Raw genomic sequence first — 57,671 nt, 5'->3', positions numbered from 1 at the left:
TATTAATTTCTTAATTTGGTTCACGCCATGAATAACAAGTGGTTCTGGAGAAGGTACAACACGACGGTATCCTCTACCAGCATCTTCTACCATGACAAAGCCATGTTCTTTTTCTAATCTTTTAGCTTCTTCTTCACTGAAGAATACACCAATTGGTTTAGTTGGATTATTAAATGCCTGGTCATCTTTGTCTACTTCTACCATTGTTAATAATGTTAATACATCACTGCTAATACCTAAATCGTTTAAATGATTTTTAATAGCTTCTTCCATCATATAGCCGATAAATCCTTGAGATTCAGCACTACATGCGTTAATTGGAAGTGGGTTCACAATATCTTTCGCCGCTTCGTTTTGAGCGATAATATTACCGACTTGTGGCCCGTTACCATGTGTAATCACAATGTTATGTCCTTGCTTCTTCAATTCTGCCATTTTACGTGTAGCAGACATCACGTTGTTATATTGATTATCGTATGACGCTTCTTGATTAGGTTGTAATATCGCATTACCACCTAGTGCAAGTACAACTCGCTTACCCATACGTCTCACTCCTTAATGTTAATGCTACATACATGCCATATAACGTGTCTCTTCCAGATGAAGAACCTACTTTTAAAAGTTGGTCTAGACGCGCGATTGATGGATCATGTTGTAGATTAGAAATTTTTGAACTAAATTGACCTTGCAGAGCACATTTTAAAAATGTTTCGCCTACAAGTGTGCTTAGAGATGATTGCAGTAATATGTTTAATTGTTCTAAATGATTATTGTTAATAAAAGGATGGATAAAATGAATAAATAAAATACCTGTCAGCATATCATCTCCGGACGGTGTTAAACCTTGTCCTCTACCAATCAGATATCGGTATTGTTCCTCAACTTGTTCAGCATTTCCAAATTCTAATGCGTTTAATATGTGTTGCATCTTCTCTTTGTTAAAATCGCCTTGCTCATACATCTGAAAGTTATAAGATGCGATATTTTCTTTAAGCTTTTGTATATCAGTCTGTTCCGAAAAGTCAGATGCCTTTAAAGTTGGAACATGCCAAACGAGTTGGCATGTCTTACTTATTTGAATAGCAGTAGGACCCACTACAATTTGTTGATTTAATTCGATTTCGTTAAATAAACTTTGCTTTGTTTGTGAATCGACTAATATACCAAATGGAAATGTTCCATTTTCATCTGTACCTATAAAGATAAGATCATTCGATTCATTGACGATATTGAAGCCTTTATTAAATATGCTATGCACATAAAATTGTTTATGTTGTTCTAAATGTTTCTTAGCATTCTGTCCTATTGCAGTTGCTTGTAGAATCACGCGTTAAATCCTAACTTTTCAGCATACGCTGTGATCGCTTTTTCGAAACATTCGATTGGTGGATGTACTGTACCTGCACCAATTTGTCCGTAACCAGCAATCTTATGCGCAATACCTGTATTGATAACAGGTGTAATGCCTGTTTCTACAACTTTACGTGCATCGATTCCTAAACAAGCCCCTTTAAAGTTCCATGTTGGGATCGCAAAGTTAGGGTTCTCACCAATGCAAATTTCAGTCATTTCATTACTAATTTGTAATGCATCATCAAATCCACCAGTACCAACAAATCTTGTAACAGCTGGTGCTGCGATCATTGCCATACCACCGACACCGATTGTTTCAGTAATCGCTGAGTCACCAATATCTGTATTCGCATCAGCTGCTGAGTAACCTGTGAAATATAAACCTTGAGGTGTGTTAACAGGTGCTGTGAACCATTCGTCACCCATACCTGCAATACGTACACCGAAGTTCTCACCGTTACGACACATTGCTGTTACAACTGTTCCGTGTTCGATTTGACGAGCAGCGTCCATCATCGCTTTACCTGTAGCCATCGCGATATTTAAGAAGAATTGATCTGTATCAGCTAAGAATTGTAGTACTTCTGTACGTTTCTCAGGTTCTACATCTTCTAATGAAGCAATGATAGGGGTTACTTCTTTTAAGAATGCTAATGATGCTGCAATGTTACGTTGGTGGAATTCATCACCCATTGCAATTGCTTTAGCGATTAATACGTTAACGTTTAAGCCATCATCCATTTTTTGAAGAGCTTTACTTAATACTGGACCTAATACATCTTTCATCCAGTGCAGACGGTTTACAACTGTTTCATTGTAAGCACCGAAACGTAATACAGCACCGATACCTTCATTCATTTGACAGTAGGCTTCATTACCTGATTCTCTATTTTCAACAACAAGTACAGGCATGTTAGCTGATGTGATACCACCCATTGGTCCAACCGCGTTAACGTGATGACAAGGGATGAACGTAATTTGTCCTTCTTCTAACAACTTACGTGCCGCTTCTTCGTTCTCAGCCCATCCTTCAAATAAAATTGCACCGACACATGAACCTTGCATAGGATCTGTCATGTTTTCATATTTGATTGGTGGTCCAGCATGTAATAATACATGTTCTTTAAGTTCTGGAATTTTAGATTTAGCAGGCACAACATCTACTAAAAATGGTGCTGCTGCGATCATCTTATCAATGACTGCTTGGTTAGCTTCGTCTATTGTTTTATAAGCCATTTTATACTGTCTCTCCTTCGTAATTGTTTAAGAATTGAAGTACTTTCATTAATTTCTCGTCGCCACCTGCGATTGGTTGCCAGTTAAACTGAACAACTTGCGCATCATTAGCTTGGATAGCTTCTGTGAAACTCTTCAATCCGATATTAATCACACTTGGTTTCATATTAATTAAGTTCAAGACTTTTTCATCAACTGTTAAATCAACAGATTCTGCTTCGAATGATTTTGTTTCTAATTGTGGTTGTTCAACATCTTTACCAAGTAAATGAAGTGCTGTCGTCACCATTTGATTGTTTGTTTCACATACGATTGCGCCAGCTTCTTTTAAGATATTAACTTGTTTGTCGTAACCTTGGTGGTCATGCTCAGTACCTACAACTGTAGCAAGAACTGCTAAACTGCGACCTTCTGATTGTGCTTTGTCTAACACTTTTTGAATCGTTGGCGCAAGTTCACTTGCCATGTCATCATGACTTCCGTATCCGATCACGTTATCTAACATAATAATAGCTGTTGATGGATCGTCTGCGGATTGTTCTAACATTTCGATACGTTTAGATGGGTCAATCATAGGATGAGGTCTACCTTGTGTATAAATATCATCACCTAAGTCGATAATTTCATGGTGACCACCTTTATATGAAAAGCCTTCTGGTCTTTCTGCATCTGAATTGTCGCCTAAAGTATCTTTTAATAACATTGCTGCTTCAGAAGCTAACGTACCGCCAGAGTAATAACCTTTAACGCCATCTTGGTTATCAGCAAATTTGATGTTAATATCTGATTGAATTACTGTGCTAAATTGAGGTGTTTCTCCATTTGAAAGTTGAACAGATACACGTGCCGCTTCTTCCAATGTATAAGCGTGGTGAATGTTTGCTTCTGTATATTCAGGTTTAGAACCTAAGAATAACGTTACGATTGGTTTTTCGATATTACGTAATAAATTCAATACTTTTTCTTCTACTTCTTTAGCGGGTGGCTTAGAAATAACTGTAATGACTTTCACTTTAGGATCCGCATTAAGTGCTTTAATACTGTCTAACATCGTAATCGCGCCTACTTCTGTAGATAAGTCACGGCCACCTGTACCGATAGCATTTGTAACACCTTTTCCTTCACGGTCAATGATTGTTGTTACTTCTTGAATACCTGTACCTGAAGCGCCAACAACACCGATGTCCCCTTCATTTACAGTGTTTGTAAATGCAAGTGGTAAACTATGAATAATACCTGTACCACAGTCAGGACCCATTACAAGTAAACCTTTGTCATGTGCCATTTCTTTCAAACGTACTTCGTCTTCTTTTGCTACGTTGTCGCTGAACATAAATACATTTAAGTTATTTTTCAATGCTGTTTCAGCTTCCATCGCTGCATATTGCCCAGGAATTGAAATCAATGCTAAGTTAGGATTGTTTGCTAATTCTAATGCACGGTTCCAATTTGAAGCTTCGTTTTGTTTTTGAGATTGGTCTTCACTTTCACCTTTCCCTTTCAATTCTGCTTCAACTTCTTGGTTTACTTCTTCAACTTTTTCTTCATTTTCTGTATCTACAACGATGATAATATCGTTTGGTTTCGCTGCTTCTAATTCATCCGTACCTAATCCTGAAGATTTAAAAATATCTTTATTGGCAGGTGTTCCCATCATAATGGATACTTGGTTAATACCATCAATAGCAGATAATTTATTCGATAATAACATTAATACAATCGAATCTTGGTAAGTGTTTTCTTTAATAATTGTGTGTAACATACTATTCCTCCGTTATTATTCTGCAAATCTATTTTTTCCGTGATAACGATCAAAGTGCACATCGTCTGAAACTAAGTAGTTGTATATATCATCAACAATTTCAATGCCTTCTTCGTCATATTTTTCACTACGTAATCGGCCACGTTCACCCGGATAGAAAATTTCTCCATATCCTTGTGCTGCTGGTTGTGCTTTTAATTCATTGAGCATTGTTGAAATGTTTGATTTAAATTGGTCTAAGTCCGTGAAGAAGGCTGGATTAATCACGACATGTAATTGGCCTAAGTCACGGCCTTTCGTTAAATCTTTGTACATTGATGAAACATGTACACCATGTGGTACACCTAGTAAACTACCTGATAGAATATCAACTATCATCATAAGGCCATACCCTTTAGGTCCTGCAACTGGGACAAGTGCATGAACATCTCTTGCATTTGTCGTTGGTTCACCATTCGCATCAACTGCCCATGTATCTGGGATTGATTGATTTTTCGCTCTTGCATCTAGCACTTTACCCCATGCTTGAACGGTCGTTGCCATATCAAATGTAATAATACGATCATCGTTTGATGGTGCACTAAATGCAATTGGATTTGTTCCGAAATATGGTTCAGTACCGCCGAATGGCACAACCATTGGATCTGATTGGCACATACTTAAACCGACCATATTCTCTTTAGCTGCCATTTCTACAAAGTAACCTAACGCACCGCTATGTGAAATGTGCTTAACACCAACAACGGCAACGCCATTTTCTTTAGCCATCTCGATTGCTTTTTCCATCGCTTGTTTAGCCGCTTGATGACCAGGACCATTATCTCCTTCAAATATAGCTGTTGATGAACCCGTTTGTTCGAATTGATAATTCGGATTGGCTGTTATGCCACCTTTAGCAATTCGCTCAGCATAGTACTCTACTCGTACTGCACCATGTGAATGAATACCTCTATGATCCGCAAATGTTAATACGTCTGCTACATCTTCTGCAGCACCTTCGTTTAAGCCCGCTTTAGCTAATTTATTCTTCATTAAATCAAATAACTCTTTCTTTGAAACACGCATATCTTAACCTCCTCATTACTCGAATAGTGTAATTTATATACATAAAATCATGATTTTAGCCGTAAAAAAAGAAGGTACTCAAGACGTACGATATTAAATGTCGACAGTCGTCATTTATAACATTCAATTGTCTCTTTCACTTCTTCTCAGCTATTTAATAAATGTCATCAGATATTAAATACTCATAAATACTTTCGGCAATCGGTATGCCACTTTCTTTGTAGCGTTTTTTAACGTCCTCTTGAATTTCACCTGGGTAATAAACTTGATCAAAGCCTTTAGCCGGTTTAATATCATGAAGTTCATCAACCATTTCAGAAACGTGTGTTAAAAATTGTTCTTCATCACCAAAATATGCTGGATTAATGACGATATGAAATTGTCCTAATCTACGATACTGACTTAAATCTTCATACATTGATGTAACATGTTTTCCAAAAGGTAAACCTAACAAGCTACCTGCTAGAATATCTACCATCATCATCAATCCATAACCTTTAGGACCCGCGACTGGTAATAGCGCAGCGACTTCAAATGGATCTGTCGTTGGCTCACCTTGTTTATCTACTGCCCAAGTGTCTGGAATGGATTTGTTTTTAGAACGTGCATCTAAGATTTTTCCCCAAGCTTGCACGGTTGTTGCCATATCAAATAATATCGGTTCACCATTTTTACGTGGTGCTGCAAAGGCAATTGGATTTGTACCGAAGTACGGTTCTGTACCACCAAATGGTACAACCATTGGATCTGACTGACATACTGTTAAAGCGACCATGCCTTCTTTTGCCGCTTGTTCAGCAAAGTAACCAATCGCACCACTGTGGCCCATTTCTTTAATACCGACCATGCCTATACCACTTTCTTTAGCTAACTTAATTGCTTCTTCCATTGCTTCATAAGCAACATAGTGCCCAACTGCATTATCTCCAAAGTAAGTACCTGATGATGGACCTGTCTTTGTGAATGTTAATTCTGGATTCAAATTGTATCCTTTTTTTGCAGTACGTTCTGCGTAATATTGTGTACGCACAGAACCGTGTGAATGAATGCCACGCTCATCTGCAAATATCATCAAATCTGCTGTCTTGTCAGCATGTTGTTCAGATAAACCTGCATTTGTCAGTTTGTCTTTAAATAACTGGTGCAGCTTTCCACGTTCTACGTATACTAATCCTTCTTCTGCCATTCTTAACAACCTTCCTTAAATTTCGATATCTCTATTTGCATCTTTAGAGTAAATATAAGCGAATGGTTCGTCTAAGCCTACAGCATAAGTTGCTTGTGGTGCATAAGCGCCCATAAAGATGTAATCACCTTTATCAACTGGTTGCCATTCGTTATCTAAGTTGTACATACCGCGACCACTTAATACATAAGCACCGTGTTCTTGAACGTGTGTTTCAATATATCCGTGTGAAGCACCTGGTTTAAATGACAAGATATGAATGTTCATGTCATATGCTAATTCTTTAGGTAATAAATCAAGAATTGTAACTTCTTCCATACCTTCATAAGGTTCTTGAACCATGTCATTCACATTTCCAGTTACAACTTCTGGTGTGAATCCTTCTAAAGGTTGGTAACGTTTTTTATATAAGAATACGCGACTATCATTGTTTTGATTGCTGTTTTCAAAAGTCATAACTTGGTGACTTGGTACGTATAAGTATCCACCAGCTGCTAATTCATATTTTTTGTCATCTGCGTATGCGTTGATTTTACCGTATTCAACGTAAATAAATGTTTGAACGCCGTCTCCACCAAAGCCTTGTCTATTTCCGCCTTGATTTTTTAATGTTACTAAGTAGTCTACAAAGCGAGCACCTAATCTTGGTGAACCTAAAATTGTAACGTCGCAATCTTCGAAACCTGGTACAACGTTGTTTACTAAGCCGTCTGGTGTAATAACTGCATAGTTGTCTTTCTTAATAACTGAACGTGTTTCTAAAAGTCCTTCTCTATAACCTTGATTATGATTAATGTAACCCATGATCAATACTCCTTTTCTCTATCTCTATTTTTAAAAATTTATTTATTCTTGATAAGCAAGCTCATATAATACTTGTTTCAATACTTCGATACCTTTTACTAAATCTTCAACATTTGTCTCTTCTTCAACGTTGTGACTCACACCATTTATAGATGGCACAAACAACATAGAAGTTGGTACATATTGTGCGAAGATTTGTGAATCGTGACCTGCACCTGAAGACATCAGTTTCCAATCCGATTCACCCACGACTGTTTCTGCAGCGCGTTCGATTGTCTTAACTAAATCTTCATTCATTAAGGTTGGTGCTTCGTCCATCCATAAATCAATATCGTGTTCAACGCCTTCTTCTTCAGATACGCGTTTAATACATGCATCGATTTCTTCAGCAAATTGATTTAATGCATCTTGGTCAATGTGACGACAATCGATTGAGAATGTCACTTCACCTGGCACAACATTTACGGTATTTGGTATTGGGTCGACGCGACCAAATGTTAATACTAATGGATCTCCTAATTCTCTTGCACGTTCTGTCAATTGTGTCGCGATTTTACTAAATGCGATGACAGCATCTCTTCTTAAGCCCATTGGTGTCGTACCTGCATGGTTTGCTTCACCTTTTAAATTAACTGTATAACGTTTTTGTCCAACGATACCGTTAACGACACCAATTGATTTTTGTTCTGTTTCTAACACTTTTCCTTGTTCAATATGAACTTCGATAAATGCTTTAATGCGACTGTAGTCATTGTCTTCTGTACGATAATCAAATCCTACTTCACGCATAGCATCTTTAAATTGAATACCTTCAGCATCAGCAATTGTATCTACATCGTCTTTACCTGTTAAGTTGAAGAAGTTCTTACTACCCCAGAATGCAAATGGGAAGCGACTGCCTTCTTCTTCTGCTAAAGCTAAAATTTCTAAAGAACGTAATGGTTGTCCGTATTCTGCTTTCAATGATTGCATCGCTACAAGTGCTGCTAATACACCGAATTGACCATCTAAATGGCCACCTTCAACAACTGTATCAATATGAGAACCAGACATAATCGTTTCTTCTGGGTATTTACTACCTTCAATACGACCTCTTAAGTTACCAATGTCATCGAATTGTGCTTCAAATCCTTCTTTATCTAATGTTTCTTTTAATGCGCGAACAGCGTTTGACCATTCTTTTGAATAAAGTAAGCGTGTAATACCGCCACCTGTCAAACCTCCAAATGAAGTAAACTGTTTATCTAGCGCTTCGAAAGAAGAACGGATGTCCATATAATTCATCTCCTTTTCATGTCAATTACTATTATAAGCGGTTACATTTTTGTTATCATTCACAAAACATACAATAATTCGCTTAACTTTTATATGTTTTATACAAATACGACCTAAATTTAATTTGAGATACTATGATTAGGAAAATATATCTTCTAGGAGGCTGAGTTGTTTTGACTCAAAATCATTCAATGTGTTTATCAAATGATAGTTTTCAATTACCCTATACCATCATCGAATCTAAAAATGAACACCCTCAAGGGGTTATCATGTACTTTCATGGTGGCGGGTTAATTTTTGGTCAACGTGATGACTTACCACAAACGTATATAGATATTTTGACAGAGTCCTACCATCTTGTACTCGTTTCTTATCGATTAGCACCAGAGAGCCCGATTGATACGATTATCTCAGATGCATTAGCTCAATACGATGAAATCAGTGCCCTATATGAGGCATTACCAATCTATACATTTGGTCGTTCAGCTGGTGGATTCTTAAGTTTAATGGTTGCACGTTATCGTGAAGTTGCAGGCATTCTTGATTTTTATGGCTATGCACGTGTTCATGTTCCTGCATTTTTAAGACCGAACGCACAATACCAAGCTTTATCAACTCAAATTACACCAGCGATATTAAATCAACTTATACAACCTAATCCTTTAACTTTTGGCTCATTACAAACGAGATATCCGATTTATTTATATGTACGCGGCCAAGCGAAGTGGTTATCTTATTTAGGTATTCAATCATCAACAGCAAGTGCATATAATATTTCACCTAAAGAATTAAAACAATTTCCACCGACTTTCATTGTACATTGCAAAGGTGACCCAGATGTTCCGTATAGTGAAAGTGAACATACTTACCGCCAAATTGAGCATAGTCATTTAGAAACGCTCGATTTAGACCAACATGATTTTGATCGTGAAGTAACACCAACAAGTATTTCACTGTATAAACAAGCCGTACAATTTTTAAGTCAATCATCAAACTTAATTCAAGGAGGATAAATAATGAACATTCAAAATGTCATGGAAAATCTAGAAACGTTTAATCAATTTGCACGTAATTCTGAAAATGGTGGTATTAACCGAATTGCTTTTACACATTCAGAACGTGTAGCAGCACTTAAATTCTCAATGCTTTGCCAAAAAGCTGGTCTAGATGTCTACTTTGATTTCTTCGGAAATGTTATTGCGCGTCGAGAAGGTAAAAATCCAGACTTTAAACCAGTCGTATTAGGTTCTCATATAGATACGGTTAAAGACGGCGGGCAATATGACGGACTACTTGGTGTTGTTGGTGCGTTGGAAGTTGTTGAATATTTAAATAAATATCAAATAGAAACGGATCATCCCATTATTATCATTGCCTTTGCTTGTGAAGAATCTACAAGATTTAATGAAGCGACATTAGGTAGTAAATATCTCACAGGCAATATGACGAAAGAAGATATGAAATATATTAAAGATAACGACGGGAATGTACTTTATGATATTGTCGCACCACTTGCTCAAGACATGCATGGTAAAGCAGCATTATTTGAAAGAAACAATATTAAAGCATTTTTAGAATTACACATCGAGCAAGGTCCTATTTTAGAGAAGAAACATAAAGATATCGGCATCGTGACAGATGTAGCAGGTCCGCATCGTTTTAAATTAAAAATTCAAGGCGTGACGAGTCATTCAGGTTCAACACCCATGCCAATGAGAATAGATGCACTGACAACATCCGCAGAAATCATCTTAAAAATCGAAGAAATTGGACGTGCTTATCATGATAAAGGAATTGTGACAACAGTCGGTTATGCAGATGTATATCCAAATACAATGAATGCCATACCAGGAGAAGTCACACTTTTAATAGACATTAGAGGTAAGAATGAAGCCGTACGAGAACAAGTCGTTGATGAAATCACATCACACATTGAATGCATAACAGATCATCGCAATGCACATTATGAATTGGAAGATTTAGGTCAAGATACACCACGCAGTTTCAATCATAAAATTGCACAAATCAACGAAGACAACTGTCAGCAATTAGGATACACATATAATTATATGTACAGTGGCGCAGGACATGATGCTATGATCATCGCACCCATATGTCCAACAAGTATGATATTTATACCATGTAAAGAAGGTATTAGCCATTCACCAAAAGAATCCGTCACAGCAGACCAAATCGAAAAAGGCATTAACCTCCTCATACAAACAACAATCGAACTAGCCAAGCTCGACACCGTGTTGGAGTAGGATATTGAGGGGGATTGGTGAGGGATGTGAGTTGAGGGGATGTGAGTTTACTAGTATTTTAACTCATATATTGGGCTATCTCTTGGCTTTACTCAATACTTAAGCCACGACTTCCATTATCTCTTGGCTTTATTCATCACTTAAGTCATGATTTCCACTATCTCTTGGCTTTATTCATCACTTAAGCCATGACTTGGGCTATCTCTTGGCTTTACTCATCACTTAAGCCATGACTTGGGCTATCTCTTGGCTTTACTCATCACTTAAGCCATGACTTGGGCCATCTCTTGGCTTTACTCAATACTTAAGCCACGACTTCCATTATCTCTTGGCTTTATTCATCACTTAAGCCACGACTTCCACTATCTCTTGGCTTTATTCATCACTTAAGCCACGACTTCAGCCATCTCTTGGCTTTATTCAATACTTAAGCCACGACTTCAGCCATCTCTTGGCTTTACTCAATACTTAAGCCACGACTTCAGCCATCTCTTGGCTTTATTCAATACTTAAGCCACGACTTTCTCAATCTCTTGGCTTTATTCAATACTTAAGCCAAGAGATTCCGCCCCTTCCTCCTAGAAAAACCTAGCTCACCCCTCCAATACGAAAAAAAGGCAGGGACACCACGATGGTCCCTGCCTTTCCTTATATATAATTCTTAGATAAAGCGTCCTAAGCGTGCTTCTGTTACACCTGTTTCTTGATCATAAATTTCTTGTCCTCTTAATATTGTTTTTGTAACTTGCGCGCCGATTTCTCGACCAATATATGGACTCATTTTATTTCTATATGCTAAGTCTTCTGCTTGTAATGTATATGGTGCTTCTGGTTTGATAAATACAAAGTCTGCATCTTTTCCTAGTGCGATGCTTCCTTTCGTATCTAATCCAAAGCGTTTTGCTGGTGCTGTTGCAATGATATCAGCAAATTTTTGTAATGACATATTACGTTTTTGAACGCCTTCGTCAAATAGTATATCTACGTTATTTTGTAATCCTGCAATACCGCCCCATGCTTCGAATGCATTGTCAGTATCTTTTAAATCTGGTGTACATGGTGAATGGTCAGATGTTACGAAGTTAATGTCTCCGTTTAATACGCGATCCCACATACCTTCTAATCGAGATTGTTCACGAATTGGTGGTGAACATTTAACAACTGGTCCGATTGAATCTAACTCTTCTTTGTAGAAGTATAAGTAATGTGTACATGTTTCACATGTAATATCTACACCTTCTTGTTGAGCTTTGATCACTTCTTCAACGCCTTCTTCACAAGCAACGTGTACGATATGCACGCGACAACCTGTTTCTTTAGCGAATAATACGATTTTGCGGATTGGTTCAACTTCAGTAAATACTGGTCTAGAATCCACATATGCACTTAATGTTGTTTCTCCATTTTCTTTAGCGATTTCACCTAAACGATCTGTAATTGTAGCATTTTCTGAATGGATAGATAAGATTTTTCCCGTTTTAGCAATTTGTTTCATACCTTCATATAATGAATAGTCATCAACATTTTCAAAATCGCCTTCGATTGTACGGTCACCACAAGTTGCTAAGAATGCTTTATAGGCAACAACGCCCGCTTCATCTAATTCTTGAATACCACCGTTTAAGTTATATGGTACTAATCCTCCGTAACTTGCAACATCTACAGCTAACTCATCTTTACCTGCATCAAATTTAGCTTGGATAGAAGCTTTATCTGTAGTAGCTGGTACTTGGTTTAATGGCATTTCAACAAATGATGTTACGCCACCTTTAGCAGCTGCATTAGTACCTGTTACGTAACCTTCCCATCCGTCACGGTATCCGCCACCTGGTTCTGTAATATGCACGTGAGCATCTACCATACCTGGTGAAACGATTTGATTTTTTGCATCAACAATTTGTTCAGCTTCTCCTAATTCTTGTCCGATCGCCGCAATTTTCCCGTCTTTGACACCAACTTCAACTTTTTGCGCGCCATCTTCTAAAATAACTAAACCATTTTTGATAATTAAATCATACTTCATTATATGCCACTCCTTCTTTTTTACTTTTATCTGCATGAAATACATAATGTAAAATGATATAAACACCGCCGGCTACAATAAAGCCGATAAACCATGAAAAGTCTGAAATCACTGTGAATCCTGGTAAGAATCCAAGTAATGAAATAACAACACCAGCAATTGTTCCGATATATGCCGAAATATTAATGCGTGGTATTTTTTGATCTTTTACACGTAAATCAAAATACAATTTATCTATATCAATGTGACGTCTAGACACAATATAGAAATGTACAATCATGACACCTGCTACAGGTCCAAGTATTGCCCCAATAGCATTTAAAAATACGAAGATACTATCCTCGTTCTCCATCATTTTCCATGGCATAATCACAACACTCAGTACTGAAGCAATGACTACACCACGGCGATAATTAATCCACTTGGGCAATAACGCACTTAATTGATACGCTGCTGGAATAATATTACTTGTCGCATTTGTAGAAATAGTTGTCATTAATAATACACCAGTTGATATGAGAATTGCCCAGAAACTATCCCATTCATTAATGATTGTTAAAATGTTCCACTCTTGGTGACCTAGATAAATAGAACCACCAATAATAATGAATACACTCGCAATCGCGAATAAGATATGTGCAACAACGATACCTGAAATTTGACCGACAATTTGCGTCTTCGTAGATTTCGCATTTTGAGTAAAGTCAGATACACTTGCACCAGGTCCTGCCCATACACCTAATAATGAATTAAAGATTAAAATAAATGATAAAATCGCTGGGTAAATAATACCGCTAGATTTCGTTGAAATTTCATAATCTAAAATGTTGCCAACGCCTCCTGCAGCCATGACGCCCCAGATTGCCATACCACCAAATACAATGTATATAAGTGGGTTTAATACGGCAGTGAATTTATTAAGTATTTCTCCACCACCAAATCCAATTGCGAAACTGATTGCCCAGAATATTAAGAATGCGATTAATCCAGGAATTGAAATACCTAGAATCGTCACACCGCTTGCGATATCAGCGAATCCAGGGAAAATCTTATTCAATAAGATTAATAGTGCTTGTGAACCCGCAAAGGTTTGAAGTCCAAACCAAGCAATACCAGCTACAACACCACGTAGTATACCTGGTAACTTTGCACCTACATCTCCGTATGTATGACGCAATTGCATCGCAAAAGGTATACCATATTTAGAACCAGCATAACCATTTGCTACTAACAATAATGCAATAATAAATGAACTTAATATTAATGCGAATATTACCTGTAAAGGTGATAGTCCGATTAATAAGAATCCACCTACTGCAGTATAGTTCGGTATATTATGAACGGCACCCATCCATAATGTAAAAAAGTTAAATGCCGAATTGTTTCTTTGTGCTGACGTTTTAGGCATTATATCTTTGTTATAGCCACGTTTTTCAAATTCGGCTGGAGTTAATGCCACGTCGTTTGCTCCTCTTGCCATTCTATATGTCTCCTTTGAATTAATCAGCTAATAACTAGCTATGAACTCTTCATATACAAGTGTAAAACTTATGTAAGCGTTTTTCTTTGTAGTTCTTAACATATATAGAATTTAAAATTATAGGTTTCGTACAAATTTTGTGTATAATAAATTTTAGAAATAAAAATCATTGGTCATTTTGAACAAAACAGATAACATTTTGACAAAAAATAACGGTTTCATTTATAAAAAATCGTTTTCACTTTTATATAATCTTCATTGAAAGATAAACAAAAACGGGAGGCCTTATGATGACAACTCTAAACGAAATTTTATCTATACCTCAATTTAAAGGTTTAGAGCTTATTAATAGAAAAGGAGATTTATCTTCTGAAGTAACGAGTCTAGACATTACTGAAAACAATGACATTAAACATTTCACATCTAGCAATGCCTTCATCTTAACAACGGGCGTACTTTTCCAAGATAATCAGGAGAATTTAAAGAAATTAATTAAAGACTTAAGTGACATTCAAACAGCTGGTCTTGGTATTAAAGTCTCAAGATTTTTACATAAAATTGACCAAGATGTGATAGATTTTGCAGACGAATTGCAATTTCCGTTAATAGAAATTCCTGAAAGTTGGAACTTAGGTGAGATTACGCATGAAATTTCATCCTTTATATCCGACTCTGAAACGGGCAAATTAAATTATGCATTACAAGTTCAACAAGAACTTAACCAACTGCTTATTAAAGGGTTCAGCATTGATAATATGATTGAACGCATGAGTAAATTACTTGGCGTACCTATTATATTATTTAACCCGTTCAAGAAGCCTGAAGCGATCAGTCATCACTATAGACAAAGTCAGTCATTATTATCTGAACACGTCGCTTATTTCAATGCACATCAACAAGAGGAACTCACACAAGATAAAAACAACTTAGTATTCGAAAATAAAGACCATGTTATCTTTAAAGTGTTGGGTTACACATATTTCCCTTACTACATAATGGTATCTCAAGTGAATAAACTTTCTTATCCATTTAGTCTTTTAACAATTGAACAAGTTGTGAGCGTGCTTAGTTTCGCCTTGTACAAAAATACTAAAATTCAAGAAGTAGAAAAGAACGACATTAACCGCTTCTTTGAATCACTCGTCTACAACAAAAGTGACCAAGCATTATCTATCAAAAAACATGCGGATTTATTAAGACAATATTATATCTACCCATCAGACTACTACCAAACTATCATTTGTGGCATAGATGCTAAGACTAACTTAGAAAATAGTTATTACTTAAACGAATTGCACCAATTAACTTTTCAATGGTTAACAGATAAATTATCCGAAATCGACTCATACATCAGTGTTTATCGATTACCAAGCAATGATCGCTTTGTCATTTTAATACAGAACAAACAAGAAGATCACCTAGAGATGATTGAACGACTACAAATCAGTTACAATGATTATTTTGAAGATCAAATATCTTTTGGTATAGGAAATGAAGTAACAGAGTTCTCTCAATTACCTTCATCATTCTTTGAAGCAAGCGAAGCATTTGAGAATGGCTTATTTAACAATGAAAAATCATTTATTTCCCAATACCATTCGAAAGATATTCAAGAATTATTGCAGCTCATACCACAAGAGAAGCTCTTACCATTTGTGAAACATACACTCGGTCCACTTAGCTATCCAAAGACTAAAAAAGACATAGAATTAAAACAAACATTAAAAATTTATATGGATAACCAGTGCGATATCACAAAAACAGCAGAGAAAATATTTATCCATAGAAATACCGTCAAATATCGTATAAACAAATGTAGTAATCTAATAGGCACTAATATAGAAGATCCAATCCAATCATTAAATATACGTATCGCAATCTATGCCTCTAATATGATTCCATTTGAATAATTCTGATTATCAATACTCATAAACAATCTATATAGACACATAAATATAATGTCCTGCTCTATTGAAAAGTGTTAAAATATGTTTGATAAAATGTTAAGGAGTTTGATATGGAATTATTAGAAGCACTTTTAATATTTATTTTGGCAGTTATTATTAGTTCGATTATTAACAATCGATTTCCTAATATACCGACTGCATTTATTCAAATTGGATTAGGCGTTGGTGTCTTTTTCTTACCAATTGATTTGTACTTTGAATTTAATTCTGAATTATTTATGATAGCCGTTATTGCACCACTATTATTTGTTGAAGGCACTCATGTTTCACGTTCTAATTTGTTAGCATATCGTAAACCGATATTATTAATGTCTATGGCACTCGTATTTACTACGGTTATTGGTGTTGGTTATTTTGTTCATTGGATATGGCCAGAATTACCGATGCCTGCCGCATTTGCCATTGCTGCTATACTTTGTCCGACAGATGCTGTTGCGGTCTCAGCGATTACACGTGGAAAATTATTACCTAAAGGTTCTATGTCTATTCTAGAAGGAGAGTCTTTACTAAACGATGCAGCAGGTATTATTTCATTTAAAATCGCGGTTACAGCTTTAGTTACAGGTGCATTCTCAGCCGTTCACGCTATTGAACAGTTTGTCATTTCAACTATCATTGGTGTCTTGATTGGTGCTATTGTTGGAATAATTATTGTAAGAATCCGAATAGATTTAACAGCTAATAAAGGTTTAAAAGATAATAATACGTTAACATTTATTCAATTATTAACGCCATTTGCTGTATATTTCTTAGCAGAACACTTTCATGCTTCTGGTATCATAGCAGTCGTTGTTGCCGGACTGATTCATGGCTGGGAACGCGACCGGCTCATTAAAGCTCAAACCGAGCTTCAAATGAATTATCATCAAATTTGGAGCACATTAAGTTATGCCTTGAATGGATTTGTATTTGTTGTCTTAGGTTATCTTGTTCCAACAGTCATAATAGACATCTTCCAAACAGAACCTGATAACTTAATATTCTTAATCACAACAACACTACTGATTGCTTTAGCCATATATATTTGTCGTTTTGTATGGGTTTATTTTTGGTATAAAGATTTTTATTATCCGAAAAATATCCAATCCTATTTAAATGATGACACCTTTGAAACACCACCATCACGACTTCGCTATGCATTTATAATGACAATGTGTGGTATTCATGGGACGATTTCATTATCAATGGCACTAACTTTACCTTATGTCATTACACAAGGTGACGCTTTTCTATATCGAAATGATTTATTATTTATTGCATCATTAATGGTCTTATTAAGCCTAATATTAGCACAAGTGGTCTTACCTCTTATCACACCTACAGCCAAGACTTCATCAACTAAAGGCATGACTTATCAATCTGCTAAGATATTTATCGTACAACAAGTCATTGCTCATTTGAAATCGGAAAGTAAAGTTGATAGCAATGCAGATTTTAGACCTGTGCTCAATCAATATTATGGAGAGTTATTATTCCTACTTAATTCCGAACCGAATAATAAAAACACTAAAGAACTAAAACGTTTAGAAGAAATCGCCCATACAGTTGAAACAGAAACATTAGAAAGACTAATCGAAAGTGATAAAGCTACGTACCAAGATATTAATAACTACCGTAATGTTGTAGAGTTATCTGAAACACATCGTAATGCCTCCTTTAGAGATAAAGCTATCAACTACATCAAGATGTTTGTCATTCGATTAAAAGCAATTAAGCATTTCAAATCAGAGGATAAAGAAACAAAAATGCAAGAATACGCGAATAGTTTTAAAGACGTTCAAAAAATTATGCGTATCGTGAACCATCATGTTACGTTACGTATGAAAGAAGAACAGAATAGTACAAATGTATTAGAAGTAAGTCTGGTTATTAATCAGTATTACAACATTAGTAGAATACTGAAATGGCAAGAACAACGTCGTAAACAAGACGACCATTCACATCAAGTGGTATCTCAAGAATCATTTACAAATCATAAATTACAAGCATTATATATGCAACGCCACTATTTAGACGAGCTCATTAAACACAACAAAATCAATAACACCGTTGCAGGACAAATACGTGAGAATATAAATTATAACGAAATCGTCTTAGCGCAAAAGTATAAACATTAATCATAACTTCCCTCTTACTTAATAGTATTGGTTTCTTATTTACAGGAATTTTACAAGCGACTAGTTAAGTTCTTGGAGCAACTATCATGGTAATATGACAAATTTTCGTTATACAGATTCACATAATGACTATGCATACAATATGAGACTTTAGGGTAAATAGATTGTAGAGGTGATTGAGATATGACAAATGATAAAGTCAAAGCTGAAATTGAACGTATATTAGATACATCTAGAATCGGTGTACTTTCTACAGCACTTAACAATATACCAAATAGTCGATATATGGTTTTTTATCATGATGATTATACACTATATACAAAGACAAGCATTGATTCTCAAAAAGTTATTGAGTTTAAGGATAATCCTAGAGCACATGTCTTAATTGGATATGACGAAACAAAGAATCGTAGCTTTCTTGAAATAGAAGCACACGTAGAAATTCTCAAAGATAAAGATACGATTGATTGGCTTTGGAATAAACAAGATAACTCATTTTTCGATTCTAAAAATGATCCCGATTTATGCGTACTTAAATTAACACCTAAAGCCATCAAAATTATGAATGATGATGAGGTCGATACACCTCAAACAATTATATTTGATTAATACACAATAAAAAAACTAGGACATAGTAATCTAATGACCATTCTAGATTACTATGTCCTAGTTGCTTTTTTATATACCTTTTTCTATATCTTCTAACATCGCGTCTACTGTAATTTTCGCACTTGTTAAGACGATAGGTACACCTGCACCTGGATGTACACTTGCTCCTGCAAAGTAAAGATTTTGATAATTTCTACTTATATTCGGTGGTCTATAATAATTACTTTGAGCAAGCGTTGGCATTAAACCAAAGGCTGCCCCAAATTTCGCATGATAATGACTTTCGAAATCTTTAGGTGTAAATATGATTTCAGTTACGATATGTTCTTTTACATGTGCTAATGCTTTAACAGTAGCCATTTTTTTATAAACTATTTCTTTCACTTGTGATACTGTCGCTTCATCTGTCCAATCTACATGACCAGTCTTAAGCTCGGATACTGGCATTAACACGTATATTCCTGTTTGACCCTCTGGAGCGAGCGTTTTATCTTCAACGCTTGGCGCATAAACATATATAGAAGGATCTTCTGATAATGTGCCATTGAAGATTTCTTTAATATTTTCATCAAAATCTTGTGAGAATATGACATTATGTAGTAAAATTTCTTCTGACAAATCCAAATCAACACCTATATACATTAAAAATGCTGAGCAAGAATAATCCATATTATTGATATTTTCTGTTGTATATTTCTTAGATTGAAATGATTTTTTAATCAATGATGATGCGGCATAAGGAAAATCTGCTGTACATAAAACTTTATCATAACGTTCAATGCGACCCTCTACTTTTAGACCTTCCGCACGCTTATAACGTGGATCAATGATGATTTCTTCTACATTCGTCCCTGTGTATATATGTGTACCAAGTTCTTCATTTAAAGTTTGAAGCGCTTCTGCAAAGCGATACATGCCACCTTTAATAAAGTGCACACCAAACATCAATTCAATCATTGGAATAATGGAATATAACGAGGGGCTTTTTTTCGGATCTATTCCGATATATAACGTTTGAAATGCTAAAATCTTTTGAATTTTGTCGTTAGCGACATATTTTTCTATTAAGTTATCTGCTTTATCGAATGTCTTTAATTTCATACCTTGATATAATGTATATGGATTATAGAAGTCTGAAGGCTTACGAAATGTACGTTCTAAGAAATGCTTTCGTGCAATTTCATATCGCTCGTAAATATCGGTTAAGAATGACATAAATCCATGTGTAGAATTCGGTTCAATAGATTCAAGCATATCTCTTAATTGAGATAAGTCTGTAGGTACACGCACTTGATCGTCATCACTGAAGTAAACATCATAAATATGAGACAATTGTTTGATTTCTAAATAATCATTGATATCTCTATTAGCATACTTAAATACATCTTGATAAATTTCGGGCATCATCACAATTGTAGGACCCATATCAAACGTAAAGCCATCTTGCTTTATTTGATTCATCCTACCACCTATTTGTTTGTTTTTCTCATAAATATCGACTTGATGACCTCTTGCGGCTAACCGCGCAGCTGATGCTAATCCTGATACACCACCACCTATGACTGCAATTCTCATATAGATTCACCTCTATTATATTTCGCCATAACTTCACGATAAATTTTTAATTTTTTTCTTTTATTAACAAAAACTTTTTGATGCAATGTGTATCTGGATTGTCTAACTTCTTCAAGTATTTCAAGATATATGCTTGCTGCTACTTCAATAATATAACGTACTTCTTCATCAAAATAAGTCATCCCATTTAAAGCTTTTTCATATAACGCAGTGGCTTCTTGAGCATAACTTTCCCATAAATTAATATATGATTGAGTTATACCACCTTGATATATAGCAAATAAATCGACATTATATAATGCTAATCGTTCTCTGCTTAAATAAATTCTATCTCGTTTAAAATCTTCTCCAACATCTCTTAAAATATTTGTTAATTGAAGTGCTTTTCCTAAAGCAATTCCTGCGTGTTCAGCTTGTTTAATATGCGCTTTTTGTTTTGATGCTAGTATGGGTGTGAGCAATTCACCCACTGTTCCTGCCACACCATAACAATATAGAGATAAGTCCTCGTCAGTTTGTATGCGTTTTAAATGTAAATCTTCTTTAACATAATGTATAAGAGTTTGTAACGGTTGGTGAGGAATAGCATAGTCTTTCAACGTATGGCGATAAGCATTCATAATGGAATCGTCGCTTTGATATCGTTGAACGTTATGGTTATATATTGCATCCAAATCATTTGCGATACATTCTAATTGTTCGAGATCTTGATATTCATCGATACTATCATCTATAATGCGACAAACGGCATAAATTGCCCACACCGCTTTCTTTTTATTCAGTTCTAACATATCAAATGCATATGAGAACGTCTTTGAATGTAACTTCATAATATTGTGACAGTGTCTATAATCTTTCTCTAATTGATTCACTAATTGTCCTCCTCGATAACCCCACGTGAATACTTTTGAGTGTTGCAATTTTTATAAATTTATTTTTCTCCCTTTCCATTGAATTATTTTAAACACATGGACATCAAACCATGATTTCATAAATATCATCATAAAATTCATGAACATCAATGGATGACAAACGCTCACTAAGATATGAAAATTCCCAGTTCTCTTTAAAATAATATAATGTTGAAAGGCATATAAAACATACACCATTAAAGCTAATGCGATAAATATAGGATTTAACCATAACGATATTATAACCATTATTGTTGAAGTCACAGTACCAATTAACCACAATACGATTAAAGCCAATGTTGATTGCTTCGTTACTTGAGCGCCTAATGCAATATGCTTACTCCAACCTTCTATAAGCGATTTATATCCTTGGGGATACATTCTAAAATTCACAACACCTTGACCTTCATATAATTCCACTGGTAAAGCATGTTGATGATAAGACTTACTTATAGCGAAACCTTCGATAATTGAATCTTTTGCGTTAAAGTGACCTTGTGTTAATTCGTAATCTTGCTTATTCGTTAGAATGACTGGACCAAATGCCATTTGGTCATCATATTTAGACTTCGTAATAGAGAATGTATTCATACCTACTATCGTCATTACGTTAAATAATGCCGATGCGTTCTCATACAATCGTTCAATCATATGATAAGGCTGTATAGAAAGTAGCCCTCTATACTGTTGCAATTTATATTGGTTTACGATTTGCCAAATACTATCAAGACGACTAAATTGAACATCAGCATCTACAAACAGCAACATATTGTGAGAGGCAACCTGACTACCTTCCCAACAAGCATGCGATTTACCTTTCCAAGTAGCATGCTTTGAAACTTTATAAACATGTGCGCCATATTGTTCGGCAATTGCGCAAGTTTGATCTGTAGAGTCATCGTCCATGACAATAATTTCTATATCTTTATGATTGGCCACACGTTTAAGTAAGTTCGGTAAATTTTTCGCTTCATTTCTAGCAGGAACAATGAGACTAACAGGTGTCTTAGAAGCTTCCATATGACTAGGATTAATCTTACAGCGCCTGAAGTACATCAATGCCCCACTTAGCATCGTACAAATCGTCAAGATTAGTGTTACAACATATACTATTATTATCATCTATATCAACTACTTTCCGTCTTCAGCAATAATACTATCAGCTACTTGCATACCACTTAATGTGACCATTGGCATTCCTGGGCCAGGATTGACAGAACCCCCAACAAAATAAAGGTTTTTATAGTATTGACTCTTTTTAGGAAATTTAAATCCTTTGTTTTTCTTTTTATCTGAAACGACCCCATATATAGCACCTTTATGAGATTGATAAGTACGTTCTATATCATGTGGTGTCCAAATATCTTCGTATATGATGTGCTTTCTTAAACCATGTAATCCCATGGACTCTAATTTGTCTAATATGCGTTCTCGAAAAGCTTGATATTCATCTTGACTAAATTGCTGATGTTGAATATATGGTATATGCGGTAATATTTTGATGTTTTCTTGTCCTTTAGGTGCTTGTGTCGGATCAGTCTTATTTGTATTGACTATATAAATAGTCGGATCTTGGGGTAAGATATACTGATGGAAGACTTCATCGTAATTACGCTTTGAATCTTTAGAGAAGAAGAAATTATGATGTCTAAGTTCGGGATAGCTTTTATCTACTCCTAAATGCATAACATATCCCGAACTCGCGGGTTCAAATTTGCTTTCTAACTGATTTAACCGACTTTGTTTCATATTCATTAATTTTTCATATACAGGTAATACTTCCATATTTGAGATAATATAATCAGCATGTTGATGTACATTATTATCAAGTTGAATACCCGTAACTTCTTTGTTTTGATTATATATAATACGCTCCACATGTGCATTTAAATGAATCGAGACACCTAATTCACGTGCTAATTGTTCCATCGCTTCTGCTAATTTATGAATCCCGCCATCTACATACCAAAGACCTTCCTCATGTTGCATTTCAGGTAATAAACTTAATACAGCCGGTGCATCGTATGAAGATGATCCTACATATTTAATAAAGTAACCTAGCATTTCCCTCAAATATGGATTATCTACCCGTTTATCGATTGCTTGTTGCATCGTATGAAAATAATCAAACTGCTTTAAAGCTGACAGAGGTCCATGAAACCGGATAATATCCGACAAATGATCTATACCTTTATCGAAATAACTGCGTTCAGCTTGATGATGAATTTTATTAGCATACTCAAAAAAAGTTTTTAGTTGTGTCATATCGTTAGATGAAAGATGTTTGTTCTGAATCAAAGTGTCTTCTATCGATTCATATAAATCTATAACAGTTCCATCAGGATAGACATTTCTAATTTGTAATGGTAATTTGCGAATGCTCACATAATCTTCAAGCCTTCTTCCACACTGTTCAAAAAGACGTTGAAATATTTTAGGCATCGTTAAGATAGATGGCCCTAAATCAAACCCGTAATCTCCCGTCTCTATGCGGTTTACCTTTCCACCGATGTGGTTATTTTTTTCATATAAATCTACGTGATAACCTGCTTGAGCCATGCGGATAGCACTTGTTATACCACCTAATCCTCCGCCAATGACGACAACTTGTTTGTTAACCATTTAATCACCTTTTCTTATTAGCTTTTTCAAATATATACGTTGTAACTTAGGTCGGTTATAACGTTGCACAATGATGCAAGGAACATTAGCAATGACCACATAAACAATATTTATTACTTTTATACTTTTCTTCGACTTGATAAATACAACAATTGGCAAGATAGATAATAAATGAACCAATTCTGCTCGTTTCGTTTCTATCACAAACTTCTCTATATTCGTTATATCACTTGACTGATTATAGTGCGATTTGCTGACAATATCCGATTGTATCATTTGACCATCTGGCAAATGATCTTTCCAACATTTCACCTTTACAAGTTTTTGCCATAATTGACCGTTTTGTTCCAAAGAACCACTCTTAAAATATCGAAAATCTCGTACTAACCACTTATCATGTATACGCAGTCCAATTTGTACAATAAACATTTGAGTGATAAACCAATAAAGTGCTATATAGATGAAAGTTCTTATAAGCTTAAACATTTGACTTATCTGTATATCTTGGATTGTCTTTATTTAATAACCAGTTACCAGCTGTTAAATAAGTCGCAAAAGCACTCCAAAGTGTATACGGAACCAATATCAAACCCGCTAACTTCTTCACATTAAAGAATGTTATCGTTGTCATCAAGACAGCACCTAACAATACAGCACTTTCAATCAATGCGCTGAATCTTAATTTATACTTAAAATATAATATTGACCACCCATAATTTAAACCCAATTGTGTATAATAAGCACCCTTAATCCGCTTCTTCCCTGGTTTGTGAGATACGAGTGCATAAGCAATACCCATTGACATATACAATATTGGCCACACAATAGGAAATATATAACCAGGTGGTGAAAATGGTGGTTTCACATTTTTACTATAATCCTTTCTTGCATTCTTCACTGCAAATTTCCCTATTAACCGTCCACCAACAATAGGTGTCGTAACTTTTACAATTGGTAAAATAACATTCTTCATCAGTGCTCCTCCTTCAAACATCCTTTGTTCCATAAAAGTATATTACCCTTTATTCATAATTTTATACATTTGTAATTAAATTTTCCAGTATATAATTTTCTTATTTTTCCCATTAGTCTAATTTTATATATATAATGAAATAGTTTAACTTTTAATTCTTCTAACATTTTTTAGCAAAGCTAAAACAGTCTGTTAATATATAAAACTAATAATTACACAAAAAAATAGTGTGCTACGAAATAATATATACTCATCCTACCATGATTAAATCATCTAACGAATTATTTAATCTACAAGAATAAACACATCACTTACCTGATTAGTATCAGATTGAAGTGATGTGTTTTATATGTGCTTATTCAGTTTAATTTTATACTTCAATTCCATTTTGTTGGATAACTTTTTTATACCAATCAAAAGACTTTTTCTTTCGACGTTCGAGTGTCCCGCTTCCTACATCGTCTTTATCTACATAAATCATGCCATATCGTTTACTCATTTCTCCTGTTGATGCAGACACTAAATCGATAATACCCCAACTTATATATCCCAACAATGGAACGCCATCTTGAATACCATCGTACATAGCTTCTATATGCTGTTTCATATAATCTATTCTATAATTATCTTGGATTGTACCATCTGCTTCTATCTCATCTTTGGCACCTAATCCATTTTCAACGACAAATAGTGGCTTTTCAAATCTTTCATATATTTGATTCATCGTTATCCTTAAACCAAGCGGATCGATAACCCATCCCCAATCGCTCATTTTAAGATAAGGATTTTTGGCTGATACAATTACATTTCCTTCATTTTTTTCAACTCTTGATATATCCGCAATAGACGTTCGAGACGCATAATAACTAAATGCTACAAAATCCACCGTTTCTTTCAGAATTTCTTTATCTGACTCATCTATTTCAATGTTAATCCCTTTATTCTTAAAAAATGAATCCATATAGTATGGATATTTACCTTTCGCTTGCACATCTACAAAGAAAGTATTTGTTCTTTCATCATTCATAGACTGCCATACATCTTCTGGATTACAACTGTATGGATAGAAACTACCACCGGCAATCATACATCCAATTTTTGCTTGTGGTGTAATACGATGACAACTTCGAACAGCTTTCGCACTTGCTACTAACATATAATGTGCGGCTTGATATAATATTTCTTCCCTATTTTCACTATCATCAAAGTATAATCCTCCACCTGAAAATGGACTGTGTAACACTACATTAATTTCATTGAATGGAATCCAATAATTCACGTATTCTCCAAAATTATTAAAGCATGTATCTGCAAATTTAATATATAAATCTATCGTTTCTCTATTTTTCCACCCATTATATTTTTCAACTATACCCATTGGAATATCAAAATGCGCAAGTGTAACGAGTAATTCCATACCATGTTGTTTACATGTCTTGAATAAATCTTTGTAATAATTTATACCTGCCTGATTCGGCATTTCTTCATCACCATTTGGATAAATTCTACTCCAAGATATAGATGTTCTAAATACTTTCAAACCCATTTCAGCAAGTAAGCCAATATCCTCTTTATAATGATGATAAAAATCTATACCAGTATGACTTGGATAATATTCATTCTGATCAAGTTCGCTCTTTTTATAACCTAACTTTATATCTTGTCTCTTTGAACCATGAGGAATTAAATCAATATTACTGATTCCTCTACCATCTTTATCCCAAGCGCCCTCTGTTTGATTGGCTGCTATTGCACCACCCCAGAGAAAATTTTCCGGGAAATATTTTATTGTCATAATTTAACCACTCCTAATATAGATGTTTGTGCTTTAACCTCTGCGTGATCAAAGGATGTTATAGATTCATATTCATCTGTATTTGTAATGACAATAATCGTTGTCGGATCATAACCAGATTCAATAATTTGAGTTAAATCAAATGTTCCAAGAATATCGCCAACAGTTACATGATCACCTTGTTCAATTGTTGATGTAAATGGTTCTCCATTTAATTTCACCGTGTCAATGCCTACATGTACTAATACTTCAACACCATTATCTCCTGTTATACCGATAGCATGTTTTGTTGGAAATACAGAAGTTACCGTACCTGTTACGGGTGCATAAATTTTATTACCTGTTGGTTCAATTGCCATACTTTTTCCGATTACTTCTCTACTAAATACGTCATCTTCAACACTTTCAATTGGTTTAATACGCCCTTCAACAGGTGCTGCAACTGTTAGATGATCTTGAGTACCTAAATCTAATAATTCATCTTCAGATTCTGGAATATCTTCAAATCCAAGCACTAACGTTAAGATAAATGAAAGAACAACCGATAGAACCATTACAACAATAATCCACACTATACTCATTGGATTATCTTTTTCAATAAATTGTACACTCGTAAACAAACCTGGTGCTGCCATAGAATGACTTGCTAAACCTGCAAGCCCTGCTACAGCACCTGCAATAAATCCTGTAATAACAGATGCAATCATTGGACGTTTTAATCGAATAGCAACCCCATATAGTGCTGGCTCAGTTATACCTGCAATAATGGCTGATGATGCAGCTGCCAATGACGTTTGACGTAATTCTCTATTTTTCGTTTTAAATGCTACTGCTAATGAAACGCCACCTAATGATAAGTTAGCGCCAATCTCAGATGGCATAACCATACCTTCCTTACCTGTTTCAGCAATTGTTTGAACAATCGTTGGTGTGAATACACGGTGCATACCTGTCATAACTAATAATGGCCATAAAGCACCTACGATAGCTACTGCTAAAAATCCTAATTTATCATGTACAAAGAAGACAATCTGAGATAGTCCTGTACCAATCAAAATGCCTGTTGGACCTACGATAATAATCGCTATTGGTGCAGCAATTAATAAGATTAACATTGGTTTCAAGAAGTTTTTCATTACAATTGGTGTAATACGATCTGCAAAATCTTCAATATATTTCAGTAACCAAGTCATGACGATTGCTGGAATAATCGTATAAGTATATTTCACTGACATAACTGGAATAAATGCGAAAGTTGCTTCTTTACCTTCTGCTGCTTTTTCCATAATTTCCATAAATACTGGATGTACCATAACACCAGCAATTGCCAATGCTAAAAATACGTTACTGTTAAATTTCCTCGCTGCAGATACTGCAACAAGCATTGGTAAGAAGAAGAAAGGTGCATCTCCTATAGTATTTAAAATATTATACGTTGAACTGCTTTCTGACAGTACGCCCGTCATACTTAATAACATGGCCAATAATTTAATCATCGAACCACCAATAATAGCAGGAATTAATGGTGACATCGTTCCGATAATCGCATCAAGAATATTGATACCCACCTGTTTAAAGGTTAACTTTTTCTTTTCAACTGGTTCATTACTTTTAGCGCCACCACTGACACCACTTTTCATCAATGCTGTATAAGTGTGTGATACATTGTTTCCTACAATAACTTGATATTGTCCACCTTGCTTACGTAACCCCATAACGCCATCAATATTTTTTATGGCATCATCATCAGCCTTACTGTCATCTTTCAACACAAATCTTAAACGTGTCATACAATGTGTTAAATTTTTAACATTGTTACTACCGCCAATGTGTTTAAGTATTTCATCAGCCATCCTTTGTTCATTTGTCATCTTTATATCTCTCCCGTCTTGTTTAGAACAATAAAAAAAGACCCAAATCATAAATAGATAGACTTATCCCTAGATAAATTCACCTATTAATGATTTAGGTCTCGCCTGCCGAACAGTAACAATCCTAAACAATTAATTGTTTATTTTGTTTTCGTAACATCAATATATCACATAATTATTTATTGTCAACGCTTTCATTTCTGGAAATTAATCTCTGTATATGAATCGTTAAGTACAACGCTTCATCATGCGTCATTTCATACTGGTACTTTTTCAATAAAAATACTTCAATTTTCTTCACACATTTAAATGCATGTTTATATTTTTCTTTTACTATCTCGTAAAGTTCGATTTCATTTGTATCAAGCGGGTTACTTGAGAAAATACGTTGTGCAAGAAATTTTAAATGTGTCACAAATCTATAGTAAGTTAGACTTTCTTCATCAAAATCTAATCTAAAATGGTATTTCACTAAGCTTAAAATATTTTGCACCATTTCTGTGACTTGATTATAGTCTGCTAAGTTATTATGTTCTGCATTTAACAAGTGAATTGCAATAAATCCCGCTTCATCTTCAGGTAAACGAACACCAACAATTTCAGCAATCCAATCTAATGCTTGAACACCAATTTCATACTCAGTTGGATAAAAACGCTTCGTTTCCCATAGCAATCCATTCTTTATAGCCATTCCCTCTTTTTGTCGCTCAATAGCAAAGTTTATATGATCCGTCAGTGCAACATAAATAGTATCGCTGAGATCTTTTTGATATTTATCTTTCGATACTTCGATTATTTTCTCAACAGCTTGAACCACTTCAATCGGCACTTCGATTAATAACGTTTTAAAGCGATCAGAAATTTCCTGGCTACTTAAATCAAATATTTTTTCAATCTTTGATTCTTCCACAATATCGCCTTCTTGCTTTTGAAAACCTATCCCTTTCCCCATCACAACACGTTCTTGGTTGTTGTGGGTGACACTAATCACATTATGATTGATGACTCTATTTATCTTCATATGACACCCCTTTAATTAATAAATACATTGTGCCACACCGTTATAATAATTATCAATCTATAAATAAAAGAGACCCAAGTTATCAAACTTGAATCTCCTTCTACAACTTATTAATTTTCTCCCTACGACCAACCGATTAACTGCGCAAAGATTAATGAAATGATTGAAATGACACCCCATACGATAAAGAGTGGGAAGAAGAATCGGATCCATTTTGTATATGATACGCCTCCGATTGCCAATGCTGCCATAAAGTACCCGCTTGTTGGATAGAAGACATGTGTAAATCCGTCTCCTAATTGGAAGGCTAAGACTGCAGTCTGTCTTGTAATACCTAGCATATCTGCTAATGGTGCCATAATTGGCATTGTCACTAACGCTTGTCCGCTTCCTGAAGAAATAATAAAATTAATCAACACTTGTACGATATACATACCGACTACTGCTACTGTTGGTGTTGCACCATCGATAACAGAACCTAATCCGTGAACGATACTGTCCATAATTTTACCGTCTTCAAGTACAACGGCTATTGAACGTGCAAGTCCTACAATAATGGCACCCATTAATACATCTTTGAAACCATCATTAAATGACTCACAAATTTCACGCGTATTCAATCCAGTGACTAAACCTACTACAATACCCATAACTATGAAAAGACCTGACATTTCTACCATAAACCAGCCTTGTGTAATAACGCCGTATACAAGAATGATAAAGAATAAGAGCACTACGGCAATACCGATTTTTTGTCGTTTAGTCGCAACGAGTGGTTCTTGATTCGTAATATCTTTGTACATATGTCGCTTCTCAGTATCATCATGATAAACTAAACTGATTGAAGGATCTTTTTTAATTTTTTTAGCGTATTTCATAATAAATAATATCGTTACAAATAGTACAATCACAAAAATAGCTAAACGTAATCCAAGTCCTGAAAATGTTGGAATACCTGATAATTTTTGTGCTAATCCTGTATTGATTGGATTTAATACACCGACCGTGAAGCCGACTACAGTACCACACAATGCAATAGATGTAGCGGTTATAGAGTCATAACCTAACGCAATAATAAGCGGAATAATAACCGGAATATAAACGAGTGACAACTCTGCTGTACCGATTAATGTTGCAATAATCGCAAATACTGTTGTTAATACTGGAATAATCAAAATACTTTTATTTATAAACTGGCGTGCAAGTTTATCCACACCAATTTCAATAATACCTGTACGTCTTAACACCATAAACATCCCACCGATGATAAGTGTAAAGAAGACAATTTCTCCTGCTTCAATTAAACCTCGTGGTATAATCGAAATAAAATCAACCAAACCAACTGGTGCTGAATCTATGTAATGAAATGAATCTGCATCTACCATTTCTCTACCCTCAGGCCCTTTAACCCTATCAAACTCACCTGATGGAATTAAATATGTAGAAATAGTTGCAATCACACCGAAAACAAATAAAATCACATATATATGTGGCATACTAAACTTTTTGTTAGACCTATCTTCGTTCTTTGCCTTATCATTTTCCTTTACCAATGTGCACGACCCCTTTGCTTATTTTGATAAACAATTTCATGCTATCACGTTTAGGAAAATTTATAATTATACAAATCTGAAAATTTAAAAAATATTTTTGTCAGTTATTACAAAAAATCATATGCATGATTTATTTTTTCACGTTAATATATAGGGAATTCCCTATTTTTCTTCTTTTTGAGAAAAAATTCACAAACTTTCGTTATATTGTTTTAGAATAATGATGTAGGAGGGATTGTCATGCGAAAGACGATTTTAGTTGTTCATGGTATGAGAAAGGGAAAGTTAAATGAAACGTTATTAAATTTTATTCATCAAACTTTTAATAGTGATGAGATTGATTATGAGGTGGCCTTTTTAGAAAGTGAAGAGATCCTATTAGATGAAGTGATTCAACAAACGGTTGATTATGGATATTCACGTATTCATCTTATGCCGTTATTATTGTTTACCGCTTCTCATTATTATGAAGATATCGAAGCGTTATATGAATCATTTCAAGATAAGAACCCGAACGTGCAGTTTATATTAAGTAAACCATTGGGCACACACCCGATTATGACAAACTGGGTTGCTTCACAACTTGAAGCTTACAAAGATGACATTGATGATGAAACTGGAATTGTCGTACTTGCTCACGGTAATGCACGCTTTGATGAACCGAATGTTGCACTTACACGAATTTGTCACGAACTATCAACGGATCAAAATCCATGTTACCCGAGTATGGTCTATGGTGAACTGCGCTTTAAAGAAACGTTACCGAAAATCGCTAAAAAGCATCGTAAATTATTAATTATTCCATTTTTCTTCTATGATGGTTTCCTTGTAAATAAGTCGAAACGTCAAATAGAGTCTCTAGGTTTACCGAATCCTATCACATATACGACGGCTATTAATTTTCATCCGTTATTAAAAGACATCGTACATTTAAGAATTGCTGAATGTGAGGCGGTACCGGATGTATCCAGTACAACTTAACCTTAAAGGTAAACATGTCGTAATCATTGGTGGTGGCAAAATTGCATGGAGAAAGTTCTCTAAATTGAAATCAGAGCCTTGCTCAATTGATGTTATCGCACGCGAATTTCATGAGCACTTTGATATGATTCAACCAACGAAACATATTCGCCTTATACAAGCAGACTATCAACGAGAACATATTGCCCATGCAGATTTAATTATTATCGCAACTAACCAGCCCGAAACGAATGACCGAGTAGCTCAAGACGCCCTACCCTCTCAATGGGTCAATCATACCGGGGATCGCAAACAATCCAACTTTTATAACACCTTAGATATTGAACACAATGGCCTAACAATTAGTATTAGCTCACATGGCCAAGATATTCAACGAACACAACACTATGCAGTGAAAATTAAAGCATGGTTAGATTCAACGAAGGAGGATATGCATGAGTAAAACAAAACTTTTAATGATCGGTAATGGTATGGCTGGTGTCCGTACAATTGAAGAAATTCTAGATCGTGATCCAGACCGCTTTGAAATCACAATCATCGGTAAAGAACCTTATCCAAACTATAACCGAATCATGTTATCAAACATTCTTCAAAATAAAATGACAAAAGAAGAAACGATTATGAACCCTTATGAATGGTATGAAGAACATAACATTCGATTAATAACAGGTAATAAGGTTGTAAAAATTGATCGTGAACTAAAACAAGTCGAAACAGAACATGGCGTGAAAGTATCATATGACCAAATGATTATTGCGACTGGTTCTGATTCATTCATTCTACCAATTGATGGTTCTCGTCTAGAAGGTGTTGTCGGTTTCAGAACCATAGATGACACTGAAAAGATGTTAGAAACAGCTAAGACTAAAAAACGTGCCATTGTTATAGGTGGCGGTTTACTCGGTCTAGAATGCGCACGTGGTCTTGTAGATCAAGGTATGGACGTGACAGTCGTACATTTAGCAGAATGGCTGATGGAAGTACAACTGGATCGTAAAGCAGGAGAACTTTTAAAAGCAGACCTTGAAAAGCAAGGTATTAAATTTGAATTACAAGCGAATACACAAGAAATTATTGGTGAAGACTATGTTGAAGCTATACGTTTATCAGATGGACGTGTTATCGCAACAGACATGGTCGTGATGGCAGTTGGTATTCGCCCAGTAACGAAAGAAGCACGTGCCGCTGGATTAGAAATTGGACGCGGTATCATAGTAGACGATTTCATGCGTACAAGTGACCCAGAAATTTACGCAGTTGGAGAATGTGCAGAACACCGTTCAAAAGTTTACGGACTTGTTGCCCCACTATATGACCAAGGTAAAGTCCTGGCAGATCATATTACGGGCATTCCAACTGAAGGTTACAAAGGATCAACGACCTTTACTTCTTTAAAAGTATCAGGCTGCGATTTATTTAGTGCAGGTTGGATTACTGAAAGTGAAGGTGTCCGTGGTATTGAAACTTTTAACGGTGTCGATAACATTTATAAGAAAATATTCGTCAAAGATAAGACGATTGTCGGTGCAGTACTTTATGGTGATACAGAAGAAGGCAATCGCTTTTATAATATGATGAAAAAAGGCGATACAATCGATGAATATACACTCGTTTCAATTCTTCATAAAGCAGGAGAAGTTGATGCGATTAGCGTTGCTGAAATGGATAACGATGAAACAATCTGCGGGTGTAACGGCATTTCTAAAGGTGTCATCGTAGAAGCGATTAAAGATCAAGGTTTAACGTCCGTAGCTGATGTCACACGTGTGACAAAAGCTGGTAACTCATGTGGTAAGTGTAAAGGTCAAATCGCAGAGCTCTTAGAATATACACTTGGTGACGACTTTGTTGCTGCAGCGCCAACAAGTATTTGTGCATGTACAAACCTTACAAGAGATCAAATCGTTACTCAAATTCGGGCTAAAGGTTTAAAAACATCTAAAGAAGTTCGACACGTATTAGACTTTAAAGATAAAGGTGGATGTCCAAAATGCCGCCCTGCTATTAACTACTATTTAAACATGGTATACCCTCATGACCATGAAGATGAAAAAGCTTCACGCTTTGCGAACGAACGTTACCACGCCAATATTCAAAAAGACGGCACATTCTCTGTTATTCCACAAATGCGCGGCGGTGTCACAGATGCCGATCAACTTATTCGTCTTGGTGAAGTAGCGAAGAAATACCATATCCCATTAGTCAAAATTACGGGTGCACAACGTATCGGTTTATACGGTGTTAAAAAAGAAGAATTACCACAAATTTGGAAAGATTTAGATATGCGTTCAGCATCTGCATACGGTAAGAAGACACGTTCAGTTAAAAGTTGTGTTGGTAAAGAATTCTGCCGATTCGGTACACAATTCACAACAAAATTAGGTATTCGTTTAGAGAAAACATTTGAATATATCGACACACCACATAAATTCAAAATGGGTGTTTCAGGTTGTCCACGTAGCTGTGTAGAATCAGGTGTAAAAGACTTCGGTGTCATTGGTGTAGAAAATGGTTTCCAAATTTACATTGGTGGTAATGGTGGTACAGATGTCGTCGCAGGTGAATTACTGACAACTGTTGAAACTGAAGATGAAGTTGTCAAACTATGTGGTGCATACATGCAATACTATCGTGAAACAGGCATTTATGCAGAACGTACAGCACCATGGCTCAAGAGACTTGGCTTTGACCAAGTGAAATCAGTTGTACTTGACCCTGAAAAACAAGATGAACTTTACGCGCGCATAATGGATGCGAAACGTGCATACGATACAGAGCCATGGCATAAAGTCGTGCTAAATAAAGATAAACGTCACATTTTTGAAGTGGAGAAGGTGTAAATATGACATTAGCAAATGAGAAAGTAAGAGTTGCACATATTTCAGAACTCGAACCGTTAATCGGTAAGAAAGTCATCGTCGGAGATACCCAAATTGGTTTATTTTTAACTGAAGAAGGTATCATTCGTGCGATTAATAATATTTGTCCTCATAAACAAGGTCCATTATCAGAAGGTACAGTGAGTGGAGATTATGTATACTGTCCACTTCATGATCAAAAAATTGACTTATCGACTGGTCAAGTCCAAGAACCAGATGAAGGATGTGTCGCAACTTATTCTGTGGAAGTGGTCGATGGAGACATATACGTATGTCTATAATCGCACAACCCCAAGTATATTTAGTCGGTGCAGGTCCAGGAAATCCTTTATTATTATCTAAAAAAGCAGAGCGATGTATTAAGCGGGCAGATGTTATTTTATACGACCAACTAGTGAATCCATTTATATTACAATTTTCATCACCAGAATCGGAATGGATTCATGTTGGTAAACGACCTTATCACAAATCTATGAAACAAGAAGACATTAACCAATTACTTGTTGAAAAATCAAGCATAAATAAGACGGTCGTCCGTCTAAAAGGCGGCGATCCAGCAATATTTGGACGCCTTGCGGAAGAAGTTTCTACATTAAAATCACACAACATTACATTTGAAGTCGTACCTGGTATAACAGCCGCTTCAGCTGCCATGAGTGAACTTAATCGTGGGTTAACAGAACGTAATGTTTCAACTAATATTACATTTACAACTGGCCACTTCAAAGATAATGAAGAACAATCTATTGATATTACAACACTCAAACACGGTGGCACCCTCGCCATATATATGGGTGTTAAGAGATTACCAACTTTAGTTAAAGAAATTAAAGCAGAAATCACAGACGACATCCCAGTAGCCGTTATCTTTAGCGCCACACGACCAGAACAAACGGTCATATCAGGCAATGTATCTAATATCGTCGAAAAAGTGCAGTCACTCTCACATATACCAGGACCTGGTATCTCAATTGTAGGTCATGTTGTTAGAGATTTAGTTGAAGATATATCAAGTAAAGAAGAAGTCGAGTACGTAAAATTTATAGGCAATCGACAGAATATAATAGACGATGCATTAGAAGTGTATGAAGTAGGCGGATGGGCAATCATAGATGATCGCGACCATCCCAACCTACACCCAACACAACATAATATCCTCACCGAGCTCATCAATCAAACAACATTTACAAAAGTTGTAAATACAGAAGTAGTGAATGTTTAGGATGATAGAGTTTGGTGAGGGAACACGGTGAGGTGAAGGCCGCGCACGAAGAATCTGAGATATCGTGCGTTATACCCTAAAATAGCGCCCTGGCGCACGAAGTCTACGAGATATCGTGCGTTATACCCTGAAATAGTGCCCTGGCGCACGAAGACTACGAGATATCGTGCACTTTCAAATAATCTAATCAAAAAAACAGCTGTCGCTTTGAAGTTTCTAAGTGAGTTAGGCCCATTTTATAAAAAACACTTTTGTTAAATTCACATAATGTGAATTTCTACAAAAGTGTTTTTTTGTGAGTACTCTCTTCCTCAATATAAACTAAAAAAGATATTTTCTTCGTTTATCTTTTCTCCAATTAAAATTAGATAATCATCTATGTCTATATCATACTTTTCAATAAGCACATTACTATTAGAAATTTGAACTAAATATTTATTAGGACTATTCTCGAATGTTATAAACCCTTTTACACGATATACCTTTTGGGGTAAATTCTGTAACCATAATTTGAATTTTTCCATTTGAACTGGCTTATCAATTGAGTAGTATTTATGGTAAATATGATTATGAAAATTTTGATTTTGATTCTTAAATGGGATGTTTTTAACTTTTTTAGATAAGTGATGATAACTTACTTTTCCATAAGTTGTTGAAAATGTTTTTGCTCTTGGATATTGTTCTTGTATAGATTTAATAACATTGATTGCCTCACACGAATCGATTAAATCAAGCTTATTTACTATAATATCCTGACAATACTTTAGTTGAACATCGATAAGTTGTTGTGTTTGTTTTGAATAGGTTAAAATTTTTTGATATTCCGGTATATCTATGATGCCGATGATACTTCTTATTGTTATAAATGGCGAAAGTACAGGTGTCAAACATGCATCAAGTACTTCTAATGGGTGTGCAATACCACTACATTCAATTAAAACTATTTCTGGTTGTTGTTCAATATATAACATATGCAATTGATGTGCAACATCATCTTTCATTTCACAACATATACAGCCATTAATGATTTCATTTACTGTTACATCAGACTGAATTAATTCAGAGTCAACTGTCCTCTTACCAAACTCATTCATAATGACAGCGATACGTTTACCTTCTTCATGGACATCTTTAATTAAATGATTCAGTAAAGAAGTCTTCCCGCTCCCTAAAAATCCAGTGATGATAAAAATTTCCATACCAAATCCACCTTTAATATTTGTCAAAATCCATAAACACTTTACTACCTGTTGTGTTGAGTTGTCCTTGGTACTTTCCATTGTACCCAGAAATAGCAGGTGAATGCGTACGCGCTATTACGAGTTGACAAATTCGTTGACCTTCTTCAATTTTTAATGAGAAATCATTCGCATTAAATAATTCTAAAGTAATATGACCTTCAAATCCCGGATCTACCCAACCAGCATTCTGTATAAATAAACCCGCTCTACCAATTGAACTCCTCCCTTCTACAAAACCCGTCATCATATTTGAAAGTTTCACACATTCCTGTGTAGTCGCTAACACAAATGATTTACCAGGTATAATAAAAGACTTGGCAACGACTTCATCATACTGAATAGGATCTTTCAACGATTGCACATTATCTTTTGGTGAAATGGGTAGTAGAAAATGATTGCCTAATGTTAAATCAATAGAAGCGGGTTCTATAAGTTGTTCTCGATAAGGTGTGACACTTACTTGACCTTCACTAATAAACCGCTTAATATCTTGATCTGATAATATCAATTAAATCCCTCCAAATAAATTCATAATCAATACAGTTCCACATAAGCAAATGGTCGCTGTAATCATTTGTTTTACGACAATTCCTAGACCTTGCTTCCACCCTAAATTTTTAATTATCATAGTGATTGTTACAGAACATGCAGAAAATGTTGAACTAAATAATACTAATAAGAACACACTTTTTAACGACATCGTTTGCAATAATGAGCCCTGATTCATATTGAACAACAACATACCATCTTTTCTAATCATTGAGAATAGAATACCCGTTGACATCTCTTGAGGTGCATTCATCAACTGTAAAATTGGATTAAAGACATTTGCAGCCCACAGTAAAATAGGTGTCATAGAAAGGATACTCGCACATACACAAATCATCATAAATATTGGTAAAGCTTGAGCTAAGAATGACAGAATAGTCTGTTTGGATTCTTTCCATACAGCTATAATTGAAGGCTTTCTAACTTTATCTAACACAAAATAATGGGTTGGTATCATGCTTTTTGAGGACCATAGTTTAATATGTATTAAACCACCGATAAATACGATTATTAAATAAGGAATAAATAACCATGGGGCTTTGATTACACTGAATAGTGAAAGTGTCGCGCCAATTTGATAACTACATGATGATCCAAAGCTAACCATACTCATACAGTTATTTTTAGTGCAAGCACTACAATCATGATTGGCACGCAATACTGCTGCGGAATTACAACCAAATCCTTCAATAACTGGTACAATATCGTAACCAGTTAATCCTACTTTTGTCATAACTGGATCGATTGACCAAACGATATAAGATTTTAAATGACTTTCACTGATAATATTCGTAGAAATACTAATGAAAACGACAACGGGTAATGCCCAAATGATTGAATATATGCCGAGTGACAATAACCCATAATCCCCAAATAATAAGTCATTCAAAGCCTTTTCGTCGAATTGAACAGTATGTATTACATAGTCTAAAAACTGCTCTACCCAATGATTTTGAATATATTGAGATAAATAATAAGAAATATATATTGGCAACATAAACATTAATATGATTAAAGCAAAAGCTATAAACATGTCTTTTACTTTAGGAATATGTTTCGCTTGTTCTTGTCTTAAGATATTCAATTCAGAGATAATATATTTTGATTCGTCAGGGTCATCTATCTTTTGCTTACAGTTTTCATCTAGTGTGAGCTTTAATTGCTTTTGAATGATATACCTTTTAAACTGTAATTTCTGCTCTGTTGATAGTTTTTTTAGCTGCTTAATCACAATATAATGTTCACCGTTTGGTATCGGCGAACAAGTTCCATTTTTAATATTATATTCAACTTTTAACATGAACAGTTCACATCACAACAATCATAATCATCTAAAAACATTTGATTTGATTGATAGAACTCAATAGCATCTTCATTTGCTTCAAAGCTTTCTCGGTCACATATTAATTTTGCTAGAACAGCTAAACGCGTTCTAAATTTGTAAATATAACAAAGAATAACATCTTGATGTTTAACCGTATCTCCTATCATAAAGACATTAGGATTAATTGTTGATTCATCATCGTCAGTTAGCATAAAATTTGTACCATCATTTTCAAATAATATTCGAGTTAGTCGATTATGTTGAACAGGATTAAATCCAGTAGCAAGTATCGGTTCTTCGGAAATTTTCACATCGTCGTGTACGCCGTTAAATTGAATAACATATTGACCATTTTTATACTCAATTTCTTTCACCACATGTTCGGTATGAATACGTATGGGATAACCAAGTTCCTTTAATTCTTCATATCGTTGGTGTGTATAAGGAGAAAGTCGAATACTTGGATCAGCATCTTCTTGTTTATAACTTGTAGAATTAGTATAAATATCGACGATTTTACCGGATAATGCTAAATTGAGCGCTGCATCAAATCCGCTTTCGTTACCTCCAATTACGACAGCCAGTTCACCATTTATATCTGAAAATTTTTCAACCTCACTATAATGTCTACCATGTTTAAACGGTTTATAAGGATATGAAAAATTCCCTGTCGCAACAAAGATATATTCAGCATCAATAGTCCCATGATCTGTATACACTTTATATGTTTCATTGTCTATATTATTGGATACATCTAATACATTTGTATGTTGGTCAACTTTCAAGTTATAAATCTGTACAAGCGCTTCTAAATATTGAACATAATCTTTGCCTGAAATATGTTCTTTCTTAAAAGTAAAAGCAGGGGAACTATGAGGTGTGATTGCGTTAATATCTGGTGTTCCAAACCCATTTGTTGTAAACGAAGGTGTGATAAAACGAGTTGATAATGGCCAATTTTTAAAAGATTCACCAACTTGTCCTTTATCTAATATAAGAATATCATCTAATCCCATTTCAATTAATGCAATAGCCATACCTATACCAGCAGGACCCGCACCAATAATCACTACTTTATTTGTTTTTTCCATTTTAACACTTCCTAAATCGTAATCATTACTATTTAACGATATAAATAAAGTAACATTTTTAAAATGAATACGCAAGTTTAGAAAATTCATATTATTAATCAAATATTATAATGATAGTAAATAGTATTTAAATTAATATTAGGCGACTTATCCTATATAGATCATATAGAATAAGCCGCCTAGAAAATATTGTTTATTAAGTTTTCATTATTCGTGTTTAGATACTACTGGTTTTCTTATTTATCAAGTTGTATTTCTATAAGCAATATTATATGCATTATATTGATCATTAACCTCCTTATCTCACAGAAGCAAATTATTAATTATATTTAGAACAAGGTAGTACAAAATCTACTAATTGAAATATCATTTCCATATCATGTGTCACTATAAAAATAATATTATCTGGTGAAGATAATGACTTTATCTCATTACAAAATTGTTCTAATGAGTTTCTATCAAGACCTGAAGTTGGTTCATCAAATACGATAATTTTTTTATCAGATAGCAATGCAGATGCTACTGCTGTTCGTTGTTTTTCTCCTCCCGACAGAGAAGCAGGGTGCCGTGTTTCTAAATGGGACAAACCTAATTGCTTTAAGATTTGTTGTACTTGTTCTTCTGTTGCATCTGTACCTAACCGAACTTCATTTAAAAGCGTATTTGAGAACAATTGTTGATTTACGTCCTGCATGACCATAAATCCTTGTTTATTCAACATTTTCTTCTTTAATATCTGTTCATTTTCTTTGATAGCACCTTTATACTTGGTAAATCCTAATAATGTGTTTATAAATGTAGTTTTTCCTGCACCATTCTCTCCAATAACACCGATAATACTACCACCAGAAAATTGAAGGTGAGGAATACGAAACACATTCTTATCGTGATAAGATACTTCTACTTCTTCAAGTTCAATAGATAGAGAGGAATCTTCGTCAACATTTCTTTGAATTTGACATAATTCCCATGATTTTTCATTTGTTAGTTGCTTCAATTTTTTAGATAAAGAATCAACATTCATACTTCTGAGACCCATTGTAGATAACTCTTGTTCACTTTTAACATATAGTTCATCAAATGTATAAGTTGCTTGATGTTGTCCGGATTTCAAATATATAAATCTGTCTGCTAAGTCTTTTAACCAATATAGGCGATGCTCTGATAGTAGAATCGTATAGCCAAGTTTCTTCAAACTAGTCAGTAATATCTTTAATAATTCAATTGATTCATAATCTAAATTAGCAGTAGGTTCATCAAGAAGTAGTATTTTTGGCTTCATAGAAATAATAGAGCCACAGGCAACACGTTGTTTTTCTCCACCAGAAAGTTCAAATATGCTTCGATTAACTAGATTTTTTAAGTTTAAATCAGCTATTGTCTCTTCTGTTCTATCTAGAATTTCTTTTCGTGTTAAATTTAAATTTTCACATCCGAAAATCAATTCATTAGAAGTATCTAAATTGAAAAATTGAGATTTTGGATTTTGAAATACAGAACCAACATTTTTAGCTATATCACTAATAGTCTGGCCATTAATTGATGCGCCAAAGTGCTTTACTTCACCTTCCAACCTTAAGGTATCGTAAAATTCAGGTATTAACCCATTTATTACCCGGGTAATCGTTGTTTTGCCACAACCACTTCCCCCACATAAAACGACACACTCACCTTGCGCCACTTTTAGTGAAAACTCATCAATAATTTTAGTAGAATCAGATGTTGTCACGCTAATCTTTTGAAGATCTATCGCATTCATACGGTCATCCCCCTTTAAAAATAATGACGAGTGCAATAGCTATAAATATCACAAGGTAATCTACAATATTTAGTCGAAATTTGATGATGGTCGTTCGCTTTCTTCCGACATCTAATCCACGTGTCATTGCAGCTGCCGAGAGTTCTTCCATCACTTTACCGGATGAAATCAACATCGGAACTATCAATCGTTCTATGGTTAAGATTGGATGTTTCAAAAAGTAAATTGGACCGATATTAATATTTCTAAAAACCAATGCTTGTCGTATATTCTTTAAATGCTCTAATAATGTTGGAATAAAACGTAACATTACTACAAAAGCGACTGCAAAAGCATCTGGAATATGTAAGGTTTTAAACATTGCCAAATATTCACTAGCAGTTGTTTTTTCTGCTAAAATATAAAACATTGCAATCGCTGGTATAAATACTCTTACAACATTAAATATTATAAAAACAAAAGAAAAGTTTTGACTTAAATGAAATAATTCAGCAATTCCTTCTATAGCAATCGTCCCAAAGAATATCATGACAAACAGATAACACTTCATCATTTCTTTAGTATTCAATAAAAATAATGCTGTTAGTCCCCCTACAACACATTCTCCCAACATCGATCCACTTCGCATCATTATTATAGATGAAATAATAAAAACGATAATTTTTGTAATAGGTGAAATATCTATGAAAGCATCTTTTTTAAAATACAATGGCACATTTACAGTGTTCATCATATTCATACAATCCCGGCCTTCACAAAATGTTTTTTATTTAATTTATTACCTATAATTGCTCCAATGATACCGCCAATAATAGCAAGAGCAACTATTACGAGGATAATCCAATTTGGTGTAAGTGCAGAAAATTGTTCAACATAATCTTTTCCATAATAATATTCTGAAGACTTCATAAATTGATCCCGAGCAAATAATAGCATTGTAAAAGGACCAACTACAATAATATTAAAGATACTATAAGCGACTATATTTTTGAGCTTAGTATATTTACTTCTATCATTTAATACAACTTCAGCTAATATACCTGCGATAATAGAAATAAATAAAGGTGCAATAGTAGTAGATGACAATGTCAATCCTGATAATATAGCTAAAATAAATACAGCACCTCTCTTAGGAACTTTAGAAATATAAAGTATAAATACTGGTCCTAAAATAATGCCAGCTATTAAAGGTGTTAATAAGAACGTAACCGGATTAAGACCAAAAAGCATGCCAGTGGCCACTAAGATTACGATATATATTGCAGCAAAAGCACCGGCAAAAATATAATCTTTCGTATTCATTTTTTTCTTCATTTTACTCACTCTTTTCTTTTTCAACTGGTCCTTTTTTGACTCAGTTTTATTGTTATAAAAATTAATTAATTTTATGTTTATCCTTCATTTACTTGCCAATCACCACTTTTGCGTTGAAGGGATACAAGATGATGGTATAAATGCTCATTTGCCATCAATTGTTCATGTTTACCTTTTTCTTCTATTCTTCCTTCTTTAAGTACTACAATTTGATCACAGTGTTCAATCGTTTTAAGACGATGAGCAATTACCATGACTGTTTTATCTTTAATTAATTCACTAATGGCATTTTGAATCAATATTTCATTTTCAGGATCAAGTGATGCAGTTGCTTCATCTAATAACACGATGGGTGCTTGTTTTAAGAAAGCTCTCGCAATCGATAAACGTTGACGCTCACCTCCTGATAAAGTTTGTCCATTCTCTCCAATTACGGTTTCAAACCCATCTGGTAAACGTGTAATAAAGTCCGTACAGTTTGCCATTGCAGCAGCTTTATAAACTTCCTCATCCGTTGCATTACTATTACCAACTTTTATATTATTAAATACTGTATCGTTAAAAAGGATGACATCTTGGAATACAATGGAATAGTAAGATAATAATTTTTCTGGATGAATTTCATTAATATTATGACCATCAATTAAAATTTCTCCAATATGGGTATCCCAAAAGCGTGCTGACAATTTAGCCAATGTACTCTTACCACAACCAGATGGACCGACTAAAGCTGTGATTTCACCTTGCTTTGCAGTAAAAGAAATACCATGGATAACTTCTTTATCGTTATAACCAAAAGCAACATTTCGGAACTCGATATCAAATTTTGTTAATTCAACATTTGAAGAACCACTTTGTTCTTCAATCTCAAAGATATTTTTGATGCGCCTTGCACTAACAAGTGAATAAATAAATTCACCAATTTTGTATAACGAATTTGTTAAGGGGTCATAAATACGTACTGCTACAAAGATAAATAGTATAAATCCAAGTACCGTCAACTGTTGTTGTACTAAAAGATAAGTTCCAAGTAGTACAACGATACCTAAACCAACTCTTAAGATGTTATAAGAGATAGAGATAAAGATCCCTACTAGAACTTCATATAGGACTGCCCATGGAATTACAGATTTAATTGTATGTGTTAATTTTTGAATATATTGTTCTTTTTGACTGGAAGATTTAATCACTTTGATATTCTCAAAGAATTCTTGCAAACTTTCAGAAATGTTTAGTTTGAGTTGTCTATTTTTCTTATTAGTTGGTGTTGTAACAAATTTCGAAAGTATAATAAAAAGTAAAGAAACAGGCATACATAGGAAGAGTGCTAAAGCCATCTGCCAATTATAAAATGCCAATATCACTGTAATAAAACCACTAGATAGAATACCAGACACTAAGTTTGCAAAATCACTTGTTAACTGTTTCTCTATAACAGAAACATCATCCATCAATGTACTTGTAAAATCACTTAAATCTTTTTCTCCTAAATATGATAGTGGTAATTTACGAAACTTCTCGGCCATTCTCAATCGCATTTTCGCTGATTCTGTCCCAGAATTAATATACATTTGTTGGTACGTTACTAAATAAATAACAAAAATTATGGCTAATAGGATAATACAAGCAATTAAATAGCCCCAAAGTAGAATGGGTTGTTCTTGTGACTCTTGAATGTGTTTAATCATATCCTCAGCCAACATGACTAATAAAATAATGGGCAATACAACTGAGATTTGATGCAATGTCGTTAAGAACGTCGTTTTATATAAGTCTTTCTTACCTTGTTGAGTTAATGAAAATAATTGCTGAATATTCATCCTGTCACTCCTATCTTCCAGCTCACACTTTCTTGATAATTTCGATACATCTTCGCATAGACGCCATCTAGTGCAATCAGCTCATCATGTTTTCCTCTTTCGACAAGAGATCCAGCATCCATTACTAATATTTGATCCGCATGAGTTATTGTGGATAGTCGATGCGCAATCATTAATACCGTCTTACCTTTCATTACTGAATTTAATGCTTTTTGTATTTTATATTCATTTTCTGCATCACTAAAAGCGGTAGCTTCATCTAATAGTACAATTGGAGCATCTTTTAATATTGCACGAGCAATTGCAATACGTTGAATTTCTCCTCCTGAAAGGTATACACCTTTCGTTCCAAATACTGTCTCTAAACCTTGAGGCATTTTGTTTATAATTTCACGGCACTGTGCTTGGTCTACTGCACGTTCTACCTCTTCAATACTTGCATCAGGTCGATAAAACCTAATATTTTCAAGCAAACTCATCTTAAATAATTTTGTTTCTTGAAATACATAACTAATATTTGACATTAAATCATCATATTCTAAATCACGTACATCAATACCACCAATGGTTACGTTGCCTTCGTCAATATCATAAAATCGTGTAATCAAATTAAATATCGTTGATTTTCCACTTCCAGAGGGTCCAACTATAGCTGTGACAGAGTTTGAAGGGCTTTTAAATGTTAATTCATGTATGGCTTGATTAGTCATACCTTCATAAGTAAATGTTACATTTTCAAATTTTACGTCGTAATTTTCATATATTTTTAAGCTATTACGTGTAGGTAGAGGCTGTGCGCTATAAATAGTTGATTCTAAATTATCCATTGCATTAAAAATAATCATTGCTTTATACGAACTTTCCATAATTCGCATTAACATAAATGCGACTAAAGGTGTGAAAATCGCAAAGAATATATAACTTAATAACATATCAATTTGATTATCCTTATAATTAAAGAAGATAATTGCAGCTGGAATTAAGAATGCAAATATTCCATAAACACAAACAATATAACCACTCATCGCATTTCTCATTGAAAGTGCGTATTTTATAGTAAAATCTCGATAATTCTCTATAGCCTTGTTAAAGACTTTAAATGAAAATACTGTTTGTCCAAATACTTTTACAACAGAAATACCTCGAACATACTCCACAACATCATTGCCCATACTAGTAGATGCTGCTTGATATTGTTCTAGGAATTTTTCACTTTCTCCACCCATCATAAAGCGTAGCAACATAAATCCAATGATGACCGGTATGAGACAAACAAGTGATAATCTCCAATCAAAAATAAAAATAAGTACTAAAAACGCAATAGGTGTCGTAAGTGCTTGTGCCATATCAGGCACTTGATGGGCTATGTAATGTTCAACTTCTTCTGTATTTTTTTCTACAAGTTTTCTCAATTTACCAGTTTGATGCTTTTGAAAATATCCTAACGGTAATGATTTCATGTGATAAATGAGTTGAATTCTATATTTCGCTACTGTGTTAAAAGCAACTATATGTGACAATAAAAGTGCAAGACCATATAAACCAAAAGCTATCGACACATATAATACTGCATTCCAACCATACTGCGTCATATTGTCAACAACTGGCTCAGTTAATCCATTTTTAGCAGTCAACATTTCCTTCACTACATAATAAACATTCAAATAAGCGCCAAGACTCACTACACTTGAAATGATAGATATTGCGATAGAAGCATAAAACAGATAAACATAATTCCCCATGATTTTTGTAAGTTTAATTAGATTTTTATTCTTCATAGTCTCTAGTATGTAACTTAGTTAATAAATTACACATTCTCCTTTCCTATTAATAGGTATACCATTTATTCCTTCTATACGAACAAGCACAGCCATATCTTAATACTGATTACTAACAAATAAATTAATCAAAAGTGTAATCATTACGATTTAAAAATTAAATAATTCACCTCTTTTTATATAAAATTTTATTACTACAATGAATATATTTATCTATTTAATGTTATTATTGCTTTTTTATAGAAACTTACAATAATATAATAACCTAGTTGATAATCATTATCAATGAAATTATGTAAAGAATTTACAAATGAATAAGCCTTTCTAACCATAAAAAAAGAAGCCTCTTATCGAGACTTCTATCATTTTTCTATATATTCAAATTCATTTAGTGTGCACGAAGACTGCGAGATATCGTGCGTTATGCCCTGAAATAGTGCCCGGGCGCACGAAGTCTACGAGATATCGTGCGTTATGCCCTAAAATAGTGCCCGGGCGCACGAAGACTGCGAGATATCGTGCGTTATGCCCTAAAATAGTGCCCGGGCGCACGAAGACTGCGAGACATCGTGCGTTTCCAAACTAAAACCAGCAGCATTCCACATATTAGATGCTACTGGTTTTTTCTTACAATCTCCAACCTTCTGATTGTGTCTTGATTTGGATGAAGTTCTGATAAGTTCCTGCTTGATTCACGAGTGTTTCGTGATCGCCTTTTTGTATGATTTCTCCTTCGTTTAATACGATGATTTCATTGGCGTTTTTAATTGTTCCAATTTTATGTGCGATTGTGATAACTGTTTTGCCTTTGCTTAATTCATCAATTGCACTTTGTATGAGATGTTCGTTCTCTGGATCAATACTCGCAGTTGCTTCATCTAGTATGATGATTGGTGCGTCTTTTAATATCGCCCTTGCGATAGATATACGTTGTTTTTCTCCACCAGATAAATTATTCCCTTTCTCATTGACCATTGTTTGATAGCCATCCGGTAGTGACATGATGAAGTCATGACAGCATGCTTGTTTCGCAGCTGCGATAACTTCTTCTTTAGTTGCATCTGGCTTACCGTATAAAATATTATTTTCGATTGTATCATTAAATAAGTAGACCTTTTGAAACACCGCACTAATATGAGACATCAGTGTACTTAGTGTCATATCTCGGATATCGACGCCACCTATTCGAATTGTACCTTCGTCTACATCATAAAATCTTAACAACAAATTACATAAGGTAGACTTACCGCTTCCTGATGGTCCTATGATTGCTGTAGATGTTTGTGCCCCTACTTTAAAGCTCACATCATTAATCACACGGTGCTCTCCGTATGAGAAGCTTACATGATCAAATTCAATATCAAAGTTATCGATTTCGATATCTCTTCCTGTTTCATCTAATATAGGTGCGTTCTTAATTTCTTCAATATCATTTAACGTCATATCAATCATTTCTAACACGTGTGCTGCACTGTTTACATTCTCCACACTTTCAAATATCACAAATGAAAAGATAGAAATCATAATAAGCGTTGGTAAATCAATGCTTTGATTGATATATAATAAGCATGCAATAAATACTATGACGATAGAAACAATCTTTAAGCTCAACAAATGCAATAAATTAAACGGTATGTATTGTAATTCAATTTTTGAATTCACGCGTTTACTTTCATCTACTGCTTTGTTAAAACTTTGAAGACTCGTATTTTCTTTTGAGAATGATTTAATAACTTGAATACCTCGAACGACTTCAAGCACTTTCTCAACAAGTTGATTTTGAACATGATGATAATGCGGCGCGTTTTGATGGCTTTTCTTTTCTAATAAATGAATGCAAAGTAAAGAGAGCACTACGCCAATAAGTGCTAATAGTGACACTTCCCAAGACACAACTAAAAGCGACAAAATTAATACAGTAATTAATATATAGCCGTTTACGACAATATCGATCATCTTCATTGCATAATTTTCTAAGAACGTTAAATCTGTTGTAACAACCGTTGCAAGTTCATTTGTTTGATGGTCTTCAAAATACCCTAGTCTTACGTTCTTAAGTTTATCACCAATATTTAAACGTTCTTTCGCACTCATTTCATAGGCGATACTTTCTTGAAGTCTATTCTTTAAATAAGCTGTCACAAATCTTGCTAATACTAATAAAATCATGATGCCTAACACACTCATAATTTCATACATTTCAATTTGTTTATGAGATAGCACACGGTTAAACACTTGGGCAGCTAAGAAGATTGGTAAGGCGATAAAAATAGAATTAATAAATGACATTACAAATCCTAAAATCATTCTTGATCTATAAGGTGTCGCCCACTTTAAAATCTTAAATGTAATCTGAAACATGTTAATCCTCCTTTATATTTGAATGTATTACAAATTAAGAAGAGACCCCCCAATCTTTCGCACCGATGTGCATATCCCACATTTGTTTATATTGACCGTTCATATCCAGTAGTCTTGCATGGTCACCTTTTTCAAGAATTTGTTGATGACCTAACACAATAATTTGATCTGCTTGTTTAATGGTAGATAATCGATGGGCAATAACAATAAGCGTCTTATTTTGAGTTAAAGCATTTAATGCAGCTTGAATTTTTTGTTCATTATCTGGGTCGACATAAGCTGTCGCTTCATCTAATACAATAATCGGTGCATCTTTCAAGATCATTCTCGCTATTGTGACACGTTGTTTTTCACCGCCCGATAATTTATCACCAACTGAACCTACATTCGTATCATAGCCCTCTGGCAATTTCGTAATAAATTCATGACATTGCGCTAATTTAGCCGCTTCTTCAACCGCTTCATCCGATGCTTCCGGATTACCTAATTTAATATTTTCTTTAAACGTAAGATTTAATAAGAAGTTATCTTGGCCTACAAAACCAACTAATTCATTCAGTTTCTTAGGTTCAATATCTTTAATATTTACGCCACCGATATCAATTTCACCGGATGTTACATCCCAGAATCTTGAAAGTAATTTCGCAATCGTAGACTTACCACTACCAGATGCACCAACAATTGCTGTAAAAGTCTTCTCTGGAATATCAAATGACAAATGATTAAATACTAAGTTATCTTTGTCATTTGAATAAGAGAACCCAACATCATTAAATGTGATTTGATGATTTTTAGGTTCTTTAAAAGCTTTCGAGACTTCAAGTTCTTCTAAATTCAATACTTGGCGTACTTCTGTAATCGCATATTGGATTGATTTTAATTGATTAACATAATTCGTAAAGTTCTTGATTGGTGCGACAACACCTAAAGACAGTACTAAGCAAATAAAAAATTCTGCATAGTTCAACTGGTCAATTGAAATCAAATACATACCTAGTGGTAGCACACCTAGAAAAGTCGAAGGAAGAATACTTGCACCTAAGTTCATATAGCCCCATGTGCTTTTAAACCAATTTAAAGTATGTATCTTATATGCATTAACAGCATCTTTATATTTTTTATAAGAATTTTGAGATTGATTAAATGTTTTAATGACTTCTATACCTTCAATGTATTCAACAATTGAGCTATTCATGTAATTATTCGATGCCATTTGTTCTTCATATGTCTCATTAAATCCAGACATTAATTTTTTAAAAGCAAAAAATGCAATCGGCACCGTAATCAACATGGCACAAGCCATACGCCAATCGATAATGACGATATAAACAAATATAGAAATAGACAGTAATAAATTACCTACTACTTCTGGAATAATATGCGCTAACGGTAATTCAATCGTTTCTACTTTATCGACAAATATACTTTTAAGTTCACCAATTTTTTTAGATTCTACTACACCTAAAGGTAAACGCATTAATTTATGTGCCAATTGCTTTCTAATATTAGATAAAATATCATAAGCCGTCACATGTGATAACATCGTCGAACTTCCGAAACAAATAACCTGTATCACATAAGCACCTGCCGCGATACTTATATAATAAATAACTTGATTCATCTCTGTATTTCCATCAATCATTAATAGTATGATTTTATATACCGTCCAATAAGGCACTAATCCTGAAAACACACTAATAATAGACAATACAACAGATAAAACAATCTTCCATTTAGCATCTTGTCCAAATACGAGTAATGATTTTATCCAATGTTCATCGGTGTTCATACTTTACTGACTCCTCTCATTGATGCGAATTATACATCGAAATAATGATTCAATTGATCGATGCCTTGATGATTCAATGCGAACTGATTAATAAGACGACCATCTCCAAAATGTAAGACATATGTACAAATCTCTAATATCAATGATTTATCATGTGTAATGATAAAGATTTGCTTTCCTTTGTCATGGATGTCGTTAATCATTTTCGCGACTTTTTTCATATGATATAAATCAAGCCCTGAAGTAGGTTCATCAAATATAATGATTTCCTTACCACTCAATATTGCCGTAGCAATGGCCATTCTTTGTTTTTCTCCACCAGAAAGTGACAATGGATGTTCATGTTTTTTATCTAACAAATTCATACTTTCTAACATGTCATCAACTTGTGTTTCCGTTACTTGAACATTTAATAGCTGTAATTCTTGTTCCAAGCTTTCCGTAAATAATTGTGTGTTTACATCTTGGAAAACCATATAGCTCTGCTTTAATAATTGTTTCTGTTTAAGTCGCTTCTCATCATACGTCACATGTCCTTTAAAATCCTTCAGCAAACCACACAAACATTTAGCAAAGGTCGATTTACCACTTCCGTTATCGCCAATAATCGCGACTACTTCACCTTTTGGTATGGCTATTTCATTCACATCTAATTGTTTCTCTTTATTAAATTTGTCATACATATAAGTAAAGTTATGCATTTCCATAACATGATCACCAAACTGTGGCTCATGTTGCAATCGTTCCTCTTGTCCGTATCGAATACCCATTCTTTCAAGTTCGTCACGATCTAGTGATTTAAACGAACCTATTGGATAATGTGCATGTAACGAGCCGTCTTCCATATAATAGACGCTATCTGCCTCATCCATAATATAATCCAAACGATGTTCTATCAGAACGACCGTTTTACCACGTTCTTTCAAATAACAAATCATTTCTTTTAATTTCTTAATGCTATACATATCTAAATTTGAAGATGGCTCATCTAATACGACGACATCTGGGTTAGTAATAAGTACTGTCGCACATGCAATAATTTGTTTTTCGCCACCTGATAACTCAAATATATTGCGATCCAATAAATGCTCAATCTTAAACTGGTTCATAACTTTTTTAATCTTTTCAATGATGACCGTTTTATCAATACCTTGATTTTCCAAATTAAACGCAAGCTCACTTGTCGTATCAACGTTATAAAATTGCGTCTTCGGATTTTGAAATACACTACCGACCATTTGTGATAATTGATACATCTCAATTTCCGATATATTGCGTCCATACAAGTAAACATGCCCACTTATGTCACCATGTTGAACTTTAGGAATTAAACCATTTATCAATTTAGCAACGGTAGACTTCCCGCTACCTGATTTACCACAGAACACGACTAATTCACCTTGTTTAATTTGAAGTGAGACATTTTGAATAGCTGGTTCTTCTGAAGAAGCATAGTTGAACGTTACATTATCAAATTTAATCATTAAACAACTTCTCCTTAAAATAAATAATCCATAATATCACCATGATAATGATTAACAATATATCAAGTAGTTTAAACTTCACGACGCATACATTCGTCCGTTTAAATGGAGAATCAATCCCTCTCGTCATCGCTGTAAAAGAAAGATCATTCCCTATTTGAACAACAGATATAATAAGCGGAATCATTCTATATTCAATCATTTTAAAAAAATGATTCGAAAAGTTAATACCTCGCATTTTCATGGCATAATTAATATTTCGATATTCTTCAGCAATCGTCGGGAAAAATCTAAAAATCACAGATATTGGAATGATAATATTTCTAGGTAATTTCATTTTTTCCATAGCTGCTATAAATTCACTTACTTTTGTAGAGAATAACGTGTAATAGCCAACAATAAACCCAGGAAACATATTCATAAATATCCCAACAAATGCGAGCAGAATAAATTTAATCATGCCTTCCGCATAAGGAATAACCCAATATTGAATGCCTATCAGCACCAAAAAAGTAACCGCACATTTAATAAATAAACTGATTTTATGAATAGATAATAATAATGCGAGTGAAAATAAAGTTAAACATACTCTTAAAATGCTTTGTGAACTACCACTTGATATTAAAATCGTACTTATCGTAATCGTTAAAGCGATCTTAGTTCTAGGGTCTAATTTTGCGACAATATTCCTATGATCTCTTAATGGACCAACAACCGTCTTCACACAAGTCCCGCCTTTTTAAAATGTTTACTAAACATTTTCTTACCTAACCATGCACCAATAAGACCACCAATCACTGTCAAAATAAACATCACAGGTAATGTCCATAAAGGTGTAATAGATTCCAAAACATTTACATAATCTTGACCGTAAGACTTCCCGACCTCTTTAAAGTATTGATCTCTTGCAATAAACATTCTTACAACAAATCCCATCATCCAAAATGAGAAAATAGCATAGCCCCACGCAATTGATTTCCACTTTTTATATCCACCAGATTTCATAATGAAGTCACCAATCAAACCAAAGATAATACCAAATGGAATCATAATTAAGCCACTGCCCATCACTGTAAAAGCAATACCTAAAATCGTTCCAGTCAATGTCACCATACCAAATTTATCTATCTTCATAACATATAAAATAAACGGAATACCGCATACAATCGGACAAATGAACCCTAGAAACGGTATAAAAAATGGTATATAACCAATCATAAAAGTAACAAAGAACACTACTAAATAAATCGCTGTAAAAATACCTACTGTAATTAAATCTTTAACTGATAATTTATTCATAATCTAACTCCCCGTCTGTTAAAATTTTGATTTCATAAGCATAATCATTACGATTTAAAAATTAAATAATTCACCTCTTTTTATATAAAATTTTATTACTACAATGAATATATTTATCTATTTAATGTTATTATTGCTTTTTTATAGAAACTTACAATAATATAATAACCTAGTTGATAATCATTATCAATGAAATTATGTAAAGAATTTACAAATGAATAAGCCTTTCTAACCATAAAAAAAGAAGCCTCTTATCGAGACTTCTATCATTTTTCTATATATTCAAATTCATTGAGTATGCTATTTGTCCGCCGTCTGCGAGATGAACTTGTACTGTCATGAATTTAGCTACGTCTGAAGATAGGAATAATACCATTTCTATGGATTGCCTTTCCGAGATTTCGTCATTTCTGTTTCTGTTAGTCCTGGTGCAATCGCATTAATTCTACCCCCATTTTCACCGTAATCGAATCTTGCTGATTTTGCCATCCCTACTACAGCATGGTTAGCTGCAATATATGGATTCATTTCTGGGTCTGCTATTAAACCTGCTACAAAAGCTGTGTTTACAATCGTTCCACCGTTTTCAAGCATGGTTGAATTTCATATTTCATAGATAAGAAGACGCCTTAAATGTCTACATCTAATACTTTATCAAAAGTATCTACGTCAATATCAGCAAATTTATTTAGTTTATTTAGAATACCTGCGTTATTATATACATGATCTAAACTGCCAAATGTTTCAACTGTTTTATCGACTAAATTTTTCACTTGGTCAGGTTGTGAAACATCTGTTCTTACAAAAATGGTTTTACTATATTTGTCTTTGATTTCTTGAACCGTTTGTTTAGAACGTTCATCAAAATCATCAAACACAATATTTCACCATTTTTATCAAATTTTAAAGCAGTAGCCTTACCAATACCCGAAAACGCAGCCGTAATCAGAACCGTTTTGCCTTCAAATTCACTATACTTAATCATCCGAATCACTCCTATAATATTTAATACTTATATCACATTAAGTAAATTTACATTATTGTTACAAAGTAACTCAGGTAAAATATAAATTTTTCAAAATTATTTATTTTAAATCATTATCTTTTTATTAATGAAAAAATATTGCCTGTGAAATGAATTGAAGTTGTATTATTATTAATGATTGAAACCTAACAAATAGCTATAATAAAACATATAATGAAGATTATGGGGGTAGCTATAATGATTTATATTATAAGACATGGTCAAGCTGAACATAATACAGATGAACCTTATAGTTTTAATATAAGGAATCCAAAGTTAACATTACAAGGAAAAGAAGATTATAAAAAGTTAAGAAAAGAAATTAGAAGTGATTCAAGATTTTGGGTTAGTCCTACTGTCAGAGCTATAGAAAGCGCACAATTATTAAGTGATGAAAATGATATTACAGTTGTTGATATATTAGCACCTAGAATTTATCCTTATAAAAAAGTTTCTTTAAATCCATGTGATCAAATGGTACCAAGTGATTATAATATAAGTTTGAATTTTATAAGTGTAACCGACGTAGCGCATCCAAATGATTTAAATGAAGAAGCATTTATTTCACATTTTAAAGAATTCATTGATGAATATATAGATGATGATAAAAATAATGTAATCATAACTCATGATGGCGTTATAGCAACTTTATTGGCGTATTATAAAAACATCAAACTTGAGCGAGATTCGAATCATGATTTGATGTTACATGATGATATATTTAAATTTAACAAGCAAGACTTTTTAAAAGGCTTTAATGAATAAAATAATTAGTTTTAACAAATTCAAAACTTTTATTTAGGTGTGGTACGAGATGGTAGAGTTATTTGTTGTATTAGGGGTTATTTTGACCAATGTCATTTATGATGTAATTGTCTATATGACGCATAATGATATTTCATATATGATATGTTTATTTGCCTACAGTATTGGTATATATTTAAGATATCAATTTCACGAGAGTCAAATACATGTAACACGAAGACAAAGGATTAAAGAGTTATTTATAAATCTCACGATATTTATGAGTATGAGCTTAGGTTTTATCCTGATAAAAGCAGCTGGGTGGGCAAATATTTATACAATGTTAATCTATTACTTTTTTATAGTTGGCGTTATCATTCTTTATATAAATAGAAAAAACACTCAAGTACGCGATAGCCGTGACAAATAACGTCATGGCTTTTTGTTATCTTGTTATTCAGGTATTTTCACTAATAATTGTGCAAAATGATTGGGTTCATATATAATGAGTCCTAATATTATTTCAAATAAATTAATCTAACATAATCTTGATTAAGCCCAAAGCAAAGGAGTTCTTTTATGATTATTCGAGAAATGACACAAGAAGATAACGCAAAAGTAAAAGAAATTATACAAAGCTCATTAGAATCACTTGGACTTGCGATTCCTGGGTCAGCTTATTATGATCCTCAACTTAACGATCTTCACAAATATTATGCTAATTTAAACCATGCGAACTATTGGGTAGCTGAAATTGAAGAAGAAATTGTGGGTGGCGTTGGAATAGCCCCTTTTAACGAACATGATAAAGTTTGCGAATTACAAAAGTTATATTTAATTCCAAAAGCACAAGGACTAGGACTTTCCAAGAAACTCATGGAAACCGCTCTGTCCTTTGCCTTTGAACATTATGAACAATGTTATTTAGAAACAATGCATGAATTAAAAGCAGCATGTATCCTGTATGAGAAATTTGGATTTACACTTTTAAACGAACCACTCCCAGGTTCTGACCACTCCGCAATGGATGCGTGGTATATAAAGTCTAAAGAAGATTAATAAAAGCCATGACAAATTACGTCGTGGCTTTTATTTCATTTCTCAGCAACAATACTTTCTATACACCCTTGTAAATACCTTCAAAAATATGTAAATTAAATATAAGTATCATTTTACACTAGCAGTAATACATATTATCTTTAGAAAGTAGGTAAATGCCTTATGAGAAAATTATACAATTTCATCATGGCGATAATTGCATTCTTATTATTAGCATGTTTGCCTGCTTTATTCGATGATCAACATTTTAGTTTCTTGAATTATCTTAATGCCTTGAAGTCGACATTTTTATACACATTTCATCCTCAAGAGATTATATTTACAAATAAAATATCACATATTGAACGCAGTTTATTTCCATTCTTTATTGAACCTTGGATAAATACTATTGTGATTTTGTTTGCTGCGCTATTGTTAGCTTTTATCGTATCTTTATTATTTACATACCTTCTATATGTTAATGACCATATTAAAAAATGGTATTTAAAAAT

Annotated in this window: 50 protein-coding genes (2 of these 50 running past the window's edge); 14 read left to right on the top strand and 36 right to left on the bottom strand. The window is 34.1% G+C overall.

All coding sequences use genetic code 11. From position 1 onward, the window contains the following. The 8 genes from arcC to allC all read right to left on the bottom strand — a co-directional run. A protein-coding gene (gene arcC, locus MHH94_RS00815) for a carbamate kinase (protein WP_049320216.1) crosses the window boundary here: on the bottom strand, positions 1-543 show its 5' portion. Its footprint begins 420 nt before the window's first position; 543 of the gene's 963 nt are visible here — the first part of the coding sequence; its start codon is at positions 541-543; its stop codon lies off the left edge, out of view. After that, a complete protein-coding gene (locus MHH94_RS00810; protein ID WP_232202207.1) occupies positions 536-1,327 on the bottom strand; it encodes a DUF2877 domain-containing protein in 792 nt (263 codons plus the stop codon). Before MHH94_RS00810 ends, arcC begins: the two co-directional genes overlap by 8 nt. Continuing rightward, entirely contained in the window at positions 1,324-2,589 is a 1,266-nt protein-coding gene (locus MHH94_RS00805) for a YlbE family protein (protein ID WP_106417275.1), read from the bottom strand. The genes MHH94_RS00810 and MHH94_RS00805 overlap by 4 nt, the downstream gene beginning before the upstream one ends. Position 2,590: 1 nt before the next feature. Further along, the gene (gene fdrA / locus MHH94_RS00800; protein WP_078355353.1) at positions 2,591-4,351 is read right to left on the bottom strand and encodes an acyl-CoA synthetase FdrA; all 1,761 of its coding nucleotides are present in this window, start codon (positions 4,349-4,351) and stop codon (positions 2,591-2,593) included. 15 nt (positions 4,352-4,366) lie between these two features. Then, positions 4,367-5,416: an ureidoglycolate dehydrogenase gene (allD, locus tag MHH94_RS00795; protein WP_078355354.1), complete on the bottom strand. Its 1,050-nt coding sequence runs from the start codon at positions 5,414-5,416 to the stop codon at positions 4,367-4,369. Between the two features lie 154 nt (positions 5,417-5,570). Beyond that, complete coding sequence (allD, locus tag MHH94_RS00790) at positions 5,571-6,602, bottom strand: ureidoglycolate dehydrogenase (RefSeq protein ID WP_058590916.1); 1,032 nt, start codon at positions 6,600-6,602, stop codon at positions 5,571-5,573. 15 nt (positions 6,603-6,617) lie between these two features. Further along, on the bottom strand, positions 6,618-7,406 hold the full coding sequence (gene allE, locus MHH94_RS00785) for a (S)-ureidoglycine aminohydrolase (RefSeq protein ID WP_058590917.1): 789 nt from the start codon (positions 7,404-7,406) through the stop codon (positions 6,618-6,620). Positions 7,407-7,448: 42 nt separating this feature from the next. Continuing rightward, positions 7,449-8,681: an allantoate deiminase gene (gene allC, locus MHH94_RS00780; RefSeq protein ID WP_078355355.1), complete on the bottom strand. Its 1,233-nt coding sequence runs from the start codon at positions 8,679-8,681 to the stop codon at positions 7,449-7,451. Between the two features lie 173 nt (positions 8,682-8,854). On the opposite strand from allC, the gene MHH94_RS00775 reads away from it, so the two are divergent. Continuing rightward, a complete protein-coding gene (locus MHH94_RS00775; protein WP_107601929.1) occupies positions 8,855-9,694 on the top strand; it encodes an alpha/beta hydrolase in 840 nt (279 codons plus the stop codon). Positions 9,695-9,697: 3 nt separating this feature from the next. Beyond that, a complete protein-coding gene (locus MHH94_RS00770) occupies positions 9,698-10,945 on the top strand; it encodes a Zn-dependent hydrolase (protein WP_107601930.1) in 1,248 nt (415 codons plus the stop codon). 661 nt (positions 10,946-11,606) lie between these two features. On the opposite strand, the gene allB is transcribed toward MHH94_RS00770, so the two are convergent. Together allB and allW are read right to left on the bottom strand one after the other, a co-directional pair. Then, a complete protein-coding gene (gene allB / locus MHH94_RS00765) occupies positions 11,607-12,968 on the bottom strand; it encodes an allantoinase AllB (RefSeq protein ID WP_084756232.1) in 1,362 nt (453 codons plus the stop codon). Then, on the bottom strand, positions 12,958-14,448 hold the full coding sequence (allW, locus tag MHH94_RS00760; RefSeq protein ID WP_340839297.1) for an allantoin permease: 1,491 nt from the start codon (positions 14,446-14,448) through the stop codon (positions 12,958-12,960). Before allW ends, allB begins: the two co-directional genes overlap by 11 nt. Before the next feature lie 290 nt (positions 14,449-14,738). Here allW and MHH94_RS00755 point away from each other — a divergent pair, with 290 nt between their 5' ends. The 3 genes from MHH94_RS00755 to MHH94_RS00740 all read left to right on the top strand — a co-directional run bounded on the left by MHH94_RS00755 (position 14,739) and on the right by MHH94_RS00740 (position 19,141). Next, on the top strand, positions 14,739-16,358 hold the full coding sequence (locus MHH94_RS00755) for a PucR family transcriptional regulator (protein ID WP_048540401.1): 1,620 nt from the start codon (positions 14,739-14,741) through the stop codon (positions 16,356-16,358). A gap of 107 nt (positions 16,359-16,465) precedes the next feature. After that, entirely contained in the window at positions 16,466-18,532 is a 2,067-nt protein-coding gene (locus MHH94_RS00750) for a cation:proton antiporter (RefSeq protein ID WP_078355359.1), read from the top strand. Positions 18,533-18,715: 183 nt separating this feature from the next. Continuing rightward, a complete protein-coding gene (locus MHH94_RS00740; protein ID WP_078355360.1) occupies positions 18,716-19,141 on the top strand; it encodes a pyridoxamine 5'-phosphate oxidase family protein in 426 nt (141 codons plus the stop codon). A gap of 69 nt (positions 19,142-19,210) precedes the next feature. On the opposite strand, the gene MHH94_RS00735 is transcribed toward MHH94_RS00740, so the two are convergent. The 10 genes from MHH94_RS00735 to MHH94_RS00690 form a co-directional block, all read right to left on the bottom strand. Next, positions 19,211-20,716 (bottom strand): phytoene desaturase family protein, encoded by a 1,506-nt coding sequence (locus tag MHH94_RS00735; protein WP_048540398.1) that lies wholly within the window; start codon positions 20,714-20,716, stop codon positions 19,211-19,213. Further along, complete coding sequence (locus MHH94_RS00730; protein WP_048540397.1) at positions 20,713-21,588, bottom strand: phytoene/squalene synthase family protein; 876 nt, start codon at positions 21,586-21,588, stop codon at positions 20,713-20,715. The genes MHH94_RS00735 and MHH94_RS00730 overlap by 4 nt, the downstream gene beginning before the upstream one ends. Before the next feature lie 51 nt (positions 21,589-21,639). Next, on the bottom strand, positions 21,640-22,749 hold the full coding sequence (locus tag MHH94_RS00725) for a glycosyltransferase family 2 protein (protein ID WP_228065219.1): 1,110 nt from the start codon (positions 22,747-22,749) through the stop codon (positions 21,640-21,642). Between the two features lie 9 nt (positions 22,750-22,758). Continuing rightward, complete coding sequence (locus tag MHH94_RS00720) at positions 22,759-24,249, bottom strand: phytoene desaturase family protein (RefSeq protein WP_058590923.1); 1,491 nt, start codon at positions 24,247-24,249, stop codon at positions 22,759-22,761. Continuing rightward, entirely contained in the window at positions 24,250-24,600 is a 351-nt protein-coding gene (locus tag MHH94_RS00715) for a glycosyl-4,4'-diaponeurosporenoate acyltransferase CrtO family protein (RefSeq protein WP_229412490.1), read from the bottom strand. Positions 24,601-24,727: 127 nt separating this feature from the next. Next, positions 24,728-25,222 (bottom strand): TspO/MBR family protein, encoded by a 495-nt coding sequence (locus tag MHH94_RS00710; protein ID WP_048540394.1) that lies wholly within the window; start codon positions 25,220-25,222, stop codon positions 24,728-24,730. A gap of 370 nt (positions 25,223-25,592) precedes the next feature. Further along, positions 25,593-27,017: a 6-phospho-beta-glucosidase gene (gene ascB / locus MHH94_RS00705; protein WP_106417282.1), complete on the bottom strand. Its 1,425-nt coding sequence runs from the start codon at positions 27,015-27,017 to the stop codon at positions 25,593-25,595. Then, complete coding sequence (gene ascF, locus MHH94_RS00700) at positions 27,014-28,888, bottom strand: PTS cellobiose/arbutin/salicin transporter subunit IIBC (protein WP_078355365.1); 1,875 nt, start codon at positions 28,886-28,888, stop codon at positions 27,014-27,016. The genes ascB and ascF overlap by 4 nt, the downstream gene beginning before the upstream one ends. A 175-nt stretch (positions 28,889-29,063) precedes the next feature. Then, positions 29,064-29,909, bottom strand: a complete 846-nt coding sequence (licT, locus tag MHH94_RS00695; protein WP_058590925.1) for a BglG family transcription antiterminator LicT — start codon at positions 29,907-29,909, stop codon at positions 29,064-29,066. A gap of 122 nt (positions 29,910-30,031) precedes the next feature. Then, entirely contained in the window at positions 30,032-31,405 is a 1,374-nt protein-coding gene (locus MHH94_RS00690; RefSeq protein ID WP_058590999.1) for a YfcC family protein, read from the bottom strand. Positions 31,406-31,702: 297 nt separating this feature from the next. Here MHH94_RS00690 and MHH94_RS00685 point away from each other — a divergent pair, with 297 nt between their 5' ends. From MHH94_RS00685 to cobA, 5 genes are read left to right on the top strand one after another with little or no spacing between them, the layout of a single operon-like run. Beyond that, a complete protein-coding gene (locus tag MHH94_RS00685; RefSeq protein WP_078355366.1) occupies positions 31,703-32,443 on the top strand; it encodes a sirohydrochlorin chelatase in 741 nt (246 codons plus the stop codon). Beyond that, on the top strand, positions 32,424-32,885 hold the full coding sequence (locus MHH94_RS00680; protein ID WP_078355367.1) for a precorrin-2 dehydrogenase/sirohydrochlorin ferrochelatase family protein: 462 nt from the start codon (positions 32,424-32,426) through the stop codon (positions 32,883-32,885). The genes MHH94_RS00685 and MHH94_RS00680 overlap by 20 nt, the downstream gene beginning before the upstream one ends. Beyond that, the gene (nirB, locus tag MHH94_RS00675; RefSeq protein ID WP_107603009.1) at positions 32,878-35,283 is read left to right on the top strand and encodes a nitrite reductase large subunit NirB; all 2,406 of its coding nucleotides are present in this window, start codon (positions 32,878-32,880) and stop codon (positions 35,281-35,283) included. The genes MHH94_RS00680 and nirB overlap by 8 nt, the downstream gene beginning before the upstream one ends. A gap of 2 nt (positions 35,284-35,285) precedes the next feature. Further along, positions 35,286-35,603: a nitrite reductase small subunit NirD gene (gene nirD / locus MHH94_RS00670; RefSeq protein ID WP_078355369.1), complete on the top strand. Its 318-nt coding sequence runs from the start codon at positions 35,286-35,288 to the stop codon at positions 35,601-35,603. Next, positions 35,594-36,544, top strand: coding sequence for a uroporphyrinogen-III C-methyltransferase (cobA, locus tag MHH94_RS00665; protein WP_078355370.1), 951 nt, complete (start codon positions 35,594-35,596; stop codon positions 36,542-36,544). The genes nirD and cobA overlap by 10 nt, the downstream gene beginning before the upstream one ends. A 311-nt stretch (positions 36,545-36,855) precedes the next feature. On the opposite strand, the gene MHH94_RS00660 is transcribed toward cobA, so the two are convergent. The 16 genes from MHH94_RS00660 to MHH94_RS00585 all read right to left on the bottom strand — a co-directional run bounded on the left by MHH94_RS00660 (position 36,856) and on the right by MHH94_RS00585 (position 55,231). Beyond that, complete coding sequence (locus MHH94_RS00660) at positions 36,856-37,743, bottom strand: CobW family GTP-binding protein (protein WP_182683124.1); 888 nt, start codon at positions 37,741-37,743, stop codon at positions 36,856-36,858. A 13-nt stretch (positions 37,744-37,756) separates the two neighbouring features. Beyond that, positions 37,757-38,293 carry a dCTP deaminase gene (gene dcd, locus MHH94_RS00655; RefSeq protein WP_078355372.1) on the bottom strand — a complete coding sequence of 179 codons (537 nt, stop codon included), beginning with the start codon at positions 38,291-38,293 and terminating at the stop codon, positions 37,757-37,759. Then, positions 38,294-39,634 (bottom strand): nucleoside recognition domain-containing protein, encoded by a 1,341-nt coding sequence (locus MHH94_RS00650; protein ID WP_078355373.1) that lies wholly within the window; start codon positions 39,632-39,634, stop codon positions 38,294-38,296. It abuts the gene before it with no gap. Beyond that, complete coding sequence (locus tag MHH94_RS00645) at positions 39,628-40,749, bottom strand: NAD(P)/FAD-dependent oxidoreductase (protein ID WP_078355374.1); 1,122 nt, start codon at positions 40,747-40,749, stop codon at positions 39,628-39,630. The genes MHH94_RS00650 and MHH94_RS00645 overlap by 7 nt, the downstream gene beginning before the upstream one ends. Positions 40,750-41,068: 319 nt before the next feature. Continuing rightward, positions 41,069-42,508, bottom strand: coding sequence for an ABC transporter ATP-binding protein (locus tag MHH94_RS00640; RefSeq protein ID WP_078355375.1), 1,440 nt, complete (start codon positions 42,506-42,508; stop codon positions 41,069-41,071). 4 nt (positions 42,509-42,512) lie between these two features. Then, a complete protein-coding gene (locus tag MHH94_RS00635; RefSeq protein ID WP_078355427.1) occupies positions 42,513-43,241 on the bottom strand; it encodes an energy-coupling factor transporter transmembrane component T in 729 nt (242 codons plus the stop codon). A 2-nt stretch (positions 43,242-43,243) separates the two neighbouring features. Then, positions 43,244-43,822: an MptD family putative ECF transporter S component gene (locus tag MHH94_RS00630; protein ID WP_078355376.1), complete on the bottom strand. Its 579-nt coding sequence runs from the start codon at positions 43,820-43,822 to the stop codon at positions 43,244-43,246. 77 nt (positions 43,823-43,899) lie between these two features. Continuing rightward, positions 43,900-45,642 (bottom strand): ABC transporter ATP-binding protein, encoded by a 1,743-nt coding sequence (locus MHH94_RS00625; protein ID WP_078355377.1) that lies wholly within the window; start codon positions 45,640-45,642, stop codon positions 43,900-43,902. After that, the gene (locus MHH94_RS00620) at positions 45,639-47,420 is read right to left on the bottom strand and encodes an ABC transporter ATP-binding protein (protein ID WP_078355378.1); all 1,782 of its coding nucleotides are present in this window, start codon (positions 47,418-47,420) and stop codon (positions 45,639-45,641) included. The genes MHH94_RS00625 and MHH94_RS00620 overlap by 4 nt, the downstream gene beginning before the upstream one ends. Before the next feature lie 627 nt (positions 47,421-48,047). After that, on the bottom strand, positions 48,048-49,781 hold the full coding sequence (locus MHH94_RS00615; protein ID WP_106417292.1) for an ABC transporter ATP-binding protein: 1,734 nt from the start codon (positions 49,779-49,781) through the stop codon (positions 48,048-48,050). Positions 49,782-49,815: 34 nt separating this feature from the next. Then, positions 49,816-51,570, bottom strand: a complete 1,755-nt coding sequence (locus MHH94_RS00610; protein ID WP_084756253.1) for an ABC transporter ATP-binding protein — start codon at positions 51,568-51,570, stop codon at positions 49,816-49,818. A 29-nt stretch (positions 51,571-51,599) separates the two neighbouring features. Then, the gene (locus MHH94_RS00605; protein ID WP_084756255.1) at positions 51,600-53,054 is read right to left on the bottom strand and encodes an ABC transporter ATP-binding protein; all 1,455 of its coding nucleotides are present in this window, start codon (positions 53,052-53,054) and stop codon (positions 51,600-51,602) included. Further along, positions 53,047-53,778 (bottom strand): energy-coupling factor transporter transmembrane component T, encoded by a 732-nt coding sequence (locus tag MHH94_RS00600; RefSeq protein WP_106417293.1) that lies wholly within the window; start codon positions 53,776-53,778, stop codon positions 53,047-53,049. The genes MHH94_RS00605 and MHH94_RS00600 overlap by 8 nt, the downstream gene beginning before the upstream one ends. Further along, positions 53,775-54,353, bottom strand: a complete 579-nt coding sequence (locus MHH94_RS00595) for an MptD family putative ECF transporter S component (RefSeq protein ID WP_107603007.1) — start codon at positions 54,351-54,353, stop codon at positions 53,775-53,777. The genes MHH94_RS00600 and MHH94_RS00595 overlap by 4 nt, the downstream gene beginning before the upstream one ends. Positions 54,354-54,731: 378 nt before the next feature. Next, positions 54,732-54,947 (bottom strand): SDR family NAD(P)-dependent oxidoreductase, encoded by a 216-nt coding sequence (locus tag MHH94_RS00590; RefSeq protein WP_078355379.1) that lies wholly within the window; start codon positions 54,945-54,947, stop codon positions 54,732-54,734. 35 nt (positions 54,948-54,982) lie between these two features. After that, positions 54,983-55,231 carry an SDR family oxidoreductase gene (locus tag MHH94_RS00585; protein ID WP_058590939.1) on the bottom strand — a complete coding sequence of 83 codons (249 nt, stop codon included), beginning with the start codon at positions 55,229-55,231 and terminating at the stop codon, positions 54,983-54,985. Between the two features lie 344 nt (positions 55,232-55,575). Between MHH94_RS00585 and MHH94_RS00580 the strand changes: the two genes are divergently transcribed. The 4 genes from MHH94_RS00580 to MHH94_RS00565 all read left to right on the top strand — a co-directional run. Beyond that, entirely contained in the window at positions 55,576-56,142 is a 567-nt protein-coding gene (locus MHH94_RS00580) for a phosphoglycerate mutase family protein (RefSeq protein ID WP_171992055.1), read from the top strand. Between the two features lie 49 nt (positions 56,143-56,191). Then, positions 56,192-56,551, top strand: coding sequence for a hypothetical protein (locus MHH94_RS00575; protein ID WP_340839296.1), 360 nt, complete (start codon positions 56,192-56,194; stop codon positions 56,549-56,551). Between the two features lie 149 nt (positions 56,552-56,700). Continuing rightward, complete coding sequence (locus MHH94_RS00570) at positions 56,701-57,180, top strand: GNAT family N-acetyltransferase (RefSeq protein ID WP_088592667.1); 480 nt, start codon at positions 56,701-56,703, stop codon at positions 57,178-57,180. A 162-nt stretch (positions 57,181-57,342) separates the two neighbouring features. Beyond that, positions 57,343-57,671, top strand: the 5' end (the start) of a protein-coding gene (locus tag MHH94_RS00565; RefSeq protein ID WP_119649964.1) for an ABC transporter permease subunit. The gene runs 526 nt beyond the window's last position; 329 of the gene's 855 nt are visible here — the first part of the coding sequence; it begins with the start codon at positions 57,343-57,345; its stop codon lies beyond the right edge, outside the window.

It is taken from the genome of Mammaliicoccus sp. FSL K6-3158 (assembly GCF_038005105.1).
GTDB lineage: Bacteria > Bacillota > Bacilli > Staphylococcales > Staphylococcaceae > Mammaliicoccus > Mammaliicoccus sciuri.
The sequence above is the reverse complement of the archived record's forward strand: the minus strand, read 5'-3'. Positions and strand labels throughout refer to the sequence as shown.

Bases quoted from the DNA above. Each gene is read 5' to 3' on its own strand.
- cobA (WP_078355370.1), top strand. From the start codon at position 35,594: ATGTCTATAATCGCACAACCCCAAGTATATTTAGTCGGTGCAGGTCCA.
- MHH94_RS00660 (WP_182683124.1), bottom strand. From the start codon at position 37,743: ATGGAAATTTTTATCATCACTGGATTTTTAGGGAGCGGGAAGACTTCT.
- nirD (WP_078355369.1), top strand. From the start codon at position 35,286: ATGACATTAGCAAATGAGAAAGTAAGAGTTGCACATATTTCAGAACTC.
- MHH94_RS00755 (WP_048540401.1), top strand. From the start codon at position 14,739: ATGACAACTCTAAACGAAATTTTATCTATACCTCAATTTAAAGGTTTA.
- MHH94_RS00740 (WP_078355360.1), top strand. From the start codon at position 18,716: ATGACAAATGATAAAGTCAAAGCTGAAATTGAACGTATATTAGATACA.
- MHH94_RS00615 (WP_106417292.1), bottom strand. From the start codon at position 49,781: ATGTTTCAGATTACATTTAAGATTTTAAAGTGGGCGACACCTTATAGA.
- MHH94_RS00770 (WP_107601930.1), top strand. From the start codon at position 9,698: ATGAACATTCAAAATGTCATGGAAAATCTAGAAACGTTTAATCAATTT.
- MHH94_RS00620 (WP_078355378.1), bottom strand. From the start codon at position 47,420: ATGAAGAATAAAAATCTAATTAAACTTACAAAAATCATGGGGAATTAT.
- MHH94_RS00710 (WP_048540394.1), bottom strand. From the start codon at position 25,222: ATGAAGAATGTTATTTTACCAATTGTAAAAGTTACGACACCTATTGTT.
- allD (WP_078355354.1), bottom strand. From the start codon at position 5,416: ATGCGTGTTTCAAAGAAAGAGTTATTTGATTTAATGAAGAATAAATTA.
- allE (WP_058590917.1), bottom strand. From the start codon at position 7,406: ATGGGTTACATTAATCATAATCAAGGTTATAGAGAAGGACTTTTAGAA.
- MHH94_RS00645 (WP_078355374.1), bottom strand. From the start codon at position 40,749: ATGGAAAAAACAAATAAAGTAGTGATTATTGGTGCGGGTCCTGCTGGT.
- MHH94_RS00650 (WP_078355373.1), bottom strand. From the start codon at position 39,634: ATGTTAAAAGTTGAATATAATATTAAAAATGGAACTTGTTCGCCGATA.
- allD (WP_058590916.1), bottom strand. From the start codon at position 6,602: ATGGCAGAAGAAGGATTAGTATACGTAGAACGTGGAAAGCTGCACCAG.
- MHH94_RS00605 (WP_084756255.1), bottom strand. From the start codon at position 53,054: ATGATTAAATTTGATAATGTAACGTTCAACTATGCTTCTTCAGAAGAA.
- ascB (WP_106417282.1), bottom strand. From the start codon at position 27,017: ATGACAATAAAATATTTCCCGGAAAATTTTCTCTGGGGTGGTGCAATA.
- MHH94_RS00725 (WP_228065219.1), bottom strand. From the start codon at position 22,749: ATGATAATAATAGTATATGTTGTAACACTAATCTTGACGATTTGTACG.
- MHH94_RS00595 (WP_107603007.1), bottom strand. From the start codon at position 54,353: ATGAATAAATTATCAGTTAAAGATTTAATTACAGTAGGTATTTTTACA.
- MHH94_RS00630 (WP_078355376.1), bottom strand. From the start codon at position 43,822: ATGAAGAAAAAAATGAATACGAAAGATTATATTTTTGCCGGTGCTTTT.
- MHH94_RS00735 (WP_048540398.1), bottom strand. From the start codon at position 20,716: ATGAGAATTGCAGTCATAGGTGGTGGTGTATCAGGATTAGCATCAGCT.
- allB (WP_084756232.1), bottom strand. From the start codon at position 12,968: ATGAAGTATGATTTAATTATCAAAAATGGTTTAGTTATTTTAGAAGAT.
- MHH94_RS00685 (WP_078355366.1), top strand. From the start codon at position 31,703: ATGCGAAAGACGATTTTAGTTGTTCATGGTATGAGAAAGGGAAAGTTA.
- MHH94_RS00690 (WP_058590999.1), bottom strand. From the start codon at position 31,405: ATGCCACATATATATGTGATTTTATTTGTTTTCGGTGTGATTGCAACT.
- allC (WP_078355355.1), bottom strand. From the start codon at position 8,681: ATGGACATCCGTTCTTCTTTCGAAGCGCTAGATAAACAGTTTACTTCA.
- MHH94_RS00720 (WP_058590923.1), bottom strand. From the start codon at position 24,249: ATGGTTAACAAACAAGTTGTCGTCATTGGCGGAGGATTAGGTGGTATA.
- MHH94_RS00625 (WP_078355377.1), bottom strand. From the start codon at position 45,642: ATGAATATTCAGCAATTATTTTCATTAACTCAACAAGGTAAGAAAGAC.
- MHH94_RS00640 (WP_078355375.1), bottom strand. From the start codon at position 42,508: ATGAATGCGATAGATCTTCAAAAGATTAGCGTGACAACATCTGATTCT.
- MHH94_RS00680 (WP_078355367.1), top strand. From the start codon at position 32,424: ATGTATCCAGTACAACTTAACCTTAAAGGTAAACATGTCGTAATCATT.
- MHH94_RS00575 (WP_340839296.1), top strand. From the start codon at position 56,192: ATGGTAGAGTTATTTGTTGTATTAGGGGTTATTTTGACCAATGTCATT.
- MHH94_RS00805 (WP_106417275.1), bottom strand. From the start codon at position 2,589: ATGGCTTATAAAACAATAGACGAAGCTAACCAAGCAGTCATTGATAAG.
- MHH94_RS00635 (WP_078355427.1), bottom strand. From the start codon at position 43,241: ATGATGAACACTGTAAATGTGCCATTGTATTTTAAAAAAGATGCTTTC.
- MHH94_RS00570 (WP_088592667.1), top strand. From the start codon at position 56,701: ATGATTATTCGAGAAATGACACAAGAAGATAACGCAAAAGTAAAAGAA.
- MHH94_RS00610 (WP_084756253.1), bottom strand. From the start codon at position 51,570: ATGAACACCGATGAACATTGGATAAAATCATTACTCGTATTTGGACAA.
- fdrA (WP_078355353.1), bottom strand. From the start codon at position 4,351: ATGTTACACACAATTATTAAAGAAAACACTTACCAAGATTCGATTGTA.
- allW (WP_340839297.1), bottom strand. From the start codon at position 14,448: ATGGCAAGAGGAGCAAACGACGTGGCATTAACTCCAGCCGAATTTGAA.
- licT (WP_058590925.1), bottom strand. From the start codon at position 29,909: ATGAAGATAAATAGAGTCATCAATCATAATGTGATTAGTGTCACCCAC.
- ascF (WP_078355365.1), bottom strand. From the start codon at position 28,888: ATGACAAATGAACAAAGGATGGCTGATGAAATACTTAAACACATTGGC.
- MHH94_RS00590 (WP_078355379.1), bottom strand. From the start codon at position 54,947: ATGCTTGAAAACGGTGGAACGATTGTAAACACAGCTTTTGTAGCAGGT.
- MHH94_RS00750 (WP_078355359.1), top strand. From the start codon at position 16,466: ATGGAATTATTAGAAGCACTTTTAATATTTATTTTGGCAGTTATTATT.
- MHH94_RS00580 (WP_171992055.1), top strand. From the start codon at position 55,576: ATGATTTATATTATAAGACATGGTCAAGCTGAACATAATACAGATGAA.
- nirB (WP_107603009.1), top strand. From the start codon at position 32,878: ATGAGTAAAACAAAACTTTTAATGATCGGTAATGGTATGGCTGGTGTC.